Raw genomic sequence first — 56,707 nt, 5'->3', positions numbered from 1 at the left:
GAGGGCACGATGTGGGCAGCCGGTTTCGCCCTGACCGAGGTGACGGCCGAGGTGGAGGAGCGGATCGCCGCGCTCGTGAAGCAGGCGGTGAGCTGAGACACCCGAAGCGACACTCCAGCGCCTGAATCTGCGCCTCGACACCCTGCTGATGGGCGTCGAGGCGTAGCAGCCGTCCGCCTCGTAGCCCGGACCGTGCCGCACCACCTCCGGCACCACCCCGGTCACGCCATGAACACGTTGCCTCAGTGGGTACGGCTGGCAAGGTCGGCTCATGGGCTGCGGTGCTCCGGATCGCGAGCCACAGGAGGCCGGCCGGGACGGTCAGGCCCCCTCTCAACACGCTCCCCTTTCTTGACGAAGCCGTCACATCGCCTCAATAGCCGTACTCTCCGGCTTCCGTTACCTGGGCAACGTCCGCATAGTGCGAAGCGGTGACAGGAAGTTCGGAAGGAAGCTCAGCGTCATGCCGACTGCGCCGATCCACAACGTGGCTGTCGCTCCGAACACAGAGCCCACAACTCCACCCAGGACTCCTCCCAGAGGGAGGCCACCCCAGGACACGAACCGGGCCGTCGCGCTCATCCGACCGAGGAACCGATCTGGCGTAAGGGCCTGCTGGAAGCTTGACTGAGCCACAACGCGGACGACCCCGCCCAGCGAGAGACCCGCGAGCCCGATCGCCGCCGCGTACACGCTCCAACCAGGTCGCGCCAACGGCATCAGAGCTGTCAGCGGACAGGTGAGGAGTGGCGCGATCCAGATGACCGGACCTTGCCCGACCCGCTTCGAGACCCTGGCCGCCAACAGTGCACCCAGCAGGGCGCCACAACCCATTCCCGACAGGATGAGGCCGATACCGAAGGACTCGAGGCCCATCTCCCTCTCCAAGAAGACCAGCAACATGGTCTGATACATGATCAGGAAGGGGTTGAACAGCGCATCCCCCAATATGGTTGCGCGCAGTACGGGATGCTTGAAGACGAACTTCAGCCCATCCTTGATGTCTCGACGCAGTTGAGGGTGCTCACTCGGCTCCGGCTTCTGTTCGCGCTTGCGGATACTGATCGCTATCAGACCCGACAGGGCCATCCCGACAGAACTGGCCAAAAGGGCTGAAGGGGCTCCGGCCCAGCCGACCAGTGGGCCTGCTACCGCCGGCCCACTGATGCTGGTCACCGAGCGCACCGCCGAGAGTTTCGCGTTTCCTTCAACAAGGTTGCCGCGCCCCACCAGGTGCGGCAGATAGCTGAGGTAAGCGACATCGAAGAAGACAGTCAGCACTCCATGAACCAATGCGACCGCATAGAGCCACCAGACTGTCAGTAAACCGGCCCACCACGCGATCGGTATCGTCAGGAAAACCAGCGACCTGACAAGATCGGTGCTGATCATGACCGACCGCTTCCGTATGCGGTCCACCCACGCGCCTGCCGGCAGGCCGACCAGGAGCGAGCCCGCAGTGGTCATCGCGGTCAGCAGTCCGACCTGGAACTCATCAGCGTTCAATGCCACGATCGCAACCAGCGGCAATGCCAGAAAAATGACGCGATCGCCCAGCTGGCCGAGCGCGGTGGCGGCAAACAACCGCCCGAAGTTCGGATCGCGTAAGAGGCCGAGCCGGGAGGGTATTGACATTCGGGTTACCTACTGTCGAATTCGCAGTGTCGCGCTACTGGCTTCAAGTGCTACGGCAGGTCGATGCCGAACTCGTAAGCCACTTCCCGGCGTACGTCCGGAATGACGATGTCGGCGGTTTCCACCGGACGTCCGTCGGTGGCGAAGATGGTCCGCTCGATCTGGAGGACCAGGTCCCCCACAGTGATCCCCAGTAGGTTCGCCTGTTCCTGGCCGGCACGAGCCGGGCGCGGCAGTTCGACCACGGTCTCGACGGCCACACCGATGGAGCGCATGCGCTCGACCACCCCCTTTCCCGCGAGGGGGCCCATCTCGGGCAGCACGATCGGCGTTCCCCCCGTGATGGCCATCGGCTCCCAGGATTCCGAGAGTTGGACGGGTTGGCCGTCGGCGAGGAACTCGTAGTGCGTGTTCACGCAGAGGTCTCCGGCGCTGATGGCGAGACGCTCGGCGATGGCCTCAGGGGCGGGGACGCGCACTTGGCTGTGGGCGTCCCAGGCGCCGGCCGTGCCCCGCTCCTTCACGTCGGCACGGGAGGGGGAACCGCCCCGACGTTCACGGTGCCGCGAGCGGACCATCCGCAGGCGCTCGCGCGGCACACGGACGTAGGTCCCCGAGCCCGGACGTCCTTCGAGGAGGCCCTTGACGATCAGACGGTCCATCGCCTTCTGCGTGACATTGCGCCCGACCCCGTACTCCTCGGCAAGCTGCGCCCGGGACGGCAGACGCTCCCCGACCCCCCACTCTCCCGCGAGAATCCGCGCGCGCAGCGCATCGGCTACTGCAAGGTACGGCGCTTCTCGGGGCATGTGTGACTCTCCGATTGGTGTGCTGCGCGACGGCTGGTGGCGGCGTTGGCAAGCTACTGCACCAGGTGAAAGCTACTGGAGTAGAAATACGCTCGGTACTCTCAACCCAGGGTCGGCAGGACGAACCCGGTACAGAACTTAGTCACCGCCGGCGAGGAGGTCACCGCTGCCCTTGTCGGTCTCACTGTGGCGGCACAGGCAGTCGCACAGTGCGGCGCGAAGGCACACGACCTCAGCAGCGCTCATCCCCCGCCGCACACGGCACGCGCCCCCTCACGAGCACGTGAGGGGGCGACGCCGGATCCGGTTGTCTCAGCGACTGGTGGGGGCGTTCCAGTCGACCAGTTGGACGATGACACCGTTGGGGTCGCGGACCTGGAAGGCGCGTTCGCCCCACTCCTCGTCGGTCAGCGGCATCGTGATCGCGACGCCCTCGGCACGCAGACGCGCCAGCTCCCCTTCGAGGTCGTCGACGACGAAGGCGAGAATCAGCCCGGCGGCACGCTCTTCACGCTGGTCCGCCGGGAGAGTCGCCAGCCCCCGCCGCAGGAAGACGACGTTCATACCGACGTCGTCACGCGCGAGAGACGCGAAGCCGTCGGCGGCCATCTCCTCACGGAACCCGAAGTGTTTGACGAGAAACGCACTGGAGGCAGGGACGTCGTCGACGTTGAGCGACACGGCACTCGAAGTGACCTGCACGGATACTCCTTCACGATCGCACTGAGCCCATTCACAACTTCTCTGTACGTCGTACACTGTACACCGTACAGAGATTATGTGCGAGAAGATGATCCCGTGCCTACGGAACGAACCAGCGCGGGCGACCCGGCCCGAACCCTGCAACTGCTGTGGCGTGACTCCACTCCGGACCGTCGCCGAGGGCCTCGACGCGCGCTGAGCCTCGATGCGGTGGTCGAGGCCGCCACCACCGTCGCCGATACCGAGGGCCTGGACGCCGTGACCATGCGCCGGGTGGCCCAAGAACTCGGCGTGGTGCCGATGACGCTGTACACCTACGTCCCGGGCAAGGCCGAACTCCTCGACCTCATGCTCGACGCCGCCTACGCCGGTATGCCCCGCACGGACACCACCGGACAGCCCTGGCGCCGACGTGTCACCGCCGTCGCCGAAGAGAACAAGTCCCTCTTCGAGCGCCACCCTTGGGCCGCGGCCGTTTCCACCGCCAGACCACCGCTGGGACCGGGCCAGATGGCGAAGTACGAGCACGAACTATCCGCACTCGACGGCCTCGGCCTCAGCGATGTCGAGATGGACGACTGCCTGAGCTACCTGCTCACCTTCGTGCAGGCATGCGCCCGCGCCGATGCCGACGCCCGCGCCGCCCAGCACGACAGTGCCATGAACGACCAACAGTGGTGGGAAGTGAACGCCCCGCTCCTGAGCCGGGTCCTCGATGCGAAGGCCTACCCCACCGCCGTCCGCGTCGGCCAAGCGGCAGGCGCCGCACACGGCAGTGCCTACAACCCGGACCACGCCTACGCGTTCGGACTGCAACGCGTGCTCGACGCCTTCGCCGCCCTCATCGACCAAAGCCGAAGCGCGCACGCATCCGCCTCAACGCAAGGGAGCGATGGCGGTACCCATTGAGTCGGAGGAAGTGCCGTCAACGCTCCAGGGCGAACCAAGGCGCACCAGTTGCCTCCCCAGATCAGCTGCCTGGAGCGTGCCGGGGAACGTTCATGCCTCTGACACGTCGTCTCCAGCGGTCGGCAGTTCATTGTGGCCTTCGCTCCAGTGGTTCACCCATCCACATACACCACATGCGTAACGTCCGTTGACACCAGCCACTTCGGTACCGCACTGACGGCACCCGATCGTGGTGATCTCCTGGCCCTCGAGGAACGCCACCGCCGGCGCCTGCTGCCGGGATTCGGCCCGATCGCGTGTCATACCGCGTACTGTAACCACGCGTCGGGCGCCTCCCCAGAGGTAGGGCCGCAGTTGGGACGCAGCCAGGATCCGACCGGCCGTTACCGAGCCGCTCCTACCGACGGTGACCTCCCCCAGCCGGTCACTCGGTCGGGGGAATGCCGCGTGCACACGGCCCGTCAGTCCGTGCCACAGCCCTGCCTGCCCCGATCATGCCGTGGTGAGCTTGCAAACCCGAAGTGTCCTACGCCGCCGGATCGTTCCGGCCGCCCTCGGCACCCTCTCCCTGCTGTCCGCCCTGCCCGCCACCGCACAGCCGGACCACGGGCATCCTTCGCGTGCCGTGCCGCCGTCCCGACTGGCGACGGCCGCCGAGGCCCGTACCGACGCCTACCTGAACTCGGTCCGCGACCAGCCCGAACTGCTGCGAGGTTTCTTCCTGCGACTGCCCAAGGGCGGAGACCTGCACAACCACCTCTCCGGCGCGGTGTCGACCGAGTACCTCATCAAACTGGCGACCGACGACGGGCTGTGCGTCAACACCACGACGATGACCGCCGTCACCCCGCCGTGCGGCCCCGGCACACGCCCCGTGGCGGATGCCCGCACCGACCGCACCTTCCACGAAGCGCTTCTGCGCGCATGGTCCATGGAGGACTTCCCTCCCGACCAGAACGGTCACGACCACTTCTTCGACACCTTCGGGAAGTTCGGCGAGGTGACCTGGCGACACCGCGGAAAACTGCTCGCCCAGGTCGCCAATGACGTCGTTCGCCAAAACCAGCTCTACCTGGAAACCATGGTCACCCCGGCTTCGGACAGCGCCAAGAAGCTGGCTGACAAGGTCGGTTGGGACGACGACCTGGCCGCCCTGCACCACAAGCTGGTGGCCGGCGGCAAGCTGGACGCACTCGTGGCCGAGGCCCGCAGGGAGACCGACGACTCCGAGGCCGAGTTCCGCGCCACCGAACACTGCGGCACCCGGCAAGCCCGGCCCGGCTGCCGGCTCACGGTCCGCTGGATCTCCCAGGCATCCCGCGGCAGTTCACCGGAGCGGGTCTTCACGCAGCTCGCTCTCGGGATGCGACTGGCGGAGCGCGACCGGCGCTTCGTCGCGGTCAATCTCGTCCAGCCCGAGGACTGGGACAGCTCGCTGCGCAACTACAGCCTGCAGATGCGCATGGTCGGGTATCTGCGCAACCAGTATCCCAAGGCTCATGTCACCCTGCACGCGGGCGAGTTGTGGACCGGGCTGGTCAAGCCGCAAGACCTGAAGTTCCACATCAAGGAGGCCGTGAACGTCGCCCGCACCCAGCGCGTCGGACACGGCGTCGACCTCGTCCACGAGGACTACTGGCAGCAGACGGCCCGCACCATGGCAGCCCGCCAGATCGCCGTCGAGGTGCCCTTCACCAGCAACGCCCAGATCCTCGGCGTGAAGGGGACCGAGCACCCCTTCACCGCCTACCGCCGTTTCGGCGTCCCCATCGTCCTGGCCACCGACGATCCCGGCGTGTCCCGGATCGACATCAGTCATGAGTACCAGTACGCCGCCGGCACCTACGGCCTGACCTACCCCGAGCTGAAGGATCTGGCCCGCGCCTCCCTGGAGTACGCCTTCCTGCCCGGCACGAGCCTGTGGCAGGCGCACCCCACCACCAAGGGCTACCACCTCGCCCCTGCCTGCCGCGGCGAACGCCCCGGCGTCCCCGTGCGGACCCCGGCCTGCCGACGCCTGCTCGCCGACAGTGCGAAGGCACGGCTGGAGTGGCGACAGGAGGCTGCCTTCGGCGCCTTCGAACGCGCCCACTGAGACACGCCCCGTACCGACCCGGAACCGGAACCGGAACCGGCACCGGCACCCAGCAGGCGGTGCCGGTGCCTGGGAGCTGGCCCCCTCAAGCGCCCGCGCGCTCCTTCACGCGCGACATCTCCTACGGACCCGGACAGGGGCCAACGGGTTTCCGCCGGCCAGGCCTGTCTCACGGCATGTCCCCTCGCCAGTCGAACCTGTGCCCGGCCGCTTCCCTGGGTACATACACCGCGCGACCGCCCGGCCCATAGCGGCCTATCTCGGTCGGCAGCACTACTCCGTCCTTCAGCTCGTTGTCGGGCCGACCGGTGACATCGAGCAGCAGGCCATCCAACGGACCGCCGACCAACTCGGCGTACACCCGACCCGATCGCGGGCCCGGATCGTCGTGGCCGGCCCCGTAGACCCGGCCTTGCATGAACTCCAGCTCATCCATGCGAACACCATCGCAGCCGCCACTGACAACGCGGCCACGAGGAGAACCGGTGTGATGCCTCAAGCTGCCGGGTGTTCCAGGTCCAGCAGTTGCCGCTTGCGTTCCAGACCGGCCGCATAGCCGGTCAGCGCGCCACCGGCGCCGATCACGCGGTGGCATGGGCGTACGACCAACAGCGGGTTGGCGCCGATCGCCGTTCCAACGGCCCGTACCGCGGCCTTCGAGACTCCGATCCTCCGGGCGATGTCGCCGTAGGTGAGAGTGGTGCCGTACGGGATCGCCTCCAGTGCCGTCCACACCCGCCGCTGGAAGTCCGTACCGCTGGTGACGTACTCGATGTCGAAGCGGGTCAGCGTGCCATCGAAGTACGACCGCAATTGGGCGACGATCTCGGTGAACGCCTCCGGCTTCTCGGTCCAGCCGTCACGGACGACGGCCCCGTACTTCTGGCCGGGCATGGACAGCGAGGCGAGCGCGGTGCCGCCCTTGGCGGTGTCCGACTCCTCTCCCACCAGCAGCAGTTCGCCCAGGGGGCTGTCCATCATCGTGTAGACCGTCATCGGTCCGCTGTCCTTTCACCAGATCTCTCGGTGGTGCCCTCAGCAGCCACTCTGCAGGGTGTACGCCTTTTGTGTCCGGACGTCACGTTGCCGGGGCACGGCGCCGGTCGCCGGCGGCGTTCCAGAAGTGGTGCATGGCGTAGGTGCGCCAGGGCCGCCAGCCTTCCGCGTCCACCGCCTCCGCGCCCGTGTGTCGCATGCCGGCCTGCACGGCCACATCGTCGGTGAGCAGGACATCGGGGTCGCCCAGCGCCCGCATACGGATGTAGCCGGCCGTCCACGGTCCGATGCCGTGCAAGGCCAGCAGGGCCTTTTCGGCCTCGTCCCGGTCGGCTCCCGCGTCCAGGCGCACCGTGCCATCGGCCAGCGCGCCGGAGATCCCACGCAGGGTGGCGCGGCGGGATTCGGGCGTGCCGAGTTCCGTCAACGACGCCCCGGCCAGGGCCTCGGCTGTGGGGAAGACATGGGTGAGGCCGCCACTGGGTGTCTCCAGTGGCTGCCCGTAGGCGGCCACCAGCACATTGCCCAGCTTCTGCCCTGCGGCCACGGACACCTGCTGTCCCAGCACGGCGCGGATCGCGGCCTCGTGCGGGTCGGCGGCTCCGGGAGCGCGCAGTCCGGGCCGGCGTTCGACCAGCGGGACGAGTGCGGGGTCGTTACGGAGGCGTTCGGTGACGGCGTAGGGGTCTGCGTCCAGGTCGAACAGGCGACGTATGCGCTGGGTGGCGGTGGTCAGGTCGCGTAGATCGCCCAGGTGCAGATGGCACTGGAGCCAGCCGTCGCCGTGCTTCTCGCTGACCTCGGCAATGCCCGGCGCGTGCGGCAGGTTCAGGGTGCGCCGGTAGCTGCGGCTGCCGGGCTTGCCGGTGACTTCCTCGACGCCGGTGAGGGATCGGACGGTGAGGTAGTCGAAGACCTCGGCTGTGGAGTAGGGGCCGCGGTAGGCCAGGCGCAGCGGTATGCCCGCCGCACGGTCCGCACTGCCGACTGCTCCGTAACAGGCGGATCGGCCCTGCTTGGCTACGCGCAGTTCGCTGGGCGTGGCGGCGTAGATCGCGCGGATGGTGTCGTTGAACTGCCGCACGCTGGCGAACCCGGCCGCGAACGCGATCTCGGCGGCCTGCATACGGGTGGTCTGCAACAGGATCCTGGCGGTGTGCGCTCGCTGCGCCCGCGCGAGGGCGGTGGGGCCGGCGCCGACTTCCGCGTTCAGTTGCCGCTGCACCTGCCGCGTGCTGTAGCCCAGCCGCGCGGCCAGTCCTGCCACACCCTCGCGGTCGACGACCCCATCGCTGATCAGCCGCATCGCACGGCCGACCGCGTCCGCGCGGGCGTTCCATGCCGCGGAGCCGGGCACCGCGTCCGGGCGACAGCGTCGGCACGCACGGAAGCCAGAGTGCTGAGCGGCCGCGGCGGTGGGGAAGAAACACACATTCCGCCGCTTGGGTGTGGTGGCGGGACAGCTCGGTCGGCAGTAGATGCCGGTCGTGGAGACGGCGAAGAAGAACTCGCCGTCGAAGCGGGCATCGCGGCTGCACACCGCCTCGTACATGCTGTCGTCGCTGGTCACCCTTCTACTCTGCGGCACTCCAGGGGCTGGTCGCTGGCGGGAATCAGACATCGCGTTCCGGGTGGGTCGGGCGTACTCGGACAGTGGCCTTGCGTGACGCAAGTCAAGTCAGGCGTTTACGGAAGTCGCCTCCGCTACCTGCCTGCGGGCGAAGGGCCTGGTGGCCATGCCTGAGACTGCGGCCGGTGTGCTGATGATGGTGCGGTTCCACGCCCTCCGTGGGTTCTGCGGTTCAGGGCGCGGTGAACAGGGTCGGGAAGCGGAGCGCGAGCCACGGTTTACGCCCCCATGCGAGTACCTGACCACGGGCGATGGCCCGCCACGGGTCGCGACGGCCCAGCGCCATGAGGAGGAACGTGACGGGCTCGATGGAGATGGTGCAGTCGGGACGGCCCGGTGGCCTCGGCGAAACATCGACGGTGCCTTCGGTGAAGGTGACGCCGAACGCCGAGCCGCCCCGAAGACGAAGCGTGTAGCGGACCGTCAGTCCGGCTGCGGCTGCGGTGTTGACGACGCGCGGCATGGCCGTCGTCATGAACGGCATGCACAGCCCGACCCGAGCGCGGTCGATCATATGGGGCCGGCCCAGCGCGCGAGCGAGGTCGTATCCGTGGCCGAGCATGTGCGTCAGGAGGTACGAGGCGAGGATGGACCGGTCCAGGGGGCCGAGTGGTGAGACGACGGTCCGGTCGGCGGTTCCGTCCGCCACGTTCTCGGCCACCGCGTCGAGGAAGAGGTCCGCCTGCTGCACGATCATCGCCGCCAGCGGTTCCGCGCGGCGTTCGTCGAACGCGGCGAGGGCACGTGCGTTGGCCGCGGCCAGGCTCTTGGGCGTGCCGTCCCCGTATGGGCGTTCGTGGCCCCGTGCAAGGTCGGCCATCAACTCGTTGGCCTGCGCGAGATGTGCCGCCGCCTCACCGACGGTCCACTCCGAGCCGGGTATGTGAACGGTCGTATCGGTCACCGTGCGCAGGAGCGCGGCGATGTCACGGGCGCTCTCGCGTACGGCCTGCCCGAGTCCTACGGGCAGGGTGCCCCCGGTTTCCTGTCGTGCCCCTGGTTCCACGCGGCTCCACGCCCCTCGTCGTGCCTGCTGCGCTCGTCGCGCACGTAGCGCCGTACCCAATCAGGCACGAGCAGGCTGCGACAAGGGGCGGAGGATCCCGGCGGCCGCCGCCGTGACAGCACAGCAGGCCACGGGGAGGAAGAAGGCCAGGTTCAGCGGGACCAGATGCGTGAGCCAGCCGATGACGGCGGGACCGGCGAGCATGCCGAGGTAGCCGAGGCTCGCGACGCGGGAGACGTTGGCACCGGCGGCGCCGTCGTCGGCATGGCCTGCGGCGCTGAAGAGCTGGGGAACGCATCCGGACAGTCCGGCACCGAAGAGGGCCCAGCCGGACAGGGCGAGAGGTATCCACGGGGACAGGGCGGCTGCCGTCATGCCGAGGGCGGACAGCGCTGCGCCGTAGCGCAGGATCGCGGCGGGGCCGAAGCGGGCGGAGATGCGGTCGGCGAGCAGTCGGCCGATGGTCATTGCTGCGGCGAAAGCACCGTAGGCGAAGGCCGCGGTGCCTGCCGAGGCCCCGAGGACGGTACGCAGGTGCAGCACGCTCCAGTCGTTGGCGACGCCCTCGCACAGCATGACCATCAGCGCGAGGGCCGCCAGGATCCAGATGCGGCTGGCCGCAGTGCGCGAAGTCGGTTCGCCCTGCTCAGCCTCGGGCTCGGTGGCCGGTTCGGTAGCGGAGGGCAGGAGGCCGGGCGCGGCACATACGGCGATGGCGATCCCGAGGGCGGCGGCTGCGCCCAGCGTTACCGCGGGGGCCCAACCCCAGCTCGTGGTGGCGGCGCCGACCAGGGCGGCCAGAACACCGCCGACGGAGAAGGTGGCGTGGAAGGCGGACATCACCGGGCGCCCGTAGGCCTTCTCGACCTGGACGGCGTGGGCGTTCATGCTCACATCCAGGCAGCCGTTGCCGAGGCCGAGCACGAAGAGAGCGCCCGCGAGCGTCCAGGCGTCCGTGGCCAGGCCGGGCAGTACCAGGGCGGCGCTGCACAGGACCGCGGAGGCGGGCACCACGATCCGCGTACCGAGACGGTCGACGACCGGGCCGGTCAGGCGCATCCCGACGAAGGCGCCCGCCGCGAGCAGGAGCAGGAACCCGCCCAGGACGGCGTGGCTGATGCCGACGCGGTGCTCGACGGGAGGAATCTGCACGATCCACATCCCCATCAGCGTTCCGTTGAGGACGAAGTAAGTGAAAGTGGCCAGACGCGCGGCGCGCAGTGATCGGTCCATGGGCCAAACATATCGAACATGAATTGTGTGCGGAGACGCCGGTATCTCACATCGTTGTTGTTCGTACAACGGGGATGGTGTTCAATCACGGGCATGGTGAACACGGACCGCCTGAGGCAGATCACGGACGCCGTACGCGAGGCGGGCAGTCTTGGGGTCGGGGATCTGGCGGACCTCACCGGAGCATCGGAGATGACCGTCCGCCGAGACCTGGAGGTGCTCGCCACCCAGGGTGTGCTGGAACGCTTCCGCGGCGGCGCCCGTAGTCTGCTGCTGCGCGGTGAGGAACCACCCTTCGTCCTGCGCGCGCGGGAAGACACTGAGGCCAAGCGGCGCATCGCCGCGCATGTGGCCTCGCTGATCGCCGACGGGGAGACTGTTGTCCTCGACAGCGGCACCACCTGCCTGGAGGTCGCCAGGGCACTGCGCGGCCGACTCGTGACCGTGATGCCCCTGTCACTACAGGCGGTCAACGCGGTCGCCGACGGCCCCGGGCAGACCACACTCCTGGTTCCCGGCGGCCGACCCCGGCCGGGCGAGGGAGCACTGACCGGCCCCTTGACGCTGTCGTCGCTAGCGGCACTGCGCTTCGACACTGCGGTCATCGGCTGCTGCGGACTGACCGCGGAGCAGGGCCTGACCGCCTACGACCTTGACGACGCCGCCGTCAAACAGGCGGCGATCGGCTCTGCACGACGTGTCATCGCCGCGACCAGCGGTGTGAAGCTCTCCCGTACGGCCCACGCCTTCGTCGCCCCGGTCACGGCTCTGCACACTCTCGTCACCGACCAGTCGGCACCGGCCGACGAGATCAAGGCGATCAGTGCCGCGGGCGTGACCGTAGGGACGACCTGACCGGCCAAAGGGCCGCGGCCCTTCCTCAAAGCTCCATGTCGCTCACGCGGCGGCGCCACGGTCCGGGTGGTCGATGACCGACGCGGCCTCGTCGGGCCCGGAACAGGAGGCACCGTCGCGTGACACTGCCCGCTGGGGAAACATCACCAGGAGGGCTCCCAGGAACAGGCCCAGGGCGGGCAGCCCTGGGAAGCGGCCGTCGTGTGCCAGGCCCTGTACGGCAAAGCGGGTGAGCGCGGCGCCGGTTGCGGCCAGGCCGAGCCACAGCCTCCAGGAACGACGCAGGTCGACCCGCGGGCGGGTCCACTCGTACAGCACCGACAGTGCGCGCTCCAGCGGCTTCAGCACGAACACGACACCGGTCAGAACGATGCCGAGCACCAGCAGCCACGGCACACGCAGGGCCCACCATGCCGGGGACCCGAATGCGGGCTGGGGAGCGAGCCCGGTCAGGTAGAACGCGGCGGCGACGATCAGCACCGGCAGCATGTGCCACAGGTACAGGGTCATGGTGGCGCCGCCCACGGGGCGCACCATTCGCCACACCCGCTCGCGGTCCATCAACCGCCGCACCCTCGGCGCGACGAGAAGGCACAGACCCACCTGGGCCAGGGCCCAGGCCAGCATCGCCGCAGACGGCGGATCGGTGTTGCTGGGGCGCTGCCCGGTCACCAGGATCAGACTGACCGGGAACGGCCCGAGGGCGACGAGCCCCGCGAAGGCCAGCCCACCGCCCACGGCCATCGCGACCGGCACCCGCCGACGCGCGGTCAGCAGGCCGTCCCGCCAGCAGAAGCCCAGTTGATAGGCGACTCCCCACACGAGCGCGTAATTGACCAAGCCGACGTACGGCGCGTGCGCCGCCAGCACCACGGTGTCGACCGCCAGCGCAGCCGTGCCCATGACCACGGGGACACGGTGTCCCCAGCGCCGATGCGCCGTATGCAGCGCGGGCGTCAGAGCGCTGAGGACCAGATACACCGGAAGAAACCAGAACTGCATCGCCATCGCCCATCCCACCAGCGCCAGCGTGTCCGGGGCCACGCCGAACGCCGCACAGATACCGACGGCCAGCAGCGCCGGACCGCTGTAGACGACCGTCGGCAGCAGGAGCCGCAATGCCCGCTGTCGCACCCACCCTGTGGCCGTGGCACCGGCCGCACGGGCACGCGACCATGAGCCACCTGCGGCGTGGCCCCCGGCCAGGAAGAACAGGGGCATGATCTGGAACGCCAGGGTCAGCCACTGGGTCCAGGGAAGAACCGCAAGCAACTCCGGTGCCGTGATCTCCCCATCGGGTCCCCGGACCAGGGCGGTGATCAGCCAGTGGCCGAAGACCACGAGGATGATCGCCCACGCGCGCAAGAAGTCGACGTAGCGGTCTCTGCTCATGTGTCGTCATGTTGCACCTCGGCGCGATACCACCGCAGCGGAAGGCGGGAAACGGGGTGCCGTTGACGAGCGAGGAACCAGGTGGCAAGTCACCCGCCAGTAGCGTTCGGGGCGAAGGAGGGCGGGGGGCTGATCCGGATCCGTCGGCCGGAGACCGGCAATGAGCCCGCCGTACAGAGAGAGCTCCCTCCTGTGAAGCGACGGGGCGGCACCGGTGGTGCCGGCGCCGCCCCCCGTCATCGACAGCGACCGTCAGTGGCCGAGCGCCACTTGGAAGATCTTGATGACGACCAGGACCATGGCGATGAGCAGATAGGTGCGCAGCGCGCCCATGCCGACCTTGCGGGCGGTGGACATCACCGGCTTCGTCAGTGTCTGAAGCGGCGGCATCCGCCACGTGTCGCGGCCGGTCCGGTCAACCGGCTCCGGGCCGGCGGTACGACGCTTCAGCAGCGCGTAACCGGTGGCCAGCATGCCGGTGACGGCACAAGCGGCCATGATCTTGAAGATCGCGCCTGCGGAGAGGTCCGGGAAGAGCACTGCGGCGGTCAGGATCACCGACAGGGCGACCAGCACCCCGACCACCGCGGCGGTGAACGCGTTGGTCTTTGCGCCGTTCACCCATGGGCCGAGGACCTGGCGGTCGTTGCACAGCAGCAACAGGAACACCGACGCGGACGGCAGCAGGACCCCGGCGAGGGTCTGCACGCCCTCGGTCAGCAGCCCGAGCGGGGATCCGGGGATCAGCACGATGGCGGCAGCCGCCGCGACCAGGCCGGCGTAGACGGCGTAGAAACCCTTGGCGCCCCCGACTCCGCGGTGCAGGGAGTGCTTGAGCCCGAGCACGTCCCCGATGGCGTATGCGGTGGACAGGGAGACGGCGAAGGCGCCGATGATCGAGGCGTCCAGCAGCGCGATCGCGAACAGCACGCCGGCGAGCTTGCCCGCCTTTGCCTGGAGGCCGTACGCGATGCCGGCCGTGTCGGTGAAGTTCCCGAACCCGTGTGTGCCGGCGAACGCGGCGGCGGTGAAGCCCATCATGGCCGCCGCGCCTATGACGACCACGACGATGCCGATCCACAGGTCGGCCCTCTCGTAGCGCATGAACCGGGGGGTGATCCGCTTGTCGATGACGTAGGACTGCTGGAAGAACAGCTGCCAGGGCGCCACCGTGGTGCCGACGATGCCGATGATCAGGAGCATCACAGTGGCGAGCCGGCCAGTACCGCCGGGCAGGTCCGGGACGACGAAGTCCCGTGCCATCTGGCCGGTTGCGGGGTGGATCATGAAATAGATCGGCACCAGCAACAGTGAGGCCGCGCACAGCGTCATCGCCACCCGCTCGAACCGGCGGAAGGAGCCGGTGAACGCCGACGCGACGATGACGACGGCGGCCAGGACCACCGCGGCGGCCTTCGGCAGCCCGAGATACCCGGCGGCCAGGGTGATGCCGATGAACTCGGTCACCAGGGTGAGCGCGTTGAGCAGGAACAGGTCGATCACGGAGAACGCACCCCAGAACTTCCCGAACCGCTCCAGGATGAGGCGCGCGTGACCGACTCCGGTGACGGCACCGAGCCGCAGCACCATCTCCTGGTTCACATACAGCACCGGCACGAGCAGCAGCAGCGCCCACAGCAGGTGAGTGCCGTGGTTCTGGCCTGCCTGGCCGTAGGTGGCGAACGCTCCGGCGTCGTTGTCGCCGACCATCACGATCAGCCCGGGGCCGACGATCGCCAGCAGGGTCTTCAGCTTCGCCGGCAGTCCCGCCCGGGGTGCGGTGTCATCGAGTGTGATGGTGCCGAGCGCGCCGCGGATGTCGCCGACGTGCGCGTCGTCGAGCACCGCAGCATGCGTCGTGGCGGTGCCCATGGTGGCTTCGGTGGTCATCAGTGCCTCCCGGTCCCCCAGTGGGGGAGCTCAGGGGCACGCAGCAGCCATCACCCTGCGCGACTACTGTGCGCAGGACAGCGTTCACCCGCCCCGCGGCCGTCAGGCGGCCGTGCGGGGGTGCACGAGCGCGGGGTACCGCGCAGGGAGGTGGTTACCGCGTGCCGGAAGAATGCGAGGACAAACGGATCAGGGGCCTACTGTGGCCCGGACTACTGCAACTGCAATCCATGTCTCTCGCCTCCTTCCGGCCGGGACGCCGACAGGCGGCGTCGTCATCGACTCGGCAGAGAGCGACCAGCCCGCATGACCGCGGCTGATTCACCCCTTCTCGTCAGAGCTTTGGCACTTCACGGCGTAATCCCGCGAGCGGGCAGCCACCTGGCCTCACCCCTTAGGCCGGGGAGAGGTGTCCTGACCCTGGGGGTCTCTCGACGTCGTGGGGTCAGTGGCCTGTGTCCGTGAAGACGCCTCACCGAACGAGGTGCCTTTTCAAACAAATACGAGTCTAGACCCGCTCCGGAAGACACTCTCGCCGCATTGCCCAGTTTTGACCGGACCGCGGCCAGCCCCTTGCCGACAGGGCCAACCGGCACATCCCCGCGAAGCGGCACCGTGGCGAGTTGCGGGACCTGACCGGGCGGGAGACCGTCTTCGTCGCCCGCGACCTGCGCGACCGTGACCTCCAGCGCCAAATCCACGAGGGCCTCAACGACGAACACGGGTAGCCGCCTCCAACTCGCCATCCCCGCACCCCGGGACCCCGAGCCGGAGCCCGACGCGGCCGGATGCGATATCAGCCCCCTCGCCGTCCAGCAGGGGGCCGCGTGACGTTCAGGGCCGTGCCCGCGAGTGGGAAACGTCGTGACAGACCGCCTCCGGCACCGTCACGAAGGTCGGCCGGTATCGCCCGGGGCCAGGGCCGGCTGGAGGTCGGCCTGACGTAGTTCAGCCAGCAACTCGCTTTGTCCCGTGAGCAGTTCGGTCAGGATCCGGCGAGCCGCGCGCAGGAGTTCGGCGACGTCGCCACCGGCGAGCGCGTAGCTGACGGTCGAGCCCTCCCGGATGGACACCACGATTCCCGAGCGGCGCAGTACGGCCAGTTGCTGCGAGAGGCTGGACGGTTCGATCTCGATCTCGCTGAGCAGGTCGCGTACAGGGACGGGGCCGCTCTGCAACAGCTCCAGGACCCGGATACGCACCGGGTGTCCGAGCATGCGGAAGAACTCGGCCTTGGCCTGGTAGAGGGGGACCTGCATGGTGAATCGCTCGCTCCCTGCCGCGTTCGACGGGTTGTGTTCTGAGCGCGGCGGCCCGGCGCATGCCGCCGCGGGCTGTGTTGCTGACCGATCCTCGCGGCTCCAGCTCCGCACACCCGTGTGATTGCCCTGATCTGGATGTGCCCAGATGAAGAAATCTTCAACTCATGGGCGTGCGGAGGCATGGAGGAATCGGCTGCTCACACCTCCAGTTCGGCCTCGATGCGCTTGAGCTGGTGACGGGCCATGGCGAGGTTCGACCTCGCCTTGTCGAGCACGAGGTAGAGGAACAACCCGTTGCCACTGCGGCCGGTGAGCGGGCGGATGATGTGGTACTGGCTCCCGAGCGTGATCAGTATGTCCTCGATCTCGCCCTTGAGGCCCAGGTGCTCCATGGTGCGGGCCTTGGCGCGGATCACGTCCGTGTTGCCGGCTGCGGCAACGGTCAGGTCGAGGTCCTTGCCACCCCCCAGAGTGCCCAGCGCCATACCGCTGGTGTAGTCGACGAGAGCAGCCCCCAAGGCGCCCTCGATCGAGGTCATCGTCTCCTTGAGAGAGATCTCCACATTGGCCATGCCGGTTTCTCCTCCTGGTCACTCCGCGGCCCGGGCGTCTCCCGCCGGGCTGGTGCCCCGGACCTTACGGACTGTGTGCGGCTGGCAACCGAGTTGCTCCGGGACTGACCGAGAGAGCTCTTGAATGACGAAAGAAGCGCGATCTTTGATCAATCACGTACGACATGTGATCGTCTGATTGCCTACCAACTGGAGGGGCACGGACGGCGCGGGACCGAGGCCAAGTCGCGGGAGGGGCGCCGGGCGGCGTGGTTCACCGGTCCGGGCTCCCTCCACTCACGTCCTCACTGACCGCCAAGGCCGCAGCGCCAGTTCCGTCGCCTGCCGCACTCGCGCCCGGAGGTCGGTGTCCACACCGTCGGCACCCTCCTCGTCCATGAGCGCGTCGAGTGCGCCGCTCACCGCCCCCGTCAACGCCCCGGAAAGCGCCGCTGCGGTCACCTGGTCCAGCTCGTCGGGGAACGCCGCATGCAACTCCTGCGCGATCTCTTGCTGCGCCGCGAGCTGGACTTGCAGCGCCTTGCCCCGCACCGCGGGGACATGTGGAACAGCCGCATCCGCACGGCGGCCATCGGGCTCACCATGTCGGCGTCACTCTCGGCGATGGTGTCGAGCGCCCGCAGCAACACGTCCACCGGCCCCTCGGCCGGGTCGCGGTCGGCGATCGCCGCGATCGTGGCCCTCGCCCGCGCGTCGCTGTCGGGGAACAAGATGTCCTCCTCGCCGGCGAAGTACCCGAAGAAGGTCCGGGTGCCGGTCTCCGCCGCCGCGGCGATCTCGGCAACCGTCGTCTCGTCGTACCCCTGGCGGCCGTCCGCTCCGTCCCCCACGCGCAGATTCCGCTCGATGTGCTTCGGGAGCACGACCCCGAGGTCGCGAAGGTGATGACCTGGGCCAACGGGACCTTCCACGACATCGGCCTCGCACTCGTACGGAAGGCATTCCCGGGTGTCATGGACTTCGACAGCTGGCTGGACCGGTCGGGCAGAGCGCGACTCCAGACACAGCTGGACTCCCCGTCTGCGTGACCGCCCACGTACCGGTCACGCAGCCGAGTACAGAAAGGGGCGTACGGGGGTGGTCGCGATCAGAACAGCACCGTCAGTCCGCACACGGCCCACCATGTGACCGCGAGCACACTCCAGCCTATGGCTCTCGCCACAATCTGGCCGGAAAGCCGCCCATGGTGATGGCGGTCACCGCGTCGAGCGGGTGTTTTGCCTACTTTCGTAGTCGCATGCCCCCTTCCCCCATGAATTGCCGAGGCCTGCTTCCATGCCGTACCGACTGTTCTCCTTGCCGCGACCGCACACCACGGGCAGACGTCGAGCCAAGCGCGCCGTCGCCTGCGCCGGTGTGCTCCTGGCGTCAGTGACGACACTCTTCTCGGCCGAGGCACTCAACGCGGTACCGGCGGCCGCGGCCACGTCGTCGGCGCGGGCCGGCGCTCCCGACTCCCCCGGTCCGGAGCAGCCGCAGCCCGAGGCACGGGTGACAGCCGCGGTGCTCGGACTGGACGGCACACACCACGAGCCAACGGTCTACGGGGACGACACCCCCTATGACACCGCGAGCATCATCAAGGTCGACATCCTCGCGGCGGTGCTGCTCCAGGCACAGGACGCGGGACGGTCCCTCACTCCCCAGGAGGAGGCCTACGCGGAGGCGATGATCGAGCACAGCGACAACGACTCGACGAGTGCCCTGTGGCGGCAGATCGGTCTGGCGCCGGGGCTCGAGGCGGCGAACAAGCGGCTGGGACTGACCTCGACGAAGGGCGGCCCCGGTCCCCTGTGGGGTCTCACTCAGACGACGGCGAGTGACCAGATCCGACTGTTGCGCGTGCTGTTCGACACCAGCCCGGCCTCGAACGCGGACCCCGCCGCGCTGAACGAGACGTCGCGGGCCTACATCCGGACGCTGATGGCCCATGTAGCGGGCGACCAGGCATGGGGTGTCTCGGCGGCCGCCGGATCCGGGTGGGCGTTGAAGAACGGTTGGCTGCAGCGCAGTACGACCGGGCTGTGGGACATCAACAGCGTCGGACAGGTCACCGTGGACGGGCACCGGTACCTTGTCGCGGTCCTCTCGGACGGCAACACGTCGATGAAGGACGGCATCTCACTGGTGGAGCGCATGGCCCGGACGGCCGTGTCCGCGGCCTCCGACCAGTGACCGGTCACCGTCACAACACGGGCTGAGGCGCGCCCCCACGCCTACCGCGCGGGGGCGGCCATCACTGTCTTGCTGACGACCCGTCAGCCGCTCCTGTAACGACCAGGCCGCGGCACGCTCGTGCCGCCCGTTGGCCGCCCGGGTGTCCGCATACTCGCTGAAGTGCCCGGTCAGGCAGCAGACCAGCACGTACCCAGGTGCTCCCACCGAGTGACCTGCCGTGAGATGACCTGACCGGGTGGGGCCGCGTCCCCGGGCGCCGGAGAAATCACAGGAAGAGCCTCGATGAGTGACGGCTCTTCGAGTGACGTCCGCGCACACGCCGGCACACCTCTGTCTCCCGGCTCCCCTGCAGATCCCCCTCCGTCGCGGGCGTCGACGAAGCGGCATGCCGCTTGGCCTTCTCAACACGCCTTGACGCCTGAGGACGAGCATGGCCGCCGCGGCGAACCGGCCATGCTATGGCAGAGGTATGAGACAGTCCCGAATCGCGGCAGGTGCGTCCTCCCTCCTCCTCACCGCCGCCTGCGTCGTCACCGGCGCCACGACCACACAGGCGGCCCCGCGCGCAGCGGCCAAAGGCTATGTGGCCCTGGGTGACTCCTACTCCGCCGGTGTCGGAGCCGGCGACTACCTCGGCTCCAGCGGCGACTGCCTGCGCAGCAAACGGGCCTTTCCCGCCCTGTGGGCCGCTGCCCATGCACCGTCGTCGTTCAGCTTCACCGCGTGCAACGGCGCCCGTACGAGTGATGTGATGCGTAGTCAGCTCGACCCGCTCAGCACCCGTACCGGCTTGGTCAGTGTCACCGCCGGCGGCAGTGACGCAGGCTTCTCCAGCGTCATGAAGACCTGTGTGCTACGGCGCAACGGCGCATGTCTGTCCGCCGTCGCACGGGCGCGTACATACATGGACAAGACCCTGCCGCGCAACCTGGACCGTCTCTACAAGGCCATCAGCAGGAAGGCCCCGGCCGCCCACGTCGTGGTCGTGGGTTATCCGCACCTGTACGAGCTCAACGGCGCATGTGCGACGGGCCTCGCTGAAACCGCCCGGTCGGCCCTCAACAAGGCCGTCGACCAGCTCAACACCGTGACCGCGAAACGCGCCGCCGACCACGGATTCACCTTCGCCGACGTCAGTGCCTCCTTCCGTGGGCACGAGATCTGCTCCACGAAGCCCTGGATGCGCAGCATCAACTTGCTGGCCCTCACCGAGTCCTACCACCCTACGGCCCTCGGGCACTTGCGCGGCTACCTGCCCGTCTTCACCCGCGCGGCCTGAACCTCGCGTCGGTGGAGAACCGAGGTGCGGAAGGGCCGGGAGACGGTGGCGACGTCGTCGCGTCGGCCAAGTACACGTTCCTCACCCGAAAACGGGCATGCGAGGCCGACTCGGCGGAGTCCACGACCAAAGCCCCGCCTGCCGGCGCGCAGCACGGGTGCGTCCTGCCGCCCGTCGGAGGGGGCTGTCTGCCGACGGGCGGACACCCATGAGGCGTGCGCGGCGCACCCTTCCACGATCGAACGCGCGCCGCGAACACGGCCCCGCGCACTCGTTCCGATCAGCGATTGAGCCGCAGCGCGTGATCGGCGAGCGTGGAGCATGTCGGATCACGGGGCGGGGGATGCACCACGCGTCACTCCGCTCCCGCACCAGGCCCCGGTCCGTCGGGGCCGGATGACCAACGGGAGAAACAGATGTTCGGCACGAAGACGAAGCGCGCCCTCGCTCTGGGCGGGGCGAGCGCGGCCCTGGTCGGCACCGGCATGCTCGCCGCCACGCCTGCCCTTGCCTCCACCATGGTGGTCGCCTGGAAACACGCCAACGTGTACGCCGGTCCTGCGCGGGGTGAGCGGGTCGTCAGCTTTGTCAACAACGGCTTCAGCTACGACGGGGAGTGCTGGCTCGAAGGTGACCTGGTCAACGACGGCGGCATCAGCAACCGCAACTGGGTCCGCCTCAAGCTCAACTCCGGCGGCACCGGCTATGTCAGTGCCGTCTACCTGAAGGGCAATGACAAGGGGAATGTGCCCAACCACTGCTAGTGCCCCAAAAGGCTGAGTTTGCCTCGCCGAGTCTTCTAGCCCACCAGCAGCCGATGGCGCCCGCCCTGTGCACGGGGCGGGCGCCATCGGCGCGCCTGCATGCCCGTCGGACGAGTGCGCCGGTATGCCCGTGAGGTTCACTCGGGGTCGGGGCGGAGCCTGCGGTTGTTGCCGGAACGGCCGATGTCCAGGGACAGCAGCGAGGTCAGGGCAGTGCCGTTGTTCCAGAAGCCGAGCAGGTTGACGTCGATCAGGCACAGGTCGTGGCGGGCAGCGAAGTCCCGGGCCGGCTTGGTGAACACGCAGGAGGCCACGAACACGGGTACGTCGGCGCCGTGCTCGACGCGAGCGGTGCCGTTGAACGTCTGGATGTCGCGGCTGCCGACCGTGCGGTGCTTGGCATAACGCTTGCACTGGATGACGAAGCGACGGCCGTCGGGCAGCGCGCCCGTCACATCGGCTCCCAGGTCGCCGGCACCACCGACCCGCTTCACATCCGTGCAGCCGTCCCGGCGGCACAGACCGGCGACGAACTCCTCGAACCGGCGGTCGTCCATCGCCCAGACCGCGTCCAGCGAGCGGCGAGCGTGGCGGCGCGCGTCATCGGCAAGCCGGGCCTTTTCGGCACGGGCCTCCTTCTGCCCTGCCCGCACCAGCTTCATGACGACAGCCCCGGCGACGGCCAAGGCCAACACGACGAGCAGCACTGTTCCCATGCGAGCGTTCCCCCTCCAGTGGTCTGCCGTGTTGCTCCCCAGCGGGCGTCACACCTATTCGAGCCGGTGAGGACCGGGTAGATGTGAGGCCGCCGCTCCCAGAGGCGGCGAAGGCACGGCGGCATCGCGAGTTCCCCGGTGCGGCGAACTCGTGTCCGCCGCCTGCCCGGTCGCGGCCCGCGCACCGCTTACCGTTGCCGTGGCGGTGGCCCACGGCCGCCTGTCGGTAACCTTCGACCAGGCAGGGGCGGGGATGACACCCAGTCGCCGGGCACTGCTGGCTACCGTGGCGGGATGTGTGCTCGCCGACTGTGGGGGCCCGCACAGCACGGCGAGCGGCGCTGCACTGACACCGGCCGTGGTGAAGTGCCCACGGCGGCCAGGTCAGCCGCTGACGTTGCCGAGCCCAGGTGTGAGCAGGCCGAGGCGGCACAGCGCCCTGCTCAGCCAGGCGATGGGTGCTGCCGTGAGGGCAGCCGTGGCCGGAGTCAGTGGTGAGGACTCTCCTGTGTCGTCAGCCTCCTCGGACGCGGAAGGCATCCATCTCGTGTCGGCCAGGCGGCAGGCGAGCGGCTTCAGCTCCGAGTGGAGGAGCGTCGCGGTGGTGATGGCCGCCAGGACGATGCCCCAGCCGATGGGGCCCAGCGGGGTGGATCCGAAGAACTGGCTGACACCCGGAGTCTGAATGATGCCGACCATGACGGCGGCCGAGCCGACGGTGGCCGCGAGCACCTGGCGGTCCGCGCCGCCGCTGGTGAGAGTCTGTGCGAGCTGGGTGCCGACCACGGCGGCCAGCGCCACCGTACCTGCACGGCGTTGCGTGCCGGTGAAGCGTGCCGCCGCCCAGGCCAGCCCGGCGCCGAGGGCGGTGGTGAGACCACGCTGCAGCATCTCCTGGGTGAGTGCGGTGCCCAGCGCATGGTGGGGGCCTTCCTGGAGGAGCTGTTCTCCGGTGCTCTCAGCCGGGGTGCGTACTGCGATGGACAGCGCGGGAGCGAGGTCGGTCAGAAGGTTGACCAGCATGATCTGGCGAGCGCTCAGCGGTGAACTGCCGACCAGCGCGGAGGCCAGCACGCTGAAGGTGACCTCACCGAGATTGCCGCCGATCAGGATGGCCAGCGCGGTCCTGACCGAGGTCCACATCGCCCGGCCCTCGGTCAGGGCGGTGACGATCGTCTCCAGACGGTCGTCACCGATGACCAGGTCGGCGGCGGCCGTGGCCGCGGGAGTGCCGCGTCGTCCCAGGGCGATGCCGACGTCGGCGAGGCGGATGGCGGGGGCGTCGTTGGCACCGTCGCCGGTCATCGCCACGACCCGGCCCAGACGTTGGTAGGCCTGGACGATGCGGACCTTGTGGTGCGGGGTGCACCGGGCGATCACATCCACCTTCGGCAACACCGAGTCGAGCGTGTCGTCGTCGAGTGCGTCCAGCTCCGGTCCCGTGCACACGGTTTGTTTCAGGTCGCCGGTGACGGAGGCCGCGATGGCCTCGGCGGTGGCGGCGTGGTCCCCGGTGAGCAGGACCGTGTGCACCCCGGCGGCGCGCAGCCGGGCGGTGGCCGACGCCGCCCCGGGGCGCACCGGGTCGGCCAGAATGACGAAGCCGATGAAGACCAGGTCCCGCACCGTGGCGTCGGTGAGTTCCTCACCCGGCCCCAGGGTTCGTTCGGCCACGGCGAGAACACGCCGTCCGGCACCGGCGAGTTCCTCGGTGGCCGTGTTGAGCGCCTTGCGGCCGGCGGCGTCGAGCGTCGTCTCCGCCCCGTCCAGACGCCTGCGCCGGCAGCGAGCCAGCACGACTTCGGGGGCGCCTTTGATGCTGAGCCGGGTGGAACCGGCGGTTCGGCCCGCCGTGGCGTGGTACGCGCGGGACGGGTCGAAGGGCAGGGTGTCCGTACGTCGCCAGTGGGGAGCGCCGCGGCTGACCGAGACTCGCGCCCGACGGGCCCCCGTGTCCACCGCCCTGTCGGTCTGATGGGCCATCGGTTCGGACTGCCGGGCGGCAGGCGTGGCACGCAGCGCGGCGGCCAGCACCACCTTGTGCTGGGGGCCGAGCCGGTCGACGGGAAAGGTCCGCTCGCCGTCGCTGACGGCGGAGAGCTGGAGATCGCCCTCGGTGAGGGTGCCGGTCTTGTCGAAGCACAGAACGTCGGCCCGGCCCAGCGCCTCGATCGTGCGCGGATTGCGTACCAGCGCGCCATGCTCGGCCAGACGGCGCGCAGAGGCCAGTTGGGCCGCGTTGACGAGGAACGGCAGGCCTTCGGGTACCGAGGCGACAGCCAGGTTCACCGCTGATACCAAGCTCTTGGCAAGTGGGCGCCCATGCAGCAGTCCGGCGACCGCCACCGCGGCGGCGGAGGCCGTCGCCACCGGCAGGCTGGCCTTGGTCAGCGACGACAACCGCGCCTCGACCCCGGTCACCGGTGCCGCTTCCCGCGCGCTGGCCATGGTGCGGCCGGCCTCGGTGGCCGCACCCGTGGCCACGACCACGGCGACCGCCTGCCCGGCGGAGACGGTGGTGCCCTCGTAGAGCATCGAGTGGCGCCCGGTGAGCTGCGGGGCGACCACCGGCGCCGGGTCCTTGGCCACGGGCAGGGACTCGCCGGTCAGCGACGACTCGTCGATCTCCAGCCCATGGGCCTCCAGCAGACGACAGTCGGCGGGCACCACGTCCTCGGGCCGGAGCAGAACGATGTCCCCCGGTACCAGGGCCTCGGCGGTGACCAGCCGCTCGCCACCCCCGCGACGTACGCGTGCCCACACCGCGGAGCGGGCGGTCAGATCGGCGAGGGCACGCTCGGTCCGGACCCGCTGGACACCACCGACCAGCGCCGACGTGGCCGTGATCGAGGCGACCAGCACGGCATCCGCCCTCGATCCCACCGCGGCGGCCAGAGCCGCGCCGCCGGCGAGCACCGGTGTCAGCGGGTTGGCCAGTTCCTCGATGAACGCGGACAGCACGCTGGTTCTCGCCGTCCCTGTGCCCCGGGGGTCCTTGGCGCGTGCCGCGGCCTCCTCGGCGGAGAGGCCGGCGCTACTCGTGCGCAGCCGGTCCAGGACCCTCGCGGGCGGCATCAGGTGCCAGGGAACCGTCGCCACGGAGGGGGTGATGGGGCGTGAGCACAGCTGCCGGGCACGCCAGGCCCCCAGGCCGAAGGCGATCCCCCCGGCGGTGGTGCATGCTGTCTGTCCGCGCGAGCACGCCTCGGCGGCCCGTGCGCGCATCGCGGCCACCGCTCCGATGCCGCTGCCGCTCGCGGCCAGTACGGCGCAGTCCCGGTCGACCTGGCGAGCCACCCCTACGCCGGTCAGGATCAATGCGACCGAGTCCAGGTCGGTGCCGACCAGCAGGTGGGCGCCCCAGGCCGGAGGCTCCCCCGCCCGGTGGACCCCGATGCCGCAGTCGGACGCCCCCAGTGCACGCCGGTTGCCCGACACCAGCAGCACGGTCGCACCGTCCGCCTGCAGAGCGCGTACCGACGCCACCAGATGGCCCCCCGCCGGCACCATCGCGTCGACGAAGCCGAGTTCCGGGTAGGGCTGGTCACTGGCTAGGACCACGCGCATACCTGAGCGGCGGGCGGCGGCGGTCAGGGCCTGAGCGCCCGGAAGCGTCTGCGTCGCCACCCCTGCCACGGCCACCAGGCGGCGCCGGAAGACCAGGCCCAGCACCAGTTCACTGCCCTGGCACCGCAGCCGGTCCGCGGCCCGCCGCCCGGTGCGGCCGGTCAGCTCGAGGTCCTCCAGAGGACCGAGTGACCAGCCTTCGCCGTCGTGGTGGACCTGCGAGGGCACGGCCGGGTCGAACAGGGCGAAGAGCGGTTCGGACACCTCTTCCAGCCCGGTGTCGCCGAACAGCACCAGGTCGGTGAGTTCGTATCGGCCGCTGCGCAACGTGTCCACGTCCAGGAGCACGGTGTCCACCTGGCCCAGACGACGCAGCACGCTGCGGTCCATGGCCACGACGCCGCGCAGCGCGAGGAACCGGCCGAGGCTGGTGGCGAAGCCCTCCCGCCCGGCCTCCGGCGCCTTCGGCATGCTGGACAGCGCCACCGACAGCGCGCGCCGCGGGCCCGCGTACGGCAGAGTAAGGGCGCCGACGGCGGCCCCGGCCTCCATGGCCCGTTCGGCATACCGCGTCGTCGTGTCTTCACGCACCTTCGGCCGTTCCCTCACGATCGGTTCGGCGTGCGCGTCCTCGGGCCCCGGAACCAGCCGCGGCTCCGCCTCCGCCCACGCGGCGAGGGCGGCGTTCGCCTCCCGCCACTGCGCCACGCGCTGTGCGGCGTCGAGCACCAGTCCGCCACCACGCGTGGCCACGCCCTGGACGATCGCGTTGAGCACCGGCACCACCAAGTCGGGACGCGCGTGTCCGATGATGCCCCTCGTCACCACTGTGCGCAGGCGGGGATGGTGCTGAACTGCCGTGACCAGGGCCCCCACTTCGGCCGGCAACGGCGTCCACGGTGACACGCGCGTGGCCACCGCGAGCAGCAGGCCCGTGACATCTGCCACCAGCACCGGAAGCGTCGGCCGTCTGCGCAGCCCCTCACACGGATGGTGCGGCTCGGGACACCAGCCGTCGAGCCCGCCAGGCTCCATGGTCGTAGCGGCTCCATGGGCCTCAGCGTGGGCGACGATCCGGTTCAGCTCCTGCTGTGGTGGGGGAGGCGAGGCCAGCTCGACGACGACCCGCCCCGTCGGGGCGTTCACCCGTGCCCACAGCACGCCGGGATGCTCCTCGAGTGCGCGTTCGACGATGCGGCCCACCGTCGTGCCGCGGGGGCCCCGCACTCCCCGCACCTCGATGTGGCAGCGCCCGGGGCGGGACCACACATCCCGCCGCTCCAACCCGAGCAGCGCGGCGGCCGTGTCGGCGGCCCCGCGCGCACCGGCGGCCATCCGGCTCACCAGCCTGCCGGCGAGCGCCGCGGGCAGTTGGGGGCGCACCCCTGACAGCAACGACATCCGCGCGCCACCTCCTGAGCAGGCCGGTCCCTCCTCCGATTCCGATCATCTTGACCCACTCCGGACCCACCCGCCCGTGGTGCTGATCCGAACGGCTTCCTGGCTCGCAGGGCCCCGAGCGCGCGGGTAGCTTTCTCTCAGCGGGGGGCGAAGTCCCGGACCCACGAACGGATGTGAACGGTGACCACGCCGAAGACCACTGGCAAACGCACAGGTACGAGGAACGCCAGGGCGTCGCGCCCCGCCGCGAAGGCGAAGAGCACACAACGGCCCGGTACGGAACCGGCCGCGAAACCGCCGAAGAAGAAGACCACCGACTCGTCCCGCGGGCGCACGATCACCCTCACCGTGCCGTCAACGCTCGGCGAGGCTGCCACCATGGCGATCAATGCCGCGACAGTGCCCATGGCCACCGCCCGGCGTGTACTGCCCGCCAAGGGCGGCCTGCCGCTGTACACCGGCCTGGGCGCACTGGCGGTCGCGAGCGTCCTCGAATGGCCGGTGGCCATCGGCATCGGCGTCGGCTACGCCGTTCTCCGGTCCAGTGGTCATCTTGGGGAGCGTGCCGGGGAGTGAGGTGCATCCCCCCTCATCACGCGAAAAGTTCGGGATTGTTCTCCACGAACTGTTCCACGCCGGAGGGCCCTCGACCGACGATCTTCCGCACGTCGTCCGTCGCGCGGTCGTACCGGTTCTCCGCATGGAGACGCGCCATCATGGAGACGTGCTCAAACACATGGGCGGGAAGTCCCAGTGACGCGAGTTCCTGCCCGGCCCACGAGTCGAACGGCACATCGACGTAGGTGATGGTCCGGCCCAGTGCCGTGGAGAACTCCGCGGCAATGGCCGTCATGTCACGGGAGGACGCTCCGGTGAGGTGGTAAGTCCTTCCGACGTGCGGCGACGGATCCATGAGAATGGTCGCGACGACTTCCGCCACGTCCCGGGCGGCGATAGGGGAGGTCTTCCCGCGGCCGAACGGCAGACGGATCGTTCCGCTCTCCTTCATGGAGGAGTACGCGAGCCGGAAGAGCGGATTCTCCATGAACACAGTCGGCCGCACATGAATGAGAGCCAGGCCGGACCAGTTCAGGACTTGTTCAGCCAGCCAGTGCTGTCGCTGTTGGTCGGATTCGGATGTGCTTGCGGCGTTCATCTGGGCCACGGTCATCTGCGACATGTTGACGAACGCCTCGAGGTGCCCGTGGTCACGCGCGACCACTCCGGCGGTGACCGTGGCCTCCAGATACTGTGCGGACACTCCCATGCCGAAGTAGACGCGTCGGCAGTCCGCCATGGCGCGTGCGACGACTGAGGCACGGGTGAGATCACCTACGACGACCTCCGCGCCGATCGCGCGCAGCGCCTCGGCGCGGAGGTCGTCCCGGTGGACGAAGGCGCGTACGGGAAATTCCCTTTCCCGAAGGAGTTCCACCACGGTCCTCCCGACCGCTCCGACACTTCCCGCAGCGCCGGTCACGAGAATCGGATGTTCCTCGGGCATCGAAGTTCCTCCTGTTCGTGGTGATTATCGATCCGGACTCCTGGGTTTCGCCGGTGACGCGCTCACAGCGGTCTCCGCCCGGCGCGGTACCGTGCGGCTCCCTGGACGGTACTGGTGACAGCAGACAACTCGTACCCGCGCCCACACATGCTGTGACCGCACTCGCACGCCGTTGAACGGCAGTGCACTGTGGAAGACATGGACGCGAGACAGCAACGTGTCGCCGGCCTCGGGCAGCCGCGGCAGTCCAACCATCTGCTCCTCCTGATACCGGTGGCGCTCATCGTCCTGATCACGTTCTCCGACATCGTGACCCCGACCGACATCGTCCTCAGTCCGCTGCTGGCGGTCGCGCCCGCGATCACGGCATGGTTCGAAGGACCCTGGGTGACCAGCGGCATCGGGGCCCTGGCCGTGGCGGGCCAGGCGTTCACCGGGTGGGAACACGGCCAGCTGTTGACTCGGAACTTCGTGGTTCCGATGATCGCCCTGGCGGTCCTTTCGTCGGTGGTCGTGTGCTTCTGTGTGGTGCGTGACCGGAACAGACGTCAGCTGGCTCAGGTACGGACAGTCGCCGAGGCCGCCCAGCACGTCCTGCTGTGGCCGTTGCCCACCCGGCTCGGACCGCTGCAGCTCGCCTGCCGCTACGTGGCCGCCGAGGAGGAGGCCGAGATCGGCGGCGACCTGTACGCCGCCGCCCGCACCGACGGCGCGGCCCGAGTGATGATCGGCGACGTGCGCGGCAAGGGGCTGCCCGCCCTCGGCGAGGCCGCCCTTCTGCTCGGTGCCTTCCGCGAGGCCGCCCACCGGCACGCCTCGCTGCCGCAACTCGCCGCCGCCCTGGAGCGCAGCATCGCCCACTACCTCGCCGACTTCGAGTCCGAGGAGGAGGCCGGCGAACGCTTCGTCACCGCTCTCCTGCTGGAGATCCCCGATGAGGAGCCCGTCATCCGGATCACCAGCTGTGGCCACCTGGCACCCATGCTGCTCGGCCCGGACTTGACCGTGACCGTGCCCAGCCTCCATCCCTCACCACCGCTCGGGATCGGCCTGACGGATCCCGACCAGCACACCCTCGAGGTCCTGCCCTTCGGCCCCGGCGACACGCTGCTCCTCTACACCGACGGGATCATCGAGGCCCGCGACCAGCACGGCGCCTTCTACCCGCTGGTGGAACGCGCCACCCAGTGGGCCGACCACCATCCCGAGACCCTGTTGCACCACCTCCAGCGCGACCTGATCGCCTACACCGGCGGACGCCTGGGCGACGACGTCGCCCTCATCGCCGTCCGCCGCACCCCCGTCCCCCACCCCGACCACCACCTCGGACGCGCCATCCGGCCCGGCGCGTTCCACCACTCCTCCGGAACCACGGAGTCGGGAGGCGCCCCACCGGGTGAATGATCCACTGCCTGCTTGGCGGCCCGGTCCGTGCCCGAGCCCTGTGCGTCGGTGCCGTCAGAAATCTGACAGCCACTCGTCAGGTCCGGGCGTTGTGGGAGCGCCTCCGGCGGTCAGGCGACGGTAGGCGGCTCTGGCGTGAACCAGGCGGGCCAGTGCGGTACCGACGAGAGCGGCGGCGAGCAGGCAGGCGAGCCAGAAGGTGTCACGGTCTCCGGCCCAGGTGAGGGTGCCCGCGGGCGGGATGGCGAAGCCGTTGAGGAACAGCCAGCACAGGGCGGCCGTGCCGGGAGCGGCGGTGAATCGCGCGCACAGGCTCAGCAGGATGGCCAGCAGCGACAGCGCGGTCAGGGCGAGGCCGGGGCGGTCCGGTCCCACGATGGTGTTCAGGAGCGCCACAAGCATGAGTGCGCCGCCGAAGGCCCCGGTCCACACCAGCGGAGTGGCGACGGGTTGAGGAACGGGCCTGGCTCCGTTGCCGAGGGACACCCACGCGATCATGCTGAAGATTCCTTCCGGTGCTGCCCGACATCGGCGCGGGGACGCCGTCCGTCGCGGCAGTTGCCATGTGCAGCCCCTGGACTGCATTTTTCCCACTGGGTTCTCGGTCGCACCGCCGCGCCAGTGACTGCCACAGGGGATGAACGGCCCCCGCAGCGGCCCCGAACAGCGGCTCCGAACGGGCCACGTTTCTGCTGCTCGCCGTCCTGACCGACTCGGCCCTGCCCGTCTCGCTCGGCGAAACGTCGAGCCCGCTCCGTCTTCGTGTGCGCATCACAGAGGTCTGGTCGGCCAGTCGAGCAGGCGGGCGCCGATCACCGCGGTCTGCAGGGTGTAGCGGTGGGTGGGTTCGGTGGGGTTGTAGTCGGTCAAGGCGTGGATACGCGCCAGCCGGTAGGTCAGGGCGCGCACGCTGAGCGACAGCCGCCGGGCGGTCTCGGCGGCCACACAACCGGTGTCGAAATACGCGGCGAGGGTCTCCAGCAGTGGCCGTGCCCCACCCCGCGCCTCTTCCAACGACCCCAGGGTGTTGCCGACCAGATCCACCAGGGCCTGCCGGTCCCGGGCCAGTACCGGGAAGACCAGCAGGTCGGCGGCGCGGAGCAGGGGGTCTTCGAAACCCATGCGCTGTGCCACGTCCAGGGCGTTGAGCGCCTCCTCGTAGCTGTGCCCGATCCCGATCACACCCGGCCGGGACCGGCCGATGGCGACCTGACTCGTGCCCGTGGTGGAGGCGTAGGCGAGTTTTGCGAAGTGGGTGAGGACGTCGTCCTGGTCACCGGGGGCGATACAGAGCATCCGCCCGTCCTTCGTGGTGAACAGGATGCGGCGGTTCTCGAAGCGCGCGAACAGCTCGCTCACCACCTTGCGGGGCACGGGGTCGGTCTCGTCGTACTTCTCCGGCCCCTCGGCCACGGCGACCGCGTGAGCACGGGACAGACGAAGTCCGAACCGTTCGGAACGAGCCGCGAGTTGACCCGGTTCCCCCCGCCCATGGAGCAGGTCGTCGATGAACTCCCGCCGGGCCGCCTCCTCCTTGCGGACGACGAGGCGCTGCGCGTGCTCGTATCCGTCGGCGAAGGCGTCCACCGCCTGCGCGATGACGGAGAGGACGCTGTCCGGGTCGGCCGCCGCGGGCCATCCCTCCCGGCCCGCGGTGAGATGCGCCCGCACCAGGCCACGCCAGCCGTGCCCGGCCTCGGCCGCCTGGGCGCCGAGGGCGCGACGGGACTCGATCTCGTCGCGCGTGAGGCGCCGGCCGGTCGGGGCGGCGTCGGCCAGGATCCGTTCGAAGCCTTCGAGAAACACCTCGGCAGCGTTCGGGACCATCATGTCTTCCTCTTTCAGTGCGGGCGTTGTCGCGCGCGCGTTCGGGTACGGCCGTTGGGAACGCCGCGACCGGACTCGTACGGAGACCGCACATCCTGCCGTGGCGTGCTCAGCCGTGTACATGGGCGGCCTCGTGAGTCTGGGCGGCGGTGCCCTCGGCGACGGGCTCGGTGGGAGGACGGCGGCCGATGCGGCGGGCGAGAGGTTCGGTCCAGCGGGCAGCAAACGGTCCAAGGATGACCAGGATCAGGACGTATGCGGTGGCCAACGGGCCGATACGCGGTTCCACGCCGACGGCGAGCCCGGCGATGACGATGGAGAACTCGCCGCGTGCGACCAGGGTTCCCCCGGCCCGCCAGCGGCCCTTGGGCGAGATTCCGGCGCGGCCTGCCGCCCAGTAGCCGGTGGCGACCTTGGTCAGCGTGGTGATGACGGCCAGAGCGAGTGCCGGGAGCAGCACGGGCGGGATGTCCGCCGGGACGGTGCGCAAGCCGAAGAAGACGAAGAAGACCGCGGCGAACAGGTCCCGCAGGGGCGTGAGGAGATTACCGGCGCCCTCGGCGACTTCGCCGGACAGGGCGATGCCGACCAGGAACGCGCCCACGGCAGCCGAGACCTGGACCTCCTGCGCCAGGCCGGCGACGAGCAGGGTCAGACCGAGGACGACCAGGAGGAGCATCTCCGGCAGGTCGGAGGAGACCGCTCGGCTCACCAGACGGCCATGGCGCAGGGCCACGTACAGAACGACGCCGACGGTACCCAGCGCGACCAGCAAGGTGAAGGCACCGCCGGCCGGGCTCACCCCGGCGAGCAAGGCGGTGAGGATCGGCAGGTACACGGCCATGGCCAGGTCCTCCAGGACCAGTACCCCGAGTACCACCGGGGTCTCACGGTTGCCGAGCCGTCTCAGGTCGCCGAGCACCTTGGCGATCACCCCGGAGGAGGAGATCCAGGTAACCCCGGCCAGCGCGACGGCGGCCACCGGACCCCAGCCGAGGATCAGCGCCGCGATGGCGCCGGGTGGTGCGTTGAGGAGCAAGTCGAACACGCCGGAAGGGTATTGAGTCTTGAGGTTGGTGACGAGTTCGGATGCGCTGTATTCCAGGCCGAGCATGAGGAGCAGGAGAACGACTCCGATCTCGGCGCCGGTGGCCACGAACTCCTCGCTGGCCTGCAGCGGCAGGATGCCGCCGCGACCGAAGGCAAGTCCCGCGAGGAGATAGAGGGGTATGGGCGACAGGCCCACCCGGCCGGCAAGACGGCCCAGCAGCCCCAGCGCGAGGATGGTCGCGCCGAGTTCGATGAGCAGGGCAGTGGTGTTGTGCACGGGCGTCTGACCTCCGTGGGATCGGTTCGGTGGCGGCGTCTGTGCCTGGGCGGGTGCCGACGGCTGGGTGGGGCGCCAGGAGGATGGCGAGTGCCGTTGCGCGCACGAGGGATCGCCTCTCGGACCGGTCGGCTTCGCGACGTCTCCCGCGAGAGGGTGCGCGAAGGGACCGGTACGGATGGATGGCGAGTGGAACGGACCGGCTGCGAAAGCCGGTCGGGGATGGCCGCGTCGGCGGCGAACGTCAGCGCGAGGGGCGGAAGCTCAGGCCGGCGCTGTCGGTATCAGGAACGCTGTCGCGGGCGGCGTTGTCAACGCGCACGTGGACGACTCGCCGCATGTCACGCCCCCCATCATGTCAGCCCGGAACTACCGGCAACTGCCCCATCACCGAGTCGGCAGACACCCGGTGAAGTGTCAGCGCTCGGTAAAGAATTCTACCGCAACATAAATACCGAATATCGTGACAAATTCTTCAAAGTGGGCAACCAGTGAGGCATTTCAACGGGGTTCACCGCGTGCCTGGTGGCAACCCCGGACGAGGGCCCGTTGCTTTCGCCGGCGCCTGTGGGCTGCCCGACCCGAATCATCGTTGTTCCAGGTCCTGACCGTCGAAGGTCAGCCCGTCCAGATCTCCCTCGAACTCGTCGGCGTTCAGGAGTAACAGCGGGTCCAGCCCGTCGGCCGACCGCTCCTTGCCGCCGTCCGGGCCGAGCAGGGGTTGTTCGGTCCAGATGCACTTCCCTGTCGGCGTGTAGCGCGCGCCCCAGCGCTGGGAGAGGGCCGTGATCAGTTGCAGGCCGCGGCCTCCCTCGTCGTTCTCCGTCGCACGGCGGATGCGAGGCATCGTCAGACTGCCGTCGAAGACCTCGCAGATCAGTTCGCCGGCACGCAGCAGGCGCAGCCTGACCGGGCCCTGGGCGTGCCGTACGACGTTGCCGACCAGTTCGCTGGCCAGCAGTTCCGTGGTGGGTGTCAGGTCGTCCAGGCCCCAGGCGGAGAGTTGCTCACGCACGTGTTGGCGGGCCTGGCCGGCCGCCTTCGGGTCCTTGGGCAGCGGCCAGGAGGCCATGCTCTCGCCACTCAGGGCATGCAGACGGGCGACGAGCAGCGCCGCGTCGTCGGCCGCCTGGTACTCGGCTGGAATCAGAGCGGCCGTCACGGTGTCGCACAGGCGCTCCAGGTCGTCGTCGGCACCCTCCTCGTGGGCGGTGCGCAGGAGCTGGGCCAGATCCGCCATCCCCTCGTCGATCTCCCGGTTCGCAGACTCCACCAGCCCGTCGGTGTAGAGCACGAGCAGGCTTCCCTCGGGCACCCGCAACTCGATCGTCTCGAAGGGCGGATCCGCGGCGCCCAGCGGTGGGTCGGGGGGCAACTCCGGGAAGTGCACCGAGCCGTCGGGGTGGACCAGGGCGGGCGGCGGGTGCCCCGCACGGGCGATGGTGCAGATCTGCGTGGTGGAATCGTAGAGGGCGTACAGGCAGGTGACGTACGACCCCTCACCCATGGCGCCGACGATGTCGTTGAGGTGTCCCATGATCTCGTCGGGAGGCAGTTCGAGGTCGGCCAGGGTGTGAACGGCGGTGCGCAGGCGGCCCATTGTGGCCGCCTCGGGCAGGCCGTGACCCATGACGTCGCCGACGACGAGGGCGACCTGCCCGCCGGAGAGCGGGATGACGTCGTACCAGTCGCCACCCACGTCCATGCCCTGTCCGGCGGGGAGATAGCGTGCGGCGGCCGTGCACGCCGCCAGGACCGGCAGGTCCCGGGGCAACAGGCTGCGCTGGAGTTCGCGGGACCGGGTGAACTCGGCGTCGTAGAGCCGGGCCCGTTCCAGGGCCTGTGCGACGAGGGCGCTGATCGTGGTCAGCAGTGTGCGTTCCTCGGGGGCGAGGCGGCGTGGACGGTCGAAGGTCACGACGCACACCCCGAACGTACGGCCGGAGGCAGTCAGCGGCAGGAAGGCCCACGCCTGCTTCCTCGACAGCGCGGCCAGACGGGCGAGTTCGGGACTGTACGCGGCCATCTCCCTCACCGACGACACGAACTGGGGCTCGCCGGATCTGATCGTGCTCCAGGGCGGCTCGTTCGGTGCCCGGAGATGGCCGTCGACGGCGTCGAGGAAGTCTTCCGGATAGCCGAACGATCCGACGTTGCGAAGCCGGTCGCCCTCGACTGCCTGCACCAGGAGGCCGGTGGCACCGAACGGCGGCAGCACCCGCCAGGCAACCGCGTCCACCACGTCCCGGGAGGTCGTCGCCTTGGCGAGCGCCGCGGTCAGCTCCGTGATGTGGGCCGCCCGCTCGGACGCGGCACGCTCGGCCGCCTCGCGCTCGTCTTCCATGCGCCGCTTCTCGGTGACGTCCGTGAGGTAGACGGTGCGGCCGTCGGATCCGGGGACCAGCCGCAGGTGGTAGCGACGCCCTGTGTCCGGCATACACAGGTCGAAGCCGGAGGTCTTCTCCTCGGCCGCGGCCTGCCGGCAGCGGCTCTCCAGGTCCGGGATCCGCCGTACGGCGGGCAGCTCCCACAGCCGAAGCCCGAACATCTCCTCCTCGGAGCAGCCCAGCGTGCGTTCCGCTTCCAGGTTGGCGAAGGTGATCCGCCACGCGTCGTCCACTGCCAGGAAGCCGTCGCTCATGTAACGCAGGGCCCGGCCTAGCGCGTCACGAGTGGATTCCTCGTTGCTTTCCCACACCACGCCGCTCATGTGGAGGGGTTCGCCGTTCTCGCCGTAGGTCGCCCTGCCGCGGGTCTGTGTCCAGCGGTACGTGCCGTCCGGGCGCCGTACCCGGTACTCGACCTCCATCGGGGCCTGGTCACGGATCGCGCGCTGCACCGCCGCGAACGTGGGTGCCAGATCATCGGGATGGACGTCCCGCATCCAACCCTCCATCTTGCCGTTGAACTCGGCAGGGACGGCGATGTAGAGCTCCAGGGCCGCCTCGTCCAGGATCAGGTCGTCCGTCTGGATGTTCCAGTCCCATGATCCGACCCTGATGTCCTTCAGAGCCTGCTGCAGGCGCTCACCATGGCGCTCGGTCCGGGCGGGTCCGGACGCCGGCGGCGCCTGGGCCATGCGTTCCTCGGTCCAGGCGACCACGGCCCGTAGGAAGTCCCACTGCTCAGCCGTGGGCTCGCCCTGGTCGCCCGTCAGCACGGTGAGCACGCCGATGCTGCGGTCCCCGCCGGACAACGGCACGGCGGCCAGGCCGGTGCCGGGCCATGCGGCCTCCGGCACCGCCGCCGATGGGTCGGCATCCCAGACCACTGGGGCGGGTCCGGTGGCGTCCAACGGCGCCCATACGCCACCGCCCCGGTGCAGGGCACGTGCTGGGGCCAGCAGGCTCTCCTTGTCGATGATCTCCCAGGAGCGGGTGAGGTCGAGAGGAAGGCCGACGGACGACACCATGCGCAGCGCGGAAATAGGACCGCGAAGATGGACCGTTCCGCCCAGAGCGCCCAGCTCGCCTACGGCATGCTGAAGTGCCAGCCGGAATACTTCGCTTTCCGTGACACCGGGTGCCACCGCGCTGAGCAATGCCAGCCGTGCGTTCATAGTGCGGATTTTATCGTCACCGTGCGGTACCGAGCCATGTCGCACAGATGCCCCACTTCCTGCCCGAGGCCGAACCGGGGGCATCAATGATTCGAAGCGCAAACCGTTTTGACTCGTAATGCAGAGGGATTCCGGTGTTTTTCCCGAACTCACCGGTTGGCGGCCGAGCAGCTCCACTCCGACGTGGACATCCGCTCGCCCACCCGGTCTGCGGGCCACCCCCCACCGACAGGCACCTTTTCGCTTGTTTCCGCATGCCGGGCCGGTCACCCGGTGTCTTCTCAGCGTCTTCTCAGCGGGCTCCGCACAGGCTGGGAGCATTACGGGGAACGACCAGCCATCTCGAACCCAAAAGCGACGAGAGGGAGCCCATGGCCTCCCACACCGCGGCCGGGCCCGTCGTTCCGTCGGAGGGCCACCTCGGCCCGACGACGACAGACACGGCCGACCGACTGCACCGTTTCTTCGAATCCGCCTGTGACCGCACACCGTCGGCCGTGGCGCTCGTATGCGAGCAGCGGAGCCTGACGTACGCCGACCTGGACGCACGTGCCAACCAGGTCGCCCACCATCTGCGCCGCCTGGGCATCGGTCCGGGTACGCGGGTGGCCCTCCTGCTGCCGCGCTCGGTGGACATGTACGCGTCCTTGCTGGGTGTCTGCAAGGCCGGGGCGACGTTCGTGCCCATCGACCCCACGTCACCGCCGGACCGGATCGCCTTCATCCTGGGTGACGCCGAGGTGGCCGTACTGCTGACCACGTCCGCTCTCGCGCCGGGAGCGCGGCAAGTGGGGACCTCCCGGGCGTGCCGGGTGATCGAGACCGACTTGTGGGCCGGTGAACTCGCCGCCCTCCCCGCAACGCGTCCGGCGGCGGTGGATCCGGGCGCGGACGACCCCCTCGCGTACATCGCGTACACCTCGGGATCCAGCGGCAAGCCCAAGGGCGTGGAGATCGCTCAGTCGAGCATCTGCAACTTCCTCCAGGTGGTGACCCCCGTCTACGACGTACGACCGGACGACCGGGTGTACCAGGGCATGACCATCGCGTTCGACTTCTCCATCGAGGAGATCTGGCCGACCTGGATCACCGGCGCCACACTGGTCGCCGGACCGACCGGCCCCGGACGGTTCGGCGCCGAACTCGCCGACTTCCTGGAAGACCACGGCATCACGGTGCTGTACTGCGTGCCGACGCTGCTGGCGACGATCCCGCGGGAGCTACTGCACATCCGCAGCATCATCGTGGGCGGCGAGGCGTGCCCGGAGCGGCTCGTCGAGCGGTGGAGCAAGCCGGGCCGCCGCATCCTCAACACGTACGGGCCGACCGAGGCCACCGTCACCGCGACGTGGCAGGAACTGCTTCCCGGCAGACCCGTGACCATCGGACGGCCCCTGCCGACCTACTCGGTGGTGCTGCTCGACGAACGCCGCCGGGCCGTTCCCGACGGTGCGGTCGGCGAGATCTGTCTGGGCGGCCCCGGCCTCGCCCGCGGCTATGTGGGCCGACCGGACCTGACCGCCGACCGTTTCATCGAGCACCCGTTGGCGCCCCGGGGCAGCAGGCTCTACCGCACCGGAGACCTCGGCCGGATCTCCGCAGACGGGGAGATCGAGTACCTGGGCCGGGCCGACGCCGAGGTGAAGATCCGTGGCTACCGGGTCGCGCTCGGTGAGATCGACAACGTCCTGCTGGAGGACCCCGACGTGGCCGAGGCCGTCACCGCGCTCGTCGCGGCGCCGGAAGCGAGCGGGGCGCCCCGGAACCCGGACGACCGGAGCCCGGCCGGAGGGGACGGGAGCGAGAACGGCAAGGTCCTCGTCGCCTACGTGGTACGCGCCCCAGGCCCGGACCCCGCCTCCGACGAGGCCCTCGCCGCCCGCCTGCACGAGCGCCTGCACCGCGCCCTGCCCTCCTACATGGTGCCGTCGTTCCTGGACGTCCTCGACCGCCTCCCGGCCATGCCGAGCGGCAAGGTCGACCGCAAGCGGCTGCCCGCGCCCACCGGTCGCCGGCTCGTGGGCACCGGCCGGATGGTGCCCACCCGGGGCGAAGTGGAGACGCGGGTGCGGGACATCTGGGCGGAGGTGCTCGGCATACCCACGGACGCCTTGTCGGCCGAGGCGGACTTCTTCACCGACCTGGGTGGCCACTCGCTGGTGGCGGCCCGCGTCGTGTCGCTGCTGCGCGGACGGGGCGGCGAAACCGGCCCCACACTGCGCGACCTCTATGAACATCCGACGGTGCGCGCGTTCGCGGCGCGGCTGAGCACCCCGGCGGCCACCACTCGCGTGGCGGGGCCGCCCCGCCCGAAACCGATCCGCCACGGCAGCGGCCGCATCGCACTTGCCGGCCTGGCCCAGGCCGGGACGCTCTACGCCCTGCTGTTCCTGCTCACCTTGCCGGTGGCCGTGTCGTACGCCGCACGTCACGGCCGGGTCTCGGACTGGGAGGTGACGCAGTCGATGCTCGCCGTGCTGGTCGGCTACCTCGCCGTGCGCTGGATCGCCCCCCTCGTCCTGTCGCGCCCGCTGGCGGCGGGAATTGGTCCCGGCCGCTACCCACTGTGGGGCCTGACCTACCTGCGCCTGTGGGTGCTGAACCTGCTGCTGGCCGTCAGCCCGCTGCGGGTGCTCAGCGGTTCCCCCCTGGCGGCTCCCTACATGCGGCTGCTCGGAGCCCGCGTCGGAGCCCGCATCACAATCGCCACCAGCATGGTCTCCCTACCGACCCTGCTGAGCATCGGCAGCGACACCGCGGTCGGCTACGGTGTCTCGCTGCGGCCCTGGCAGGTCGCGGACGGATGGGTCACGGTCGCCCCGATCACCATCGGCGAGCGGGCGTACGTCGGGGCCAACGCGGTGCTCGAACCCGGTGCGCGCATGGGTCACCGCTCCGGGCTCGGTGCGCAGTCCGTCATCGGGCAGGGCGAGACGATTCCCGCTGGAGCGCGCCGGGCCGGATCGCCCGCGCGCCCGGTCGAGTCCTTCGGCCCGGCCGTCGAGACCATGCTGGGCAGGCATGGCGAAGCGGACCGCTGGCGGCCACCTCAAATCGCCGGTGCGCTGCTCGGCCTGGCCTGCCTGGAACTGGCCGCGCTGGTGATGGTCCTGCCGAGTGTCACGCTGTTCTGGCTCGCGTGGCTGCGCTGGGGCATGGGGGCGGGGCTGGCTGCCACCGCGCTGGCCGGCCCGGTCTTCGTGGCCACGGTATGCGTCGTGGTCGCCGTCGGAAAGCGCGTGGTGCTGCCCGGCGTGCCCCTCGGGATCCATCCCGCGCGCTCCTCGCTCGGTGTGCGCAAGTGGATCGCGGACAAGCTGCTGGAGTACAGCCTCACGTTCACCAACTCGCTCTATGCCACGCTCTACACCGTGCCGTGGCTGCGGCTGCTCGGCGCGCGGGTCGGCCGGGGCGCCGAGGTGTCTACCGCCGCGTACATCGATCCGGATCTGCTCACCCTCCGGGAGGGCAGCTTCGTCGCCGACATGGCGAGCATCGGCGCCGCCGCCTTCGCGGGCGACCGGATGGCGTTCGGGCCCACCGAGGTGGGCAGCCGAGCGTTCGTCGGAAACTCGGCGCTCGTACCGGCCGGAACGGAACTGGGAGCGGGCTCGCTGGTCGGCGTGGGCACGGTCCCGCCGCCGGACCACGTGGGCGACGGCACCACGTGGCTGGGTTCGCCCGCCCTCCGGCTGCCGGTGCGCCAGAGCAGCGGGTCCTACCCCGAGGAGCTGACGTACCGGCCTACCCGCGGGGCGGTCCTCGGCCGCCTGGGCATCGAGTTCTTCCGCGCGACCATGCCCGCCTCCGTGCTGACGTCGAGCGTCTACCTGTATCTCCTGATGCTGTCCGGCCTCTCCCTCCGTACGGGGCTGCTGGCGGCGGTGCTCGTGTCGCCGCTTCTTGCGATGGGCGCCGCGGTGGCGGTCATCGCGTACTGCGTGCTGGTCAAGCACATCGTCATCGGGACGTACCGGCCGCGGGTCGAGCCGCTGTGGAGCCTGTTCGTCCGGCGCACGGAGTTCGTCACGGGCCTCTTCGAGGCCGCCGCCGTCCCGGCCGGGGTGGGTACGCTGGTGGGGACACCGTTCCTGCCCCCGGTGCTCCGCCTGTTCGGTGCCAGCATCGGCCGACGCACCTGGATCGGGACCACCTTCCTCACCGAGTTCGACCTGGTGGAGGTGGGCGACGACGCGGCGGTCGGCATGAACGTCTCGTTGCAAACACACTTGTTCGAAGACCGTGTCATGAAGATGTCGAAGGTGACCCTCCAGTCCGGCACGAGCGTCGGCACCCGCGCGATCGTCCTGTACGACGCGGTGGTGGGCGAGGGTGTCCGGCTGGGGGCTCTGTCCCTGGTCATGAAGGGTGAACGGCTGACGCCGAGGACGAGCTGGAGCGGGCTCCCCGCCGAGGGGCTGGCCGAGCGAACCACCGGCGGCTCGGAAGAACGCCCACCGTCGGTGCGTGCGACGGTGACGAGGACGTGGCGGTGAGGACGTATGGCGAACCACGAGGTGTCTGGCGAGAGGGACCGCCCGCTCGCGCTCGTGTACCGGGGGCCGGCCTCGTCGCCCGGTTGCCCCGAGGCGGTCGCGGAACTGCTCGCCGCCGCCCCCTGGGACTTGGACGTCCGTTTCACCGGGCCGCACGAGGAACTGCCACTGACGGCCGAGTCGCTGTCCCGGGCCCTGGTGTACGCCCAACCGGGCGGCGGCACGCTCTCCCCCGCCTACCGGAAGCTGCGGCGGCAGCGCGACGCGATCCGTGACTTCGTCCGGGGAGGCGGACGTTACCTGGGCTTCTGCCTGGGCGCCTATCTGGCCGGCGCCACCCCCGGGTTCGATCTGCTGCCGGGCGACAGCGACCAGTACATCTCCGCACCGGGGTGCACGGTCCACCACGACGGCAACACACTGGTCGAGGTGGTGTGGCGAGGCCTGCCCCGCACCGTCTTCTTCCAGGACGGGCCCTACTTCGTCCTCGACGAGGGCGCGGACGCGAAAGTCCTGGCGACCTATCCGAACGGTATGCCCGCTGCGATGGTGGCCCGGTTCGGAGCCGGCCGCGTGGGCGTCACAGGGCCGCACCCGGAGGCCACCGACGACTGGTTCACCGACTACGCCCTCCCGGTCCATCGCACCCGGGACCTGGCGCTGGACCTCGTGAAATCGGTGCTCGAGGAAGAATGACCGCGGCGCCCGGCGCCGACTCCCCCGAGGGCACACCCGGTTTCGTCCCCGGACGCGTCAGTTCTGCTTGATCGCGGAGAGTCGAGCGTCAGCTTGATCTCGTCCGAGACCAGTACGCCACCCGCCTCCGAGGCATGCCGGAGAACGTGCTCCTCGGGCAGGGCGCGGGCCGTGCTGTAGGGGGACTGGCGCCTTACGGAGGTCAAACTTCTGGCGTCAGGGCCGTGATGCCGAGTTGCCCTGTCCCACCCTCTGGCGGACGCGCCCAGCCTCGGGCACCATCTCCCTGCACCACCTGCCCAGCCGCCCCTCACGAAGCACGGCCCGACCGCAGGAAGGTCCCCCATGAAGATCCGCTCCGCCCTCACGGCTCTCGCGCTGACCGTCGCCCCCGGGCTCGCCGTCCTGAGCGGCGCCGGTGACGCCCTAGCCGCCCAGGACGGTGCCCAGGCCGTCACCGTCACCAAGATTTCCCACGCCACCGCCACCTCGATGTTCAGCTCGGTCGGCATCACCTGGTCGTCCTCCGGTAACTGCTCCAACCGGAACGTCTCGACCTGCACGTCCTTCGACCAGCTCAACCTCTCCACCGCCCAGGGCGCCCAGACCCTCAAGCGGGCTTCCGGCTGTGCGCTGAACATCACCGGCGGTACCGAGACGGGCCACGCCAGCGGCACCTACTCGCACTGGAACGGCTACAAGCTCGACTACGGGAAGAACACCTGCATCACCAGCTACATCAAGAACGGCTTCACCTACATCGGCCTGCGCGGCGACGGCGCGCCCCAGTACAAGTCGGGGTCGGGCAACATCTACGCCGACGAGGGCAACCACTGGGACGTCCTCTACTACAACTGCGGAGGCTGCTGACCCCACTGGCCGCGTACGTGCCTGTGTACAGCGACCCCGGCGGCGACCGTGCCCACGGCCGCCGCCGAGTACTCCGCACCACGCCGAACCGGGCGAGGCTCGGTCAGGTGAGATCCGAGACGACCCGCCTGGTGGCTTCGGCGATCAGGGACTCCCGGGGAGGAGTGTCGTATCCGGGTCGGTCGGACATGATGGCCACCACGAGCGGGGCGCCGCCGGGCGGCCACACGATGGCGATGTCGTTGGCCCGGCCGTAGTCCCCGGTGCCGGTCTTGTCGGCCACCGTCCATCCCCGGGGAAGCCCGGCCCGGATGCGCCGGGCGCCGGTGGTGTTGCGTTCGAGCCAGTCCTTGAGCTGGGCGCGTCTGTCCGCGCTCAGCGCGTCGCCGACCACCAGTCTGTGGTAGTCGGCGGCGATCGCCCGGGGAGTGGTGGTGTCGCGCGGGTCCCGCGGGCCGCGTCTGTTCAGCTCGGGCTCGTAGCCGTCCATCCGGCTGCGGGTGTCGCCGAGTCCGCGCAGGAAGGCGGTCAACTGCGGCGGACCGCCGATGTCGCGCACCAAGAGGTTGGCAGCCGTGCCGTCGCTGTATCGGATGGCGGCATCACACAGTTGCCCGATGGTCATGCCGGTCGCGATGTGGTCCTTGGTGATCGGCGAGATGGAGTTGACGTCGGCCTTGGTGTAGGTGACGTGCTTGTCCAGGTGGCTGAGTGGGTTTCGGTGCAGGACCGCCGCCGCGGCGAGTGTCTTGAAGGTGGAGCAGAACGCGAAACGCTCGTCGGCACGGTAGGTGACGGTGGCGCCGCTTCCGGTCGCCAGGGCGTACACGCCCAGACGGGCACCGTGCTTGCGTTCGAGCGCCGCGAACCGCCCATCATCCTGGGATGGGGAAGGGCGATGCCCCGCCATCGGGGTCACCCTGGACGCCGAGCGGTCACCTGCGCCGCATCCCGCCAGTGGCAGGAGAGCCGCGGCCACCAGTAGCGCGCGGCGGGACGGGACGGACTGTTCGAAGGACAAGCGGCGTCACCTGCTTTCGCTTGTCTGGACTCAACGCGATCACCTGCGCGAAGTTACGCACAACATCGACGGCCGCTCGGACCAGAGCCGCTCCGTGGTCGGCCGATCGACCACCTCTGATGCTCTGTTACCGTGGGGCGCGACGCGGGGTGCCCGAACACGGGCTGAGATCACACCCGTTGAACCTGATCTAGTTCGGACTAGCGAAGGGACGTCGTCGATGACTCCTGTTCCCAAGGTGCTGTCGATCGCCGGCACCGATCCCAGCGGTGGCGCGGGAATCCAGGGCGATCTGAAGACCTTCTCGGCCCTCGGCGGCTACGGCATGGCGGTGGTCACCGGGTTGGTCGCACAGACGACCACCGGCGTGCGCGAGATACTCACGGTGCCGGCGGCCTTCGTCCGCACCCAGTTGGACACGTTGCTGACCGACGTCCCCGCGGACGCGGTGAAGATCGGCATGCTGGGCGAGGCGTCGGTCGTCCACGCCGTGGCCGAGGCACTGGACCGGTTCGCCCCTGCGTACGTGGTGCTCGACCCGGTCATGGTGGCCAAGAGTGGCGACCGACTGCTGGCAGCGGACGCGGTGGCCGCGTTGCGTGACGTACTCGTCCCCCGTGCCGACCTGATCACGCCGAACCTGCCCGAGGCCGCGGACCTGCTGGGCGCCCGGCAGGCCACCAGCGTCGCGGAGATGCACGAACAGGTACGACGGCTGCACGCCCTCGGGGCCCGGCGAGTGCTGTTGAAAGGCGGCCATCTCGACGACGGCACCTGTGTGGACGTACTCAGCACCGGCGAAGGCCCCGTCGAGATCGCCGCGCCGCGGGTCGCGACCCGCCACACTCACGGCACCGGCTGCACCCTGTCCTCGGCGATCGCGGCGCTGCGGCCGCGCCGTTCGGACTGGCTCACAGCCGCCCGGGAGGCCAAGGACTACCTGACCGGCGCCCTGCGAGCCGCCGACATGCTGCATGTCGGGCACGGTCACGGGCCGGTCCACCACTTCCACGCGCTCTGGTGAGACCAGGAGCGCGAAGGCCACGACGCACCGCCGCCCACGAGAACCCTGCACGACTCAAAGCAGCCGCAGCACGCTCACGACCTTGCCGAGGATCTGCGCCTGGTCGCCGGGGATCGGCTCGTAGGCCGGATTGTGAGGCATGAGCCACACCTGCCCGTCCCGTCGGCGCAGTTGCTTGACGGTGGCCTCGTCGTCGAGGAGCGCGGCGACGATATCGCCGTGGTCTGCGCTGTCCTGGCGGCGCACCGTGACGATGTCACCGTCACAGATCGCCGCGTCGACCATGCTGTCACCGGACACGGTGAGGGCGAACAGATCGCCCTCACCGACCAGTTGGCGTGGCAGCGGATAGACGTCCTCGACCATCTCCTCGGCGAGCAGGGGCGCGCCGGCGGCGATCCGTCCCACCAGTGGCACTTCCACCGGAGGCTCGGCTCTTGCGTCCAGATCGGGGGCCCAGGAAGGACGCACCTGGTAGGCGCGCGGCCGGTTGGGGTCGCGGTACAGGATCCCCTTGCGCTCGAGGACCATCAACTGGTGCGCGACCGAGGAGGTACTCGCCAGGTTCACGGCCCGCCCGATCTCCCGCATCGACGGTGGATAGCCCTGCCGCTCGACCGTGTCCGTGATGAACCGGACGATATTCTCCTGACGGGGTGTCAGCTTGCCTTCCACGGCTCCGCTGCCCGGCGGCCGCCCTCGGCGTACTGGCGGGCTGCTCTCCATCCTCGGCACCTCCGTACAAGATCTCGCGGAAATTGACCCTATCCCGCCTTCCCCGCAAGTGGAACACACTCCTTCGGACCACCAGTCCAACCGGCTTCAAGCGTGCCGACCCGGCGGTCGGCTTTCCTCTACCGTGCACACCATGCGCTGTTTCTTGTCCGCCACACACGCATGGGATCATGTTCCAGTGCCTTGGCACCTGGCTCGATCGGTAGAGCCGCCGCTTGGCCTGGAAACCGGTGCGCAGACCGCATCGCCGAAGGAGGACAGCCTGATGTTCGATGCTCTGAAGAACCTCAAGAACAAGGCGGAAGAGCTCGCCGAAACCCACGGTGAGACCATCAGCCAGGGGCTGGCGAAGGTCGGCGACCTCATCGACGACAAGACCGACCGCAAGTACAGCGACAAGATCGACACTGGTGTGGAGAAGGCCCAGGGCTTCGTCGAACGAATGGGTGAGAAGAAGACGTCGGACTGACCCGGCCACGTCCGTTGATCCGGCGGCGAGTCACAACGCGCACCGGAAATCGGGCAGTCGACGCGGGCTCGTGCTCATGGCCTCCCCAGAGCGTTGCGCAGTGCCGCGACGACGCGACGGGTGTCCGCCTCGGTGGTACGCCAGTTGCTGAACGCGGCGCGCAACGCGGGCAAGCCCTCGTGGATGGTGGGGGTGAGGAAGACCTCGTCGGCCAGCCGGTCGGCGAGCGCGGCAAGACGATCCGGGGTGGGATTGTCGGCGAGGGTGAAGCAGACCACGTTGAGGCGGACCGGTGCGAGGAGCCGCAGGGACGGCATGGTGTCGATGGCGTCGCCCAGGGCGCGGGCGCAGGCGATGCAGCGTTCGACGATCTCACGATGGCCCTCACGTCCGTAGGCGCGCAGGGTGAACCAGGCGGCCAGCGCCCGCAGGCGGTGGGAGTTCTCCGGGGTGAGGTGCACCGTGTCGGGGGTGTCGCCGAGCGGGCCGAGGTAAGCAGCCGCGTTCCGGAAGACAGCCGTCTGTAGATCGCGGCGGCGGGTGAACTGCACCGCGCTGTCGTAGGGCACGTTCAGCCACTTGTGCAGATCGACACAGATCGAGTCGGCCAGGTCGAGTCCGGCGACCAGGTGCGCGTGTTCCGGGGAGAGTGCGGCGAAGGCGCCGAAGGCCGCGTCCACGTGCAGCCAGAAGTCGTGACGGTTCCGCAATTCGGCCAGTGCGCGCAGATCGTCGAAGTCGACCGTGTTGACTGTGCCGGCGTTGGCCACCACGACGCAGGGGCCGTCCGCCTGTCGCAGCGCGTCTTCGAGCGCGGCGGGGTCGACCGCCTCCCGCCCGGGGAGCGTGTCCACCGGGACCAGGGCGCTGCGCCCCAGGCCCAGCATCGACAGCGCCTTCGGGACGCTCGAATGCGCCGCCCCCGACAGCACCCGCACCGCGCCGAGAGCCCGTGCCCCGTCCTCGGCCGGCGAGACGCCGAGCCGCTCGCCCAGCCATTCCCGGGCGATCGCCAGACCGACGGTGTTGGACATGGTCGCACCGCTGACGAAGACTCCGTGATGGGCGTCGGGCAGACCGAACAGGTCCCGCAGCCAACCGGTCGTCTCCCGCTCCAGGGCCTGCCCCGCACCGTCCAGCGACGAGTTGGCGTTCTGGTCCCAGGTGGAGGTCAGCCAGTCCCCGACGAGCGCGGCCGGCGTCGCACCGCCGGTGACGAACCCGAGATAGCGCGGTCCGGCGCTCGACGACAGGCTTGGTTCCCAGCGCTCCGCAAACTCCTCCAGCGCCATGCGCAGCCCCTGCCCCCGTACGGGCAGCGGAACCTCCTGTGGAACAAGGGCGCGGGGGACGACCTCTCGTTCGTCGACGGCGTCCAGCACAGCGGCGGCGTGCCGGCGGACGGTCTCCAGCAAGGCGGGAAGGTCATCTCGGTCTGCGGCAAGGCACGGATACACGGGCAGGCTCCGTTCGTCTCGGTGATCAAGAGCGACGGTAGGCGGGCCGTCGTGCGAGCGCCTGGTCCAATTTCAGAGAACTGGACTGGTACAGAGGGAAGACGATCAGCCGCTACGGGCCCTGAGGCCCTGGCGACGCACGGCAAGGCAAGCGCCGAACCGGCTGTCGACCGCCGCGGTGAGGTGGTCCACGTACGGTTCGGGACTTCTTCCTGGCAGGCGCATGCGCGCGAACCGGGAGCCCCCGGAACGAGGGCACGGGGAGGACTTCTGCGGCAAGGGGCCGACCGGCCCCGGATGCACCCCTGTTGGCCGGTGGACTCCTCTTCTTCGGGCCGGGAGGGTTCAGGTGTTCCCGTGAGCGGCCGCTTCCCATTCCGTACGACCGTGCCGGAACAGGTTCGGCGCGGGGAAGCGGAGGAAGGACTGCCGTAAGTGATCGCTGTCGTGGGTCACCCCGATCTCACCGCGCCCACCCTGGCGATGCTGGAGGAGGAGCTGAGGCGGCGTCTGGTCGGCTTCGCGCGGGCGGGACGGTCCGGGCTGGTGCATGCCGGTCGGGGACTGCCGGTCGCCTTCGGTAGGGCGGCCCGTGCCGCGGGCCTGCCGCTGGTGACCGTACTGCCCTCCAGAAGTGGTGTGCCAGCGGTACTGGAGGAGGACGACCTCAAGGCGGCTGGGGAGCTGCTGGTGTTGTCGGAGCAGGTGAGACTGCTGGAGTACGACCCGGCCGACCGTGGCGCCTGTGTCGGCGCGGACGAGAGCGTACTGCGCGCCTGCGGTCGTCTGCTGGCGGTGTGGGACGGCTCGCCGTCCAACGGCCGGGACGCGACGGCGCACCTGGTCGCCTACGCTCGCAGCAGCGGCGTGGACGTCGATGTGTTCTGGCCCTCCGGCGCGAGGCGCATGTCACTGGAAGAGCTGTCGTGAAACCTGTGTCGTCACAACCCGGCGCGTCGACGCACATGGTGGAGCTGGACCGCGACGAGGCCCTGAAACTGCTGGGCACGGTACAGATGGGCCGGGTGGCCTTCACCGATCAGGCCCTGCCGGCGATCCGTCCGGTCAACCATGTGGTGGGGGGCGACGGCACCATCGTGATCCGCACGCACACCGGCTCCACGCTTCTGGGGCACTCCCTGGCCTCCGAGGTCGTGGCCTATGAGGCCGACCGGATCGATCCGGTCACGCGCACCGGCTGGAGCGTCGTGGTCACCGGCGTGGCGTCAAGGGTGACCGCCCCCGACGACGTGGCCCACTACCGTCGACTGCTCGTCCCCTGGGTCAACGCGGAGATGGCGCATGTGGTGCGCATCGTTCCGGAACTGGTGACGGGCTACCGCCTTTGCGCGGAACCCTCGTAGCTTGCGGACACGGCCTTCTGGGACAGCCCTCAGTCGAGGCATCCGGTGAGCCGCTCATAGGCGCGGTGGGCCTCGGCCAGCAGGCGCTCGGCCTCGGTGCGGGGCCCGCAGTCGGTGATCTTGTAGGAGGTCCGAGGCTGCAAGCGGGCCAGGACAGCGGCCCAGGCGTCGAGGGCCGCGGGCCGACGAGTCGGGTCTTCGGCCCCTCCCAGGTCGACGAAGCGGGGATCCTCCGCCACGCACAGCAGCACGGGGGCGACCGTCGCGGACTGTGGGGCGGCCAGGTGAAGGACGGCCAGCGGCAGGGCCGGCACGGTGGCGCCGGGTAGCGCGGGTTCGGGCATCAGTACCAGGGCGTCCAGCGGACGGCCGTCGTCGAGGGTGTCGGGTACGCTGCCGTGCCCGACCGGCCAGCCGCCGGAGGTGAGCCGGCTGGACTCCACATCGCCGATGGTGCGGAGGGCGGAGGAAGCGGTGGCGTCGATGTCGACGGTGATCCCGGGCATGTCCCTGACCTCCTCAGACGCGGGCTGGCCAGAAGCTGGTGACCAGCGGCACCCAGGGGTGCGGTCGGCGGCGAGCCCCATCGCCGCATACCGGCAGTCTCCCGCCGCCCTACCGATGCGGCAACCATGGGCCATGGCGTCAGCGGACCTGGCCCTTGTCGGGCCGTCGAGGGCGGCGCATGGTAGTCGTATGAGAGGGCGCCGTCCACCTGTGGTCGTGCTACCGCCATCGCCGGACGGTGGCCGGCGGGTGACGATCCACGGCGAGCGCATGGGCACCGCGTACAGCCTGTTCGACGTGCTGGACTTCCTGCATCGCGCCGGGCTGCCCGCCACCAACACGGCCGTCGACGACCCGGAACTGATCGAGTGGCGCGGCGGCGGACCGTACGACTGGAACAACTCCCCCTAGTGCCGGGAAAGGGGGTCATCCAGGCGGGCAGGTCTACCGGGACAGGTGACTGCCCGCCGACCCGTCCCGGATACGAGACGGTCGCCTCCCGGTCGCGTCACCGGTACCGCAGCAGAAGCATGGCCGCGTCGTCGTTGAGGGGGCAGCCCATGTGCTGCAGCAGGTCCTGCCGCAGGGTCTCCAGCGCCGCCTCGGGGTCGTTCTCCTTCAGCAGGTGGGAGCGCTCGGGAAGCGGGTAGAAGCGCCCCTCGTCGTTGCGGGCCTCGATGACTCCGTCGGTGTACAGCAGGAGTTGGTCGCCCGGGAGGAACTCGGCGTGATACGGCTCCGGTTGTGGCGTTCCGTAGCTGCCCAGTCCGAGGGGCAGCGCGAAGGCAGGCGGTTCGGGAAGCTCCACCGCGCCGTCGGCGCGGATCAGCATGGGTGCGGGATGGCCGAAGTTGAGGAATGTGACCCGGTGCGCGCTCACCTCGGCCAGGACCGCGGTGACGAACTTCTCGCCCTCCCACTGCCGGTCCACGGCCCTCTCCAGCCTGCGCCCCACCTGTACCAGGTCCGTCTCGTCCGGCGCCGCTTCGCGGAAGGCACCGAGGACCACCGCCGCGGTCTCCACCGCCTCCAGTCCCTTGCCCTGCACATCGCCCACGATCACCCGCACGCCCTGCGGTGTGACGACCACCTCGTACAGGTCGCCACCGATACGCGCCTCAGCGACGGCGGACATGTAGGAGACTGCCGCCCGCAGGCGCCCGGCCAGCCGGGGCACGGGCTTCAGCAGCACCCGCTGGGCGGCTTCGGCGATCGAGCGGACGCTGTCCAGCTCCGCCTGTCGTTGCCGGCGCATGGACACGGCCACCAGACCGGCCGCCGTGACGCCGACGACCGAGGCGAGCGTCATCGAGCCGCGCCGAACGTCCAACAGGTCGTCGTACCAACTGAGCACGACGCTGAGCAGCAGCGCGATCGCTCCGATACACAGAGTGCGCTTCCTGCCACCCACGAGCGAGGCGAAGGCGGGCCCCAGGGACACCAACGGCACAAACCCCATCGCGGATCCGGCGGCGATGTCGACGACGGCGACCGACGCCATCATCACGAAGGGCAGCATGGACAGAGCCGTCAGACGGCGGTTCTTCGCGGACACGTCATCCTCCAGCACCGGGCAGCGGCCGACCCCGGACCGGGGCGGGACAGGCCGCCGAAGCCCCTCCCCCGACGCCTGGCGTCGAACAGGATTATCGTGACAGGCCTGTCCACCAGGCGCTATCAAGGGGCGAACTCGGCACGTCAGAAGCATTCTTCGGCTATCGTGCGCACCGACGGTCCAGGATCGTTCTTCCCCTGCCGTCGGTACTTTCATTCCCCCGACGACGAGGTCGCTTGCTCGCTGACGGCCCACCACACGCACTGGGTTGGACGTCCCAAGCAGGGGCGATGGTGTGGCGGGTTTCGATGCGTTCTCGCCCTATCCGTTTTCGGCGCCCGGCACCCGCAACGCGAACCAGCCGACCTTGCGACCGAACAGCCACACCAGGCCCAGGTACAGGTCCGGACTCGCTTGCCGGATCTCGTCCCGAACACCCTGAGCCAGCAGGGAAGTTCGGGAGTAGTCGACAACGATGCAATCCTGACCGTCCAGTTGGCTCGGCCCCGCCCCGACAGTGCCGACGACGGCAAGCATGTCCAGCGGCGTGAGCCGGTTGCTCAGATGGCCGTCCGGGCTGAACAGCTTGCCGCGCCACAGATTCAGTCCCACGAACACGGCGAGCAAGCGGGCCCCGACACTCCCCGCCCACGGGAGGATGGCCGTACCCTCCATCGGACCATTGGGTACCTCACCAGGCGGACTCTTCCTGAAGAGCTCTTCGAGTTCCTCTTCTCCAGCCTTGAGCAGCCCGATCTCATCGAGTACCACGGTCGTCCTCCTGGCCATCGTCCCAGCCGTCACCCAGCCCCGGCTCTGACCGCGGAAGCACCCGGAACAGGGGCCTGTGTACCCGGGTGGTGACCGGCATCCCCGAGGACGACGGCTTCGACCACAGGAGAACCGCTCCATGCGATCCGCTGCCAGCTCCACCATGAGCTCGGTCGGCACGGGCCACCACCGCTGGTGCGCTGAACGGCTGCACCGGTAGGCCACCGAGGTGGTCCCGGGCCCGTGCGCAGGCAATCGTCAGCCCTTGACGACTCCGAGCGGCACCAAGCGGGCCACCAGGCGGGCCAGCCCCGCTCCCTCGGTGGCACGGGCGACCGCGTCGACGTCCTTGTAGGCGTCAGGGGCCTCTTCCGCGAGCCCACGCCAGGAGGACGGCCGCACGGAGATGCCCCGTGACTCCAGCTCGCCTCGCAACTGCTCACCGCGGACCTGGCGCAGCGCCTGGTGGCGGCTCCAGACACGCCCCGCGCCGTGGGCGGAGGACCAGAAGGCGTCATTGCCATCCGCGCCGACCATCACATACGAGGCGGTGCCCATCGTGCCGGGCACCAGCACTGGATGCCCGGATTCCGCGAGGCCCTCCGGCAGCGCCGGGTGGCCGGGCGGCAGCGCGAGGGTGGCGCCCTTGCGATGGACGCACAACCGGCGCGGTACGCCGTCCACGTCATGGGTTTCGATCTTGGCGGTGTTGTGCGAGACGTCGTAGACCAGGTCGAGTCCCGCCCCGGCGGCGACGGTGAAGGCGTGGCGCGCGGCCTGGCCGAGCAGTTGCCGGTTGGCGCGGCCGTAGTTGGCGGCGGCCGCCATCGCCCCGAGATAGGCGCGGCCCAGCGAGGAGACGACCGGCGCGCAGGCCAGTTGCCGGTCCGGGATCTGGATGCCGAATCCACGCAGGGCCTGGTCCATGACGCGGACGTGGTCGGTGCACACCTGGTGGCCCAGTCCGCGCGAGCCGCAATGGATCATGACGCACACCTGCTCGGCGTGCAGGCCGAAGGCGGCCGCGGTCTCGGCGTCGTACACCTCGTCGACGGCCTGTACTTCCAGGAAGTGGTTGCCCGATCCCAGACTGCCCACCTGTTGAAGCCCCCGTTCCACGGCCCGCTGCCCGACGTGCGACGGGTCGGCGCCCTCCAGTGCTCCGCGGTCCTCGCAGCGCTCAAGGTCGCGTGCCACGCCATGACCGCACTCGACCGCGTACGCGGCCCCGGCGACCAGCAGCTTCTCCATCTGGGGCCTGCCGGACAGCTTCCACAGCCCGCCACGCCCCGTCCCCCGCGGGACGGTGTCACCGAGGACATCCATCAGCGCCCGCATCCTGGGGGCCAGTGGCGTGCGGTCGATGTCGGCGGCGAGGAGCCGGACACCGCAGGAGATGTCGAATCCCACACCGCCTGGCGAGACCACTCCCCCGGCGTCGGTGTCGGTGGCGGCGACACCTCCGATCGGGAAGCCGTAACCCCAGTGCACGTCAGGCATGGCGAACGAGGCACGCACGATGCCGGGCAGGGTCGCCACGTTCACCACCTGCTCCAGCGCCTTGTCCCCGACGGCCTGCGGAAGCAGGTCCCGTGTCGCGAAGACCACCCCGGGCACCCGCATCGGGTCCTGCCGGTCCACCCGGAACCGGAACGGGCCCTCCTGCACCAGCGTGATGTCCATACCCGTCACCGCCCGTCAGTGGGTTGCCGTCCTGGCAGCGGAGCAGTCGCCTGCCCGTGCCCTGCGGGATGCGGGCCGCAGGACCGGTCAGGCCGGCTCGAGGAGGAGGGTTCGGATGCCGGTCGGGATCTGGTCCAGCGCGGCCTCCAGTTGCCCGGGAGAGACATGTTCGTGGACGGCGGCGGTGACCGCAGCGGCGATCTCGGGGACTTCCTCGACGGAGACCCTGGCCTCCTGGGAGAAACGGTTCATGTAACCCTCGCGGTCGTACTTGATCGGTACGGCGCTGGGGTCCCAGCCGTCGTAGTAGGCGCCCCGCATCAACTCGGGAAGCTGTGCGGCGAAGTGGGCGGCCACATCGACAGTGAGTCGGTCCCGGAGCGTGTGCATCCAGGTCCGCAGGACCCGGTGGGCAAGGTGGCGGTCCTCCGTTCCCAGGCTCTCGGCCACCGATTTCAGCCACACGTTCGAGGTGTGGATGGTGTGGTTGAAGTCGGATGAGTGTGTGGCGGGCATGAGTCTTCCCCTTCCGGTACGCCCGTGGAATCCGGGCGGTTCGCGGAATACGGCCCCTGGGCGGGATGGGACTTCCTGCGGCGCGGGCAGTGGTCGGCACCGCGAACGATCAGGCGATTCAGAGATGGACGGGACTGCGGGTACGCCTTCCGGCGACGTGCCTCTGTGTGGAAGCGAGGGTGCACGCGGCGGTTCCGTTCGCCCCTGCCCCGTGGCGTCCATGGTATTGCGCATGGAACCGGTCGGCAGCCGCACCGCCGACCGATGTGATCCACGCCCGTTGCACGCATGCGTGGCGGCGTGGGGGCACGGACGGCGGCAGCACCGCTCAGACATCGAGAGTCACCGCACACGTCCAGCCCTCCGGCCCCGGGCGGAAGTCCAACTCGTGCAGGGTGACCGCCTTCGGCACGGCTCCCGTCAACGGGAGCGAGTCGGTCTCTGCCATGTGCAGGCTGACGCGCAGACCGTCCGCGACCGGGACCGGTTCCATCTCGACCGGGATCTCACCCTGGGCGTCCAGCCAGTACAGAATCTCCTCGAGCAGGGCCATCAGCACGTCCTCGTCGGTGTCGCCCCGCACCAGGACGTCCCTCCGCCGGACGCCGACTGCTCCGGTCAGGTCCAGGAACGACTCGCAGACGGCCCGTACCACCTGCTGCAGGCACTCCTCACGGGTCGGGGCCCATGCCTCGACCCGCAGGTCCGCGGTGTGCGGAACACCGCGATGTCCGCTGAGTCGCATGACATCCTCCCGCCGCGTCCCAGGCCGTGCGCACAACCGACGGAGGCGAGTCGGCATGCGCACGGCGTGAGCAACGGCGCCTGCCGTGGTGCTATTACCCCTTCGGGGCGCCGCCGACCGGACGTGGCTCGACCACGCATCCGGGGCCGGGAAAGATCTCGGATTCGTGACCGTCGTCGTAGCGCACCCGGTAGGGCGGTTCCCCGTTACGGCCGAGCACTTCCACGACGGTGGCATGGTGTTCCGGCGTTCCCACGGTCCTGCCGGTGAACCGCAGCACGTCGCCTTCATGCGCCTGCATGTCGTGCACTCCTTACCTGTGGCCTGTTCAGGATGCCTCGGCCGGGCGGCTCAGGAAGAGGGGCCGATCGGGCATTCATGGGGACCATGGGCCCTGCACGCCGCTGACGAACGACTCCGGGCCGCGGAGGGGCAAGGCCCACGCGGCAGGCGCATCCTGGGAACTGGACGGTTCCCCGGCGTGACCGCCCGACCGAGCGCGTCCGACAGGTACGGCGGGCCCCGTCTCCGGAGCGTGGACAGCGTACGCAGGAGTGACGGTGAGACTCTCCTTCCTCGAACCTCTGTACAAGCAGCCCGGACCGTTCGCGTCGGTCTATCTGGACACGTCCCGAGACAGCACCGTCGACGATGCCGACGCCGCCGTGGAACGGCGCTGGCGGCACCTGCGGGACACCCTGGTGGCCGAAGGAGCGGACCAGAACTCCATCACCGCGGTGGCGGACACCGTGGGCAGCGACACGGGCGTCCCCGGCGCGCACGGGCAGGCGCTGTTCACCGCACACGGCAGGCTGGCCCTGCTGGACGAGTTGCCCGCCCCACCCGCACGGGATATGGCGCACTTCGGGACGCTGCCTGACACCATGCCGCTGATCGTCCAGCACGCGCCCGGGATCCCGTACCTGGCGGTTCACGTCCACTACCGCGGCCGTCACTCCACGGACGCCCCCGGCACCGTGCGTGTCGATGCCGAGGTCGGCACCTGGCCCCTGACCAAGGTCACGCCCGGAGAGCGGCTGCATGAGGAGATCCCCGTCACCGAGTGGCTGCGCGCTGCCGTACGGCTCGGCCGGACCCTACAGGGCCACGCCCGGCGCATCGGCGCGGAGGCCCTGGTCGTCGCAGGGGACGTCTGGGCGCGCGGCATTCTCGTCCACCGGCTTCCCCCCTCGCTGCGAGCCGCGGCCACCACCGTCAAAGGCGCCGGTGACTACCGGCCGGGTCGAGCACTGCTGGAGCGCCGGCTCGACGCTCTCTTCACCGGGCGTCTGGCGGCGCACGACCGGGCTCTTCTGGGCGCCTTCCTCACCCAGCGCGCACGCGACGGAGCGTCGGCCGAAGGCCTCGCCGCCGCTGTGTCGGCGCTGCAGCGCGGCGGGGTCAAAGCCCTCTTCCTCAACGGCCACCCCGAGTTGTCGTCGTTTCGTCTGTGGGTCGGCCCCGAACCCGGCCAGCTCGCGCTCGCCGAGCGGGAGCTGCGCTCGTACGGCGTACAGGACGTGCGCGACGAGCGCGCCGACGCGGCCCTGGTCCGTGCCCTCGTCGGCACCGGGGCAGAGCTGGTCGTGGTGCCCGAGCAGCGGTTGCGGCTCAGCGAGGGAGTGGGCGTACTGCTCCGCTACGCCGACCCCGCATCCGGTGCATGACACAGGCCTTCCGGAAGACAGCATGCCCGTGGGCCCCTTGGCCGCGCACTACCCGTGATACCTGTGGAACCGCGGAACGACGGCACCACCACCGGCCCTCACCGCTTCCACCACCGCCTGGTGCAGGTCCCTGCTGTCCCGTTCGGACGGGCAGGGCACCGGGCTTCCACTGAGGGTGAACCACTGGGAGGCACCGCTGTACTGGACCGCCACATCGGCCTGCCTGCCGTCCCAGGTGGTGTGGACGGTCAGGTCGCCGGTCACTGTCCCCGCCTCTTCGGTGCGGGCGCCGCCCCGGCCGGCGAACACTCCGGTCGTCGTCCATGATGCCCAGGGCATGACCATCAGCCTTCCTTCCTGACCGGGGGCGCCTCTCCTGGCCCCGATGCCCTCGAGTGCCGTTGCCGAGGGTCCCGGAGCAACGGCCTGCGTGTCGGCGACCGCGGCGACACCGATGCAACCGTCGCCGTGGGTGATCGCCTGCCGCGAGGGATCGGCACGGTGATCGTCCGCAGCCTGGCCCTATTTATTTAGCACGACCGTGCTATGAAGCGTTGGAGTCGAATGTAGCACGACTGTGCTATAAAAGGCCCATGCCCAAGGTGGTCGATCCCCGGAT

The 56,707-nt window shown here is 69.7% G+C and carries 52 protein-coding genes and 2 riboswitches (1 of these 54 cut by a window edge); of the genes, 19 read left to right on the top strand and 33 right to left on the bottom strand.

The annotated features are described in order from the left end of the window. Window positions 1-96: the 3' end of an iron chaperone gene (locus ACWDEX_RS27760; RefSeq protein WP_450466919.1), read on the top strand. The gene continues 324 nt to the left of window position 1, outside the view; the window shows 96 of its 420 coding nt (coding positions 325-420); its start codon lies off the left edge, out of view; its stop codon occupies window positions 94-96. A 303-nt stretch (window positions 97-399) separates the two neighbouring features. On the opposite strand, the gene ACWDEX_RS27755 is transcribed toward ACWDEX_RS27760, so the two are convergent. From ACWDEX_RS27755 to ACWDEX_RS27745, 3 genes are all read right to left on the bottom strand, one after another. Continuing rightward, entirely contained in the window at window positions 400-1,635 is a 1,236-nt protein-coding gene (locus tag ACWDEX_RS27755; RefSeq protein ID WP_450466918.1) for an MFS transporter, read from the bottom strand. Between the two features lie 50 nt (window positions 1,636-1,685). Then, window positions 1,686-2,444 carry a GntR family transcriptional regulator gene (locus ACWDEX_RS27750; RefSeq protein WP_450466917.1) on the bottom strand — a complete coding sequence of 253 codons (759 nt, stop codon included), beginning with the start codon at window positions 2,442-2,444 and terminating at the stop codon, window positions 1,686-1,688. A 312-nt stretch (window positions 2,445-2,756) separates the two neighbouring features. Continuing rightward, complete coding sequence (locus tag ACWDEX_RS27745; RefSeq protein WP_450466916.1) at window positions 2,757-3,146, bottom strand: VOC family protein; 390 nt, start codon at window positions 3,144-3,146, stop codon at window positions 2,757-2,759. A 96-nt stretch (window positions 3,147-3,242) separates the two neighbouring features. Between ACWDEX_RS27745 and ACWDEX_RS27740 the strand changes: the two genes are divergently transcribed. Next, window positions 3,243-4,055, top strand: a complete 813-nt coding sequence (locus ACWDEX_RS27740) for a TetR/AcrR family transcriptional regulator (protein ID WP_450466914.1) — start codon at window positions 3,243-3,245, stop codon at window positions 4,053-4,055. A gap of 502 nt (window positions 4,056-4,557) precedes the next feature. Beyond that, a complete protein-coding gene (locus tag ACWDEX_RS27735) occupies window positions 4,558-6,150 on the top strand; it encodes an adenosine deaminase family protein (RefSeq protein ID WP_450466913.1) in 1,593 nt (530 codons plus the stop codon). 169 nt (window positions 6,151-6,319) lie between these two features. On the opposite strand, the gene ACWDEX_RS27730 is transcribed toward ACWDEX_RS27735, so the two are convergent. The 5 genes from ACWDEX_RS27730 to ACWDEX_RS27710 form a co-directional block, all read right to left on the bottom strand. Then, complete coding sequence (locus ACWDEX_RS27730; RefSeq protein WP_450466912.1) at window positions 6,320-6,586, bottom strand: hypothetical protein; 267 nt, start codon at window positions 6,584-6,586, stop codon at window positions 6,320-6,322. A 59-nt stretch (window positions 6,587-6,645) separates the two neighbouring features. Beyond that, window positions 6,646-7,146, bottom strand: coding sequence for a methylated-DNA--[protein]-cysteine S-methyltransferase (locus tag ACWDEX_RS27725; protein WP_450466911.1), 501 nt, complete (start codon window positions 7,144-7,146; stop codon window positions 6,646-6,648). Window positions 7,147-7,228: 82 nt separating this feature from the next. After that, the gene (locus ACWDEX_RS27720) at window positions 7,229-8,767 is read right to left on the bottom strand and encodes an AlkA N-terminal domain-containing protein (protein WP_450466910.1); all 1,539 of its coding nucleotides are present in this window, start codon (window positions 8,765-8,767) and stop codon (window positions 7,229-7,231) included. 181 nt (window positions 8,768-8,948) lie between these two features. Then, on the bottom strand, window positions 8,949-9,782 hold the full coding sequence (locus ACWDEX_RS27715) for a maleylpyruvate isomerase family mycothiol-dependent enzyme (protein WP_450466908.1): 834 nt from the start codon (window positions 9,780-9,782) through the stop codon (window positions 8,949-8,951). Between the two features lie 60 nt (window positions 9,783-9,842). Beyond that, the gene (locus ACWDEX_RS27710) at window positions 9,843-11,015 is read right to left on the bottom strand and encodes an MFS transporter (protein WP_450466907.1); all 1,173 of its coding nucleotides are present in this window, start codon (window positions 11,013-11,015) and stop codon (window positions 9,843-9,845) included. 93 nt (window positions 11,016-11,108) lie between these two features. Here ACWDEX_RS27710 and ACWDEX_RS27705 point away from each other — a divergent pair, with 93 nt between their 5' ends. Continuing rightward, entirely contained in the window at window positions 11,109-11,870 is a 762-nt protein-coding gene (locus ACWDEX_RS27705) for a DeoR/GlpR family DNA-binding transcription regulator (RefSeq protein WP_450466906.1), read from the top strand. 42 nt (window positions 11,871-11,912) lie between these two features. Here the strand turns inward: ACWDEX_RS27705 and ACWDEX_RS27700 are convergent, their stop codons facing one another. From ACWDEX_RS27700 to ACWDEX_RS27675, 6 genes are all read right to left on the bottom strand, one after another. Next, a complete protein-coding gene (locus ACWDEX_RS27700) occupies window positions 11,913-13,262 on the bottom strand; it encodes an acyltransferase family protein (protein ID WP_450466905.1) in 1,350 nt (449 codons plus the stop codon). 252 nt (window positions 13,263-13,514) lie between these two features. After that, complete coding sequence (locus tag ACWDEX_RS27695) at window positions 13,515-15,152, bottom strand: Nramp family divalent metal transporter (protein WP_450466904.1); 1,638 nt, start codon at window positions 15,150-15,152, stop codon at window positions 13,515-13,517. A 318-nt stretch (window positions 15,153-15,470) separates the two neighbouring features. Continuing rightward, a riboswitch (M-box (ykoK) riboswitch) is annotated at window positions 15,471-15,643 on the bottom strand. Window positions 15,644-16,039: 396 nt separating this feature from the next. Beyond that, window positions 16,040-16,411, bottom strand: a complete 372-nt coding sequence (locus tag ACWDEX_RS27690) for an ArsR/SmtB family transcription factor (RefSeq protein ID WP_450466903.1) — start codon at window positions 16,409-16,411, stop codon at window positions 16,040-16,042. 200 nt (window positions 16,412-16,611) lie between these two features. Continuing rightward, entirely contained in the window at window positions 16,612-16,986 is a 375-nt protein-coding gene (locus tag ACWDEX_RS27685) for a hypothetical protein (protein WP_450466902.1), read from the bottom strand. Window positions 16,987-17,262: 276 nt separating this feature from the next. Further along, the gene (locus tag ACWDEX_RS27680; protein WP_450466900.1) at window positions 17,263-17,427 is read right to left on the bottom strand and encodes a hypothetical protein; all 165 of its coding nucleotides are present in this window, start codon (window positions 17,425-17,427) and stop codon (window positions 17,263-17,265) included. Continuing rightward, on the bottom strand, window positions 17,424-17,849 hold the full coding sequence (locus ACWDEX_RS27675) for a helix-turn-helix domain-containing protein (protein ID WP_450466899.1): 426 nt from the start codon (window positions 17,847-17,849) through the stop codon (window positions 17,424-17,426). The genes ACWDEX_RS27680 and ACWDEX_RS27675 overlap by 4 nt, the downstream gene beginning before the upstream one ends. A gap of 21 nt (window positions 17,850-17,870) precedes the next feature. On the opposite strand from ACWDEX_RS27675, the gene ACWDEX_RS27670 reads away from it, so the two are divergent. From ACWDEX_RS27670 to ACWDEX_RS27655, 4 genes are all read left to right on the top strand, one after another. Continuing rightward, the gene (locus tag ACWDEX_RS27670) at window positions 17,871-18,014 is read left to right on the top strand and encodes a hypothetical protein (protein WP_450466897.1); all 144 of its coding nucleotides are present in this window, start codon (window positions 17,871-17,873) and stop codon (window positions 18,012-18,014) included. Between the two features lie 247 nt (window positions 18,015-18,261). After that, a complete protein-coding gene (locus ACWDEX_RS27665) occupies window positions 18,262-19,161 on the top strand; it encodes a serine hydrolase (protein WP_450466896.1) in 900 nt (299 codons plus the stop codon). Between the two features lie 472 nt (window positions 19,162-19,633). Further along, window positions 19,634-20,443: an SGNH/GDSL hydrolase family protein gene (locus ACWDEX_RS27660; RefSeq protein WP_450466895.1), complete on the top strand. Its 810-nt coding sequence runs from the start codon at window positions 19,634-19,636 to the stop codon at window positions 20,441-20,443. Window positions 20,444-20,859: 416 nt separating this feature from the next. Further along, window positions 20,860-21,207, top strand: a complete 348-nt coding sequence (locus tag ACWDEX_RS27655; RefSeq protein WP_450466894.1) for an SH3 domain-containing protein — start codon at window positions 20,860-20,862, stop codon at window positions 21,205-21,207. A gap of 137 nt (window positions 21,208-21,344) precedes the next feature. On the opposite strand, the gene ACWDEX_RS27650 is transcribed toward ACWDEX_RS27655, so the two are convergent. The 3 genes from ACWDEX_RS27650 to ACWDEX_RS27640 form a co-directional block, all read right to left on the bottom strand. Next, window positions 21,345-21,923, bottom strand: a complete 579-nt coding sequence (locus ACWDEX_RS27650) for a restriction endonuclease (RefSeq protein ID WP_450466893.1) — start codon at window positions 21,921-21,923, stop codon at window positions 21,345-21,347. A gap of 384 nt (window positions 21,924-22,307) precedes the next feature. Beyond that, complete coding sequence (locus ACWDEX_RS27645; RefSeq protein WP_450466891.1) at window positions 22,308-26,891, bottom strand: HAD-IC family P-type ATPase; 4,584 nt, start codon at window positions 26,889-26,891, stop codon at window positions 22,308-22,310. Between the two features lie 137 nt (window positions 26,892-27,028). Then, window positions 27,029-27,280 (bottom strand): hypothetical protein, encoded by a 252-nt coding sequence (locus ACWDEX_RS27640; RefSeq protein WP_450466890.1) that lies wholly within the window; start codon window positions 27,278-27,280, stop codon window positions 27,029-27,031. Here ACWDEX_RS27640 and ACWDEX_RS27635 point away from each other — a divergent pair. After that, the gene (locus ACWDEX_RS27635) at window positions 27,270-27,467 is read left to right on the top strand and encodes a hypothetical protein (RefSeq protein WP_450466889.1); all 198 of its coding nucleotides are present in this window, start codon (window positions 27,270-27,272) and stop codon (window positions 27,465-27,467) included. The two genes, ACWDEX_RS27640 and ACWDEX_RS27635, sit on opposite strands and share 11 nt — an antisense overlap. Before the next feature lie 16 nt (window positions 27,468-27,483). Here ACWDEX_RS27635 and ACWDEX_RS27630 read toward each other — a convergent pair whose 3' ends face one another. Continuing rightward, on the bottom strand, window positions 27,484-28,395 hold the full coding sequence (locus ACWDEX_RS27630; RefSeq protein WP_450466887.1) for an NAD(P)H-binding protein: 912 nt from the start codon (window positions 28,393-28,395) through the stop codon (window positions 27,484-27,486). 198 nt (window positions 28,396-28,593) lie between these two features. Between ACWDEX_RS27630 and ACWDEX_RS27625 the strand changes: the two genes are divergently transcribed. Further along, window positions 28,594-29,799 (top strand): PP2C family protein-serine/threonine phosphatase, encoded by a 1,206-nt coding sequence (locus ACWDEX_RS27625; protein ID WP_450466885.1) that lies wholly within the window; start codon window positions 28,594-28,596, stop codon window positions 29,797-29,799. Window positions 29,800-29,853: 54 nt separating this feature from the next. On the opposite strand, the gene ACWDEX_RS27620 is transcribed toward ACWDEX_RS27625, so the two are convergent. The 4 genes from ACWDEX_RS27620 to ACWDEX_RS27605 all read right to left on the bottom strand — a co-directional run bounded on the left by ACWDEX_RS27620 (window position 29,854) and on the right by ACWDEX_RS27605 (window position 36,512). After that, window positions 29,854-30,297 (bottom strand): hypothetical protein, encoded by a 444-nt coding sequence (locus tag ACWDEX_RS27620; RefSeq protein ID WP_450466884.1) that lies wholly within the window; start codon window positions 30,295-30,297, stop codon window positions 29,854-29,856. A gap of 273 nt (window positions 30,298-30,570) precedes the next feature. Beyond that, window positions 30,571-31,629, bottom strand: a complete 1,059-nt coding sequence (locus ACWDEX_RS27615) for a PucR family transcriptional regulator (protein WP_450466883.1) — start codon at window positions 31,627-31,629, stop codon at window positions 30,571-30,573. 106 nt (window positions 31,630-31,735) lie between these two features. Continuing rightward, the gene (locus ACWDEX_RS27610; protein ID WP_450466881.1) at window positions 31,736-32,953 is read right to left on the bottom strand and encodes a cation:proton antiporter; all 1,218 of its coding nucleotides are present in this window, start codon (window positions 32,951-32,953) and stop codon (window positions 31,736-31,738) included. A 586-nt stretch (window positions 32,954-33,539) separates the two neighbouring features. Further along, the gene (locus ACWDEX_RS27605) at window positions 33,540-36,512 is read right to left on the bottom strand and encodes a SpoIIE family protein phosphatase (protein ID WP_450466879.1); all 2,973 of its coding nucleotides are present in this window, start codon (window positions 36,510-36,512) and stop codon (window positions 33,540-33,542) included. Between the two features lie 371 nt (window positions 36,513-36,883). Here ACWDEX_RS27605 and ACWDEX_RS27600 point away from each other — a divergent pair, with 371 nt between their 5' ends. The 3 genes from ACWDEX_RS27600 (at window position 36,884) to ACWDEX_RS27590 (ending at window position 42,574) form a co-directional block, all read left to right on the top strand. Next, window positions 36,884-41,008 carry a Pls/PosA family non-ribosomal peptide synthetase gene (locus ACWDEX_RS27600; protein WP_450466878.1) on the top strand — a complete coding sequence of 1,375 codons (4,125 nt, stop codon included), beginning with the start codon at window positions 36,884-36,886 and terminating at the stop codon, window positions 41,006-41,008. Between the two features lie 6 nt (window positions 41,009-41,014). Continuing rightward, window positions 41,015-41,704: a BPL-N domain-containing protein gene (locus ACWDEX_RS27595; protein ID WP_450466877.1), complete on the top strand. Its 690-nt coding sequence runs from the start codon at window positions 41,015-41,017 to the stop codon at window positions 41,702-41,704. Between the two features lie 345 nt (window positions 41,705-42,049). Continuing rightward, window positions 42,050-42,574, top strand: a complete 525-nt coding sequence (locus tag ACWDEX_RS27590) for a hypothetical protein (RefSeq protein ID WP_450466876.1) — start codon at window positions 42,050-42,052, stop codon at window positions 42,572-42,574. A 103-nt stretch (window positions 42,575-42,677) separates the two neighbouring features. Here the strand turns inward: ACWDEX_RS27590 and bla are convergent, their stop codons facing one another. Then, window positions 42,678-43,595 carry a class A beta-lactamase gene (bla, locus tag ACWDEX_RS27585; RefSeq protein ID WP_450466875.1) on the bottom strand — a complete coding sequence of 306 codons (918 nt, stop codon included), beginning with the start codon at window positions 43,593-43,595 and terminating at the stop codon, window positions 42,678-42,680. Between the two features lie 135 nt (window positions 43,596-43,730). Further along, window positions 43,731-43,824, top strand: a riboswitch (TPP riboswitch). Between bla and thiD the strand changes: the two genes are divergently transcribed. Next, window positions 43,816-44,619, top strand: coding sequence for a bifunctional hydroxymethylpyrimidine kinase/phosphomethylpyrimidine kinase (thiD, locus tag ACWDEX_RS27580; protein WP_450466873.1), 804 nt, complete (start codon window positions 43,816-43,818; stop codon window positions 44,617-44,619). Its footprint overlaps the riboswitch before it by 9 nt. A gap of 54 nt (window positions 44,620-44,673) precedes the next feature. Here thiD and lexA read toward each other — a convergent pair whose 3' ends face one another. After that, a complete protein-coding gene (gene lexA / locus ACWDEX_RS27575; RefSeq protein WP_450466871.1) occupies window positions 44,674-45,345 on the bottom strand; it encodes a transcriptional repressor LexA in 672 nt (223 codons plus the stop codon). Between the two features lie 274 nt (window positions 45,346-45,619). On the opposite strand from lexA, the gene ACWDEX_RS27570 reads away from it, so the two are divergent. Next, complete coding sequence (locus ACWDEX_RS27570) at window positions 45,620-45,823, top strand: antitoxin (RefSeq protein ID WP_450466870.1); 204 nt, start codon at window positions 45,620-45,622, stop codon at window positions 45,821-45,823. Between the two features lie 74 nt (window positions 45,824-45,897). Here the strand turns inward: ACWDEX_RS27570 and ACWDEX_RS27565 are convergent, their stop codons facing one another. Beyond that, on the bottom strand, window positions 45,898-47,280 hold the full coding sequence (locus ACWDEX_RS27565; protein WP_450466869.1) for a pyridoxal phosphate-dependent decarboxylase family protein: 1,383 nt from the start codon (window positions 47,278-47,280) through the stop codon (window positions 45,898-45,900). Between the two features lie 435 nt (window positions 47,281-47,715). Between ACWDEX_RS27565 and ACWDEX_RS27560 the strand changes: the two genes are divergently transcribed. Together ACWDEX_RS27560 and ACWDEX_RS27555 are read left to right on the top strand one after the other, a co-directional pair. Next, window positions 47,716-48,210, top strand: coding sequence for a hypothetical protein (locus ACWDEX_RS27560; RefSeq protein WP_450466868.1), 495 nt, complete (start codon window positions 47,716-47,718; stop codon window positions 48,208-48,210). 5 nt (window positions 48,211-48,215) lie between these two features. Then, the gene (locus ACWDEX_RS27555; protein ID WP_450466867.1) at window positions 48,216-48,644 is read left to right on the top strand and encodes a pyridoxamine 5'-phosphate oxidase family protein; all 429 of its coding nucleotides are present in this window, start codon (window positions 48,216-48,218) and stop codon (window positions 48,642-48,644) included. Between the two features lie 29 nt (window positions 48,645-48,673). On the opposite strand, the gene ACWDEX_RS27550 is transcribed toward ACWDEX_RS27555, so the two are convergent. Further along, window positions 48,674-49,150 carry an inorganic diphosphatase gene (locus ACWDEX_RS27550; protein ID WP_450466866.1) on the bottom strand — a complete coding sequence of 159 codons (477 nt, stop codon included), beginning with the start codon at window positions 49,148-49,150 and terminating at the stop codon, window positions 48,674-48,676. 190 nt (window positions 49,151-49,340) lie between these two features. Between ACWDEX_RS27550 and ACWDEX_RS27545 the strand changes: the two genes are divergently transcribed. Continuing rightward, complete coding sequence (locus tag ACWDEX_RS27545; RefSeq protein ID WP_450466865.1) at window positions 49,341-49,562, top strand: hypothetical protein; 222 nt, start codon at window positions 49,341-49,343, stop codon at window positions 49,560-49,562. A 97-nt stretch (window positions 49,563-49,659) separates the two neighbouring features. On the opposite strand, the gene ACWDEX_RS27540 is transcribed toward ACWDEX_RS27545, so the two are convergent. From ACWDEX_RS27540 to ACWDEX_RS27515, 6 genes are all read right to left on the bottom strand, one after another. Continuing rightward, window positions 49,660-50,670 carry a PP2C family protein-serine/threonine phosphatase gene (locus ACWDEX_RS27540; RefSeq protein ID WP_450466954.1) on the bottom strand — a complete coding sequence of 337 codons (1,011 nt, stop codon included), beginning with the start codon at window positions 50,668-50,670 and terminating at the stop codon, window positions 49,660-49,662. Between the two features lie 357 nt (window positions 50,671-51,027). Continuing rightward, entirely contained in the window at window positions 51,028-51,477 is a 450-nt protein-coding gene (locus ACWDEX_RS27535; RefSeq protein WP_450466864.1) for a hypothetical protein, read from the bottom strand. A 258-nt stretch (window positions 51,478-51,735) separates the two neighbouring features. Beyond that, a complete protein-coding gene (locus ACWDEX_RS27530) occupies window positions 51,736-53,160 on the bottom strand; it encodes an RtcB family protein (RefSeq protein ID WP_450466863.1) in 1,425 nt (474 codons plus the stop codon). Window positions 53,161-53,247: 87 nt separating this feature from the next. Next, entirely contained in the window at window positions 53,248-53,676 is a 429-nt protein-coding gene (locus ACWDEX_RS27525; RefSeq protein WP_450466861.1) for a DUF2267 domain-containing protein, read from the bottom strand. Between the two features lie 328 nt (window positions 53,677-54,004). After that, the gene (locus ACWDEX_RS27520; RefSeq protein ID WP_450466859.1) at window positions 54,005-54,421 is read right to left on the bottom strand and encodes an archease; all 417 of its coding nucleotides are present in this window, start codon (window positions 54,419-54,421) and stop codon (window positions 54,005-54,007) included. Between the two features lie 94 nt (window positions 54,422-54,515). Further along, window positions 54,516-54,722 (bottom strand): DUF1918 domain-containing protein, encoded by a 207-nt coding sequence (locus ACWDEX_RS27515; RefSeq protein WP_450466858.1) that lies wholly within the window; start codon window positions 54,720-54,722, stop codon window positions 54,516-54,518. A 259-nt stretch (window positions 54,723-54,981) separates the two neighbouring features. Between ACWDEX_RS27515 and ACWDEX_RS27510 the strand changes: the two genes are divergently transcribed. Beyond that, window positions 54,982-56,088, top strand: coding sequence for a baeRF2 domain-containing protein (locus ACWDEX_RS27510; RefSeq protein WP_450466857.1), 1,107 nt, complete (start codon window positions 54,982-54,984; stop codon window positions 56,086-56,088). Between the two features lie 48 nt (window positions 56,089-56,136). On the opposite strand, the gene ACWDEX_RS27505 is transcribed toward ACWDEX_RS27510, so the two are convergent. Further along, window positions 56,137-56,427 carry a hypothetical protein gene (locus ACWDEX_RS27505; protein ID WP_450466855.1) on the bottom strand — a complete coding sequence of 97 codons (291 nt, stop codon included), beginning with the start codon at window positions 56,425-56,427 and terminating at the stop codon, window positions 56,137-56,139. Window positions 56,428-56,707: the final 280 nt, after the last annotated feature.

This window comes from Streptomyces sp. NPDC001020, from assembly GCF_053599115.1.
Note: the sequence above shows the minus strand (reverse complement) of the source record. Positions and strands in the feature narration are given on the sequence as shown.

Coding starts and splice junctions, on each gene's coding strand:
- ACWDEX_RS27755 (WP_450466918.1), bottom strand. CDS start 1,635: ATGTCAATACCCTCCCGGCTCGGCCTCTTACGCGATCCGAACTTCGGG.
- ACWDEX_RS27750 (WP_450466917.1), bottom strand. CDS start 2,444: ATGCCCCGAGAAGCGCCGTACCTTGCAGTAGCCGATGCGCTGCGCGCG.
- ACWDEX_RS27730 (WP_450466912.1), bottom strand. CDS start 6,586: ATGGATGAGCTGGAGTTCATGCAAGGCCGGGTCTACGGGGCCGGCCAC.
- ACWDEX_RS27725 (WP_450466911.1), bottom strand. CDS start 7,146: ATGACGGTCTACACGATGATGGACAGCCCCCTGGGCGAACTGCTGCTG.
- ACWDEX_RS27720 (WP_450466910.1), bottom strand. CDS start 8,767: ATGTCTGATTCCCGCCAGCGACCAGCCCCTGGAGTGCCGCAGAGTAGA.
- ACWDEX_RS27710 (WP_450466907.1), bottom strand. CDS start 11,015: ATGGACCGATCACTGCGCGCCGCGCGTCTGGCCACTTTCACTTACTTC.
- ACWDEX_RS27705 (WP_450466906.1), top strand. CDS start 11,109: ATGGTGAACACGGACCGCCTGAGGCAGATCACGGACGCCGTACGCGAG.
- ACWDEX_RS27700 (WP_450466905.1), bottom strand. CDS start 13,262: ATGAGCAGAGACCGCTACGTCGACTTCTTGCGCGCGTGGGCGATCATC.
- ACWDEX_RS27695 (WP_450466904.1), bottom strand. CDS start 15,152: ATGACCACCGAAGCCACCATGGGCACCGCCACGACGCATGCTGCGGTG.
- ACWDEX_RS27690 (WP_450466903.1), bottom strand. CDS start 16,411: ATGCAGGTCCCCCTCTACCAGGCCAAGGCCGAGTTCTTCCGCATGCTC.
- ACWDEX_RS27685 (WP_450466902.1), bottom strand. CDS start 16,986: ATGGCCAATGTGGAGATCTCTCTCAAGGAGACGATGACCTCGATCGAG.
- ACWDEX_RS27670 (WP_450466897.1), top strand. CDS start 17,871: ATGACCTGGGCCAACGGGACCTTCCACGACATCGGCCTCGCACTCGTA.
- ACWDEX_RS27665 (WP_450466896.1), top strand. CDS start 18,262: ATGCCGTACCGACTGTTCTCCTTGCCGCGACCGCACACCACGGGCAGA.
- ACWDEX_RS27660 (WP_450466895.1), top strand. CDS start 19,634: ATGAGACAGTCCCGAATCGCGGCAGGTGCGTCCTCCCTCCTCCTCACC.
- ACWDEX_RS27655 (WP_450466894.1), top strand. CDS start 20,860: ATGTTCGGCACGAAGACGAAGCGCGCCCTCGCTCTGGGCGGGGCGAGC.
- ACWDEX_RS27650 (WP_450466893.1), bottom strand. CDS start 21,923: ATGGGAACAGTGCTGCTCGTCGTGTTGGCCTTGGCCGTCGCCGGGGCT.
- ACWDEX_RS27645 (WP_450466891.1), bottom strand. CDS start 26,891: ATGTCGTTGCTGTCAGGGGTGCGCCCCCAACTGCCCGCGGCGCTCGCC.
- ACWDEX_RS27635 (WP_450466889.1), top strand. CDS start 27,270: ATGGCGATCAATGCCGCGACAGTGCCCATGGCCACCGCCCGGCGTGTA.
- ACWDEX_RS27630 (WP_450466887.1), bottom strand. CDS start 28,395: ATGCCCGAGGAACATCCGATTCTCGTGACCGGCGCTGCGGGAAGTGTC.
- ACWDEX_RS27625 (WP_450466885.1), top strand. CDS start 28,594: ATGGACGCGAGACAGCAACGTGTCGCCGGCCTCGGGCAGCCGCGGCAG.
- ACWDEX_RS27620 (WP_450466884.1), bottom strand. CDS start 30,297: ATGATCGCGTGGGTGTCCCTCGGCAACGGAGCCAGGCCCGTTCCTCAA.
- ACWDEX_RS27615 (WP_450466883.1), bottom strand. CDS start 31,629: ATGATGGTCCCGAACGCTGCCGAGGTGTTTCTCGAAGGCTTCGAACGG.
- ACWDEX_RS27605 (WP_450466879.1), bottom strand. CDS start 36,512: ATGAACGCACGGCTGGCATTGCTCAGCGCGGTGGCACCCGGTGTCACG.
- ACWDEX_RS27600 (WP_450466878.1), top strand. CDS start 36,884: ATGGCCTCCCACACCGCGGCCGGGCCCGTCGTTCCGTCGGAGGGCCAC.
- ACWDEX_RS27595 (WP_450466877.1), top strand. CDS start 41,015: ATGGCGAACCACGAGGTGTCTGGCGAGAGGGACCGCCCGCTCGCGCTC.
- ACWDEX_RS27590 (WP_450466876.1), top strand. CDS start 42,050: ATGAAGATCCGCTCCGCCCTCACGGCTCTCGCGCTGACCGTCGCCCCC.
- thiD (WP_450466873.1), top strand. CDS start 43,816: ATGACTCCTGTTCCCAAGGTGCTGTCGATCGCCGGCACCGATCCCAGC.
- lexA (WP_450466871.1), bottom strand. CDS start 45,345: ATGGAGAGCAGCCCGCCAGTACGCCGAGGGCGGCCGCCGGGCAGCGGA.
- ACWDEX_RS27570 (WP_450466870.1), top strand. CDS start 45,620: ATGTTCGATGCTCTGAAGAACCTCAAGAACAAGGCGGAAGAGCTCGCC.
- ACWDEX_RS27550 (WP_450466866.1), bottom strand. CDS start 49,150: ATGCCCGGGATCACCGTCGACATCGACGCCACCGCTTCCTCCGCCCTC.
- ACWDEX_RS27545 (WP_450466865.1), top strand. CDS start 49,341: ATGAGAGGGCGCCGTCCACCTGTGGTCGTGCTACCGCCATCGCCGGAC.
- ACWDEX_RS27540 (WP_450466954.1), bottom strand. CDS start 50,670: ATGCTGCCCTTCGTGATGATGGCGTCGGTCGCCGTCGTCGACATCGCC.
- ACWDEX_RS27530 (WP_450466863.1), bottom strand. CDS start 53,160: ATGGACATCACGCTGGTGCAGGAGGGCCCGTTCCGGTTCCGGGTGGAC.
- ACWDEX_RS27525 (WP_450466861.1), bottom strand. CDS start 53,676: ATGCCCGCCACACACTCATCCGACTTCAACCACACCATCCACACCTCG.
- ACWDEX_RS27520 (WP_450466859.1), bottom strand. CDS start 54,421: ATGCGACTCAGCGGACATCGCGGTGTTCCGCACACCGCGGACCTGCGG.
- ACWDEX_RS27515 (WP_450466858.1), bottom strand. CDS start 54,722: ATGCAGGCGCATGAAGGCGACGTGCTGCGGTTCACCGGCAGGACCGTG.
- ACWDEX_RS27505 (WP_450466855.1), bottom strand. CDS start 56,427: ATGCCCTGGGCATCATGGACGACGACCGGAGTGTTCGCCGGCCGGGGC.